Source organism: Paenibacillus sp. NPDC093718, from assembly GCF_050279985.1.
Taxonomy (GTDB): Bacteria; Bacillota; Bacilli; order Paenibacillales; family Paenibacillaceae; genus Paenibacillus_AQ.
Genome location: NZ_JBNNUS010000015.1, coordinates 57,672 through 99,954 on the forward strand (window position 1 = coordinate 57,672; position 42,283 = coordinate 99,954).

The 42,283-nt window shown below is 51.0% G+C and carries 47 protein-coding genes, 8 tRNA genes and 1 rRNA gene (1 of these 56 running past the window's edge); 8 read left to right on the forward strand and 48 right to left on the reverse strand.

All coding sequences use genetic code 11. The features are described 5' to 3' along the window. Both ACQKPA_RS30210 and ACQKPA_RS30215 read left to right on the forward strand, forming a co-directional pair. Positions 1–541, forward strand: the 3' portion of a protein-coding gene (locus ACQKPA_RS30210; protein ID WP_071219477.1) for a response regulator transcription factor. Its footprint begins 71 nt before the window's first position; only the last 541 of its 612 coding nucleotides appear in the window; its start codon lies beyond the left edge, outside the window; the stop codon is at positions 539–541. Between the two features lie 298 nt (positions 542–839). Then, on the forward strand, positions 840–1,139 hold the full coding sequence (locus ACQKPA_RS30215; protein ID WP_427496070.1) for a hypothetical protein: 300 nt from the start codon (positions 840–842) through the stop codon (positions 1,137–1,139). A gap of 86 nt (positions 1,140–1,225) precedes the next feature. Here ACQKPA_RS30215 and ACQKPA_RS30220 read toward each other — a convergent pair whose 3' ends face one another. The 15 genes from ACQKPA_RS30220 to ACQKPA_RS30290 all read right to left on the reverse strand — a co-directional run bounded on the left by ACQKPA_RS30220 (position 1,226) and on the right by ACQKPA_RS30290 (position 11,600). Continuing rightward, the gene (locus ACQKPA_RS30220; RefSeq protein ID WP_427496071.1) at positions 1,226–2,239 is read right to left on the reverse strand and encodes a serine hydrolase domain-containing protein; all 1,014 of its coding nucleotides are present in this window, start codon (positions 2,237–2,239) and stop codon (positions 1,226–1,228) included. Positions 2,240–2,402: 163 nt separating this feature from the next. Continuing rightward, on the reverse strand, positions 2,403–2,597 hold the full coding sequence (locus ACQKPA_RS30225; RefSeq protein WP_427496072.1) for a hypothetical protein: 195 nt from the start codon (positions 2,595–2,597) through the stop codon (positions 2,403–2,405). A gap of 276 nt (positions 2,598–2,873) precedes the next feature. After that, positions 2,874–3,683: a DUF368 domain-containing protein gene (locus ACQKPA_RS30230; RefSeq protein ID WP_427496073.1), complete on the reverse strand. Its 810-nt coding sequence runs from the start codon at positions 3,681–3,683 to the stop codon at positions 2,874–2,876. A gap of 63 nt (positions 3,684–3,746) precedes the next feature. Further along, positions 3,747–3,923 (reverse strand): hypothetical protein, encoded by a 177-nt coding sequence (locus ACQKPA_RS30235; protein WP_009595674.1) that lies wholly within the window; start codon positions 3,921–3,923, stop codon positions 3,747–3,749. A 104-nt stretch (positions 3,924–4,027) separates the two neighbouring features. Continuing rightward, positions 4,028–4,777: a DUF3891 family protein gene (locus ACQKPA_RS30240; RefSeq protein WP_427496074.1), complete on the reverse strand. Its 750-nt coding sequence runs from the start codon at positions 4,775–4,777 to the stop codon at positions 4,028–4,030. 26 nt (positions 4,778–4,803) lie between these two features. Next, positions 4,804–5,007, reverse strand: coding sequence for a DUF4177 domain-containing protein (locus tag ACQKPA_RS30245; RefSeq protein ID WP_006207549.1), 204 nt, complete (start codon positions 5,005–5,007; stop codon positions 4,804–4,806). Positions 5,008–5,073: 66 nt separating this feature from the next. Beyond that, positions 5,074–5,535, reverse strand: a complete 462-nt coding sequence (locus ACQKPA_RS30250; RefSeq protein ID WP_427496075.1) for an NUDIX domain-containing protein — start codon at positions 5,533–5,535, stop codon at positions 5,074–5,076. Positions 5,536–5,725: 190 nt separating this feature from the next. Then, a complete protein-coding gene (locus ACQKPA_RS30255; protein ID WP_427496076.1) occupies positions 5,726–6,202 on the reverse strand; it encodes a hypothetical protein in 477 nt (158 codons plus the stop codon). Between the two features lie 48 nt (positions 6,203–6,250). Next, positions 6,251–6,868 (reverse strand): hypothetical protein, encoded by a 618-nt coding sequence (locus ACQKPA_RS30260; RefSeq protein ID WP_427496077.1) that lies wholly within the window; start codon positions 6,866–6,868, stop codon positions 6,251–6,253. 104 nt (positions 6,869–6,972) lie between these two features. After that, complete coding sequence (locus tag ACQKPA_RS30265) at positions 6,973–8,079, reverse strand: VanZ family protein (RefSeq protein WP_427496078.1); 1,107 nt, start codon at positions 8,077–8,079, stop codon at positions 6,973–6,975. Between the two features lie 302 nt (positions 8,080–8,381). Next, complete coding sequence (locus ACQKPA_RS30270; protein ID WP_427496079.1) at positions 8,382–8,795, reverse strand: hypothetical protein; 414 nt, start codon at positions 8,793–8,795, stop codon at positions 8,382–8,384. A gap of 85 nt (positions 8,796–8,880) precedes the next feature. Further along, positions 8,881–9,051 carry a hypothetical protein gene (locus tag ACQKPA_RS30275; RefSeq protein ID WP_427496080.1) on the reverse strand — a complete coding sequence of 57 codons (171 nt, stop codon included), beginning with the start codon at positions 9,049–9,051 and terminating at the stop codon, positions 8,881–8,883. After that, entirely contained in the window at positions 9,003–9,218 is a 216-nt protein-coding gene (locus tag ACQKPA_RS30280) for a hypothetical protein (RefSeq protein WP_427496081.1), read from the reverse strand. Before ACQKPA_RS30280 ends, ACQKPA_RS30275 begins: the two co-directional genes overlap by 49 nt. 101 nt (positions 9,219–9,319) lie before the next feature. Beyond that, on the reverse strand, positions 9,320–10,012 hold the full coding sequence (locus ACQKPA_RS30285) for a response regulator (RefSeq protein WP_427496082.1): 693 nt from the start codon (positions 10,010–10,012) through the stop codon (positions 9,320–9,322). Then, positions 9,990–11,600, reverse strand: coding sequence for an ATP-binding protein (locus ACQKPA_RS30290; RefSeq protein WP_427496083.1), 1,611 nt, complete (start codon positions 11,598–11,600; stop codon positions 9,990–9,992). The genes ACQKPA_RS30285 and ACQKPA_RS30290 overlap by 23 nt, the downstream gene beginning before the upstream one ends. A 257-nt stretch (positions 11,601–11,857) precedes the next feature. Here ACQKPA_RS30290 and ACQKPA_RS30295 point away from each other — a divergent pair, with 257 nt between their 5' ends. The 4 genes from ACQKPA_RS30295 to ACQKPA_RS30310 all read left to right on the forward strand — a co-directional run bounded on the left by ACQKPA_RS30295 (position 11,858) and on the right by ACQKPA_RS30310 (position 16,386). Then, positions 11,858–12,865, forward strand: a complete 1,008-nt coding sequence (locus ACQKPA_RS30295) for a Bug family tripartite tricarboxylate transporter substrate binding protein (protein WP_427496084.1) — start codon at positions 11,858–11,860, stop codon at positions 12,863–12,865. Between the two features lie 63 nt (positions 12,866–12,928). After that, positions 12,929–13,384, forward strand: a complete 456-nt coding sequence (locus ACQKPA_RS30300) for a tripartite tricarboxylate transporter TctB family protein (protein ID WP_194540378.1) — start codon at positions 12,929–12,931, stop codon at positions 13,382–13,384. Positions 13,385–13,402: 18 nt separating this feature from the next. Continuing rightward, the gene (locus ACQKPA_RS30305) at positions 13,403–14,929 is read left to right on the forward strand and encodes a tripartite tricarboxylate transporter permease (RefSeq protein WP_427496085.1); all 1,527 of its coding nucleotides are present in this window, start codon (positions 13,403–13,405) and stop codon (positions 14,927–14,929) included. Positions 14,930–14,964: 35 nt separating this feature from the next. Next, positions 14,965–16,386, forward strand: coding sequence for an NAD-dependent malic enzyme (locus ACQKPA_RS30310; RefSeq protein ID WP_427496086.1), 1,422 nt, complete (start codon positions 14,965–14,967; stop codon positions 16,384–16,386). Between the two features lie 133 nt (positions 16,387–16,519). Here the strand turns inward: ACQKPA_RS30310 and ACQKPA_RS30315 are convergent, their stop codons facing one another. The 5 genes from ACQKPA_RS30315 to ACQKPA_RS30335 form a co-directional block, all read right to left on the reverse strand. Further along, positions 16,520–17,071, reverse strand: a complete 552-nt coding sequence (locus ACQKPA_RS30315; protein WP_427496109.1) for a GNAT family N-acetyltransferase — start codon at positions 17,069–17,071, stop codon at positions 16,520–16,522. Between the two features lie 46 nt (positions 17,072–17,117). Further along, positions 17,118–17,612 (reverse strand): N-acetyltransferase family protein, encoded by a 495-nt coding sequence (locus ACQKPA_RS30320; protein ID WP_427496087.1) that lies wholly within the window; start codon positions 17,610–17,612, stop codon positions 17,118–17,120. 19 nt (positions 17,613–17,631) lie between these two features. Further along, positions 17,632–18,408, reverse strand: coding sequence for an aminoglycoside 3'-phosphotransferase (locus ACQKPA_RS30325; protein WP_427496088.1), 777 nt, complete (start codon positions 18,406–18,408; stop codon positions 17,632–17,634). 166 nt (positions 18,409–18,574) lie between these two features. Beyond that, complete coding sequence (locus ACQKPA_RS30330; protein ID WP_427496089.1) at positions 18,575–18,913, reverse strand: DUF2642 domain-containing protein; 339 nt, start codon at positions 18,911–18,913, stop codon at positions 18,575–18,577. Positions 18,914–19,164: 251 nt separating this feature from the next. Next, entirely contained in the window at positions 19,165–19,983 is an 819-nt protein-coding gene (locus ACQKPA_RS30335; protein ID WP_427496090.1) for a helix-turn-helix domain-containing protein, read from the reverse strand. A 187-nt stretch (positions 19,984–20,170) separates the two neighbouring features. Between ACQKPA_RS30335 and ACQKPA_RS30340 the strand changes: the two genes are divergently transcribed. Beyond that, positions 20,171–20,623: a GNAT family N-acetyltransferase gene (locus tag ACQKPA_RS30340; RefSeq protein WP_427496091.1), complete on the forward strand. Its 453-nt coding sequence runs from the start codon at positions 20,171–20,173 to the stop codon at positions 20,621–20,623. Positions 20,624–20,707: 84 nt separating this feature from the next. Then, positions 20,708–21,190 (forward strand): spore coat protein, encoded by a 483-nt coding sequence (locus ACQKPA_RS30345; RefSeq protein ID WP_427496110.1) that lies wholly within the window; start codon positions 20,708–20,710, stop codon positions 21,188–21,190. Positions 21,191–21,317: 127 nt separating this feature from the next. Here ACQKPA_RS30345 and trxB read toward each other — a convergent pair whose 3' ends face one another. The 28 genes from trxB to ACQKPA_RS30485 all read right to left on the reverse strand — a co-directional run. Then, positions 21,318–22,271 carry a thioredoxin-disulfide reductase gene (trxB, locus tag ACQKPA_RS30350; protein WP_076326141.1) on the reverse strand — a complete coding sequence of 318 codons (954 nt, stop codon included), beginning with the start codon at positions 22,269–22,271 and terminating at the stop codon, positions 21,318–21,320. Positions 22,272–22,382: 111 nt separating this feature from the next. Then, positions 22,383–24,119, reverse strand: coding sequence for a tetratricopeptide repeat protein (locus tag ACQKPA_RS30355; RefSeq protein ID WP_427496092.1), 1,737 nt, complete (start codon positions 24,117–24,119; stop codon positions 22,383–22,385). 89 nt (positions 24,120–24,208) lie between these two features. After that, the gene (locus tag ACQKPA_RS30360) at positions 24,209–25,159 is read right to left on the reverse strand and encodes a ribose-phosphate diphosphokinase (RefSeq protein ID WP_071219453.1); all 951 of its coding nucleotides are present in this window, start codon (positions 25,157–25,159) and stop codon (positions 24,209–24,211) included. A gap of 173 nt (positions 25,160–25,332) precedes the next feature. After that, positions 25,333–26,172 carry a histidinol-phosphatase HisJ gene (gene hisJ, locus ACQKPA_RS30365; RefSeq protein WP_427496093.1) on the reverse strand — a complete coding sequence of 280 codons (840 nt, stop codon included), beginning with the start codon at positions 26,170–26,172 and terminating at the stop codon, positions 25,333–25,335. 11 nt (positions 26,173–26,183) lie between these two features. Then, the gene (hisIE, locus tag ACQKPA_RS30370) at positions 26,184–26,885 is read right to left on the reverse strand and encodes a bifunctional phosphoribosyl-AMP cyclohydrolase/phosphoribosyl-ATP diphosphatase HisIE (protein WP_427496094.1); all 702 of its coding nucleotides are present in this window, start codon (positions 26,883–26,885) and stop codon (positions 26,184–26,186) included. Then, complete coding sequence (gene hisF / locus ACQKPA_RS30375) at positions 26,882–27,640, reverse strand: imidazole glycerol phosphate synthase subunit HisF (RefSeq protein ID WP_427496095.1); 759 nt, start codon at positions 27,638–27,640, stop codon at positions 26,882–26,884. Before hisF ends, hisIE begins: the two co-directional genes overlap by 4 nt. A gap of 68 nt (positions 27,641–27,708) precedes the next feature. Then, positions 27,709–28,440 carry a 1-(5-phosphoribosyl)-5-[(5-phosphoribosylamino)methylideneamino]imidazole-4-carboxamide isomerase gene (hisA, locus tag ACQKPA_RS30380; protein WP_427496096.1) on the reverse strand — a complete coding sequence of 244 codons (732 nt, stop codon included), beginning with the start codon at positions 28,438–28,440 and terminating at the stop codon, positions 27,709–27,711. Between the two features lie 54 nt (positions 28,441–28,494). Further along, positions 28,495–29,103: an imidazole glycerol phosphate synthase subunit HisH gene (gene hisH / locus ACQKPA_RS30385; protein WP_427496097.1), complete on the reverse strand. Its 609-nt coding sequence runs from the start codon at positions 29,101–29,103 to the stop codon at positions 28,495–28,497. A 3-nt stretch (positions 29,104–29,106) separates the two neighbouring features. Further along, positions 29,107–29,712, reverse strand: a complete 606-nt coding sequence (gene hisB, locus ACQKPA_RS30390; RefSeq protein WP_009595657.1) for an imidazoleglycerol-phosphate dehydratase HisB — start codon at positions 29,710–29,712, stop codon at positions 29,107–29,109. Positions 29,713–29,765: 53 nt separating this feature from the next. Continuing rightward, on the reverse strand, positions 29,766–31,055 hold the full coding sequence (gene hisD, locus ACQKPA_RS30395; RefSeq protein ID WP_427496098.1) for a histidinol dehydrogenase: 1,290 nt from the start codon (positions 31,053–31,055) through the stop codon (positions 29,766–29,768). Positions 31,056–31,180: 125 nt separating this feature from the next. Beyond that, the gene (gene hisG / locus ACQKPA_RS30400; RefSeq protein ID WP_071219446.1) at positions 31,181–31,828 is read right to left on the reverse strand and encodes an ATP phosphoribosyltransferase; all 648 of its coding nucleotides are present in this window, start codon (positions 31,826–31,828) and stop codon (positions 31,181–31,183) included. A 53-nt stretch (positions 31,829–31,881) separates the two neighbouring features. Next, positions 31,882–33,075: an ATP phosphoribosyltransferase regulatory subunit gene (locus ACQKPA_RS30405; RefSeq protein WP_427496099.1), complete on the reverse strand. Its 1,194-nt coding sequence runs from the start codon at positions 33,073–33,075 to the stop codon at positions 31,882–31,884. A gap of 400 nt (positions 33,076–33,475) precedes the next feature. Further along, positions 33,476–34,702, reverse strand: coding sequence for an acyltransferase (locus ACQKPA_RS30410; protein WP_427496100.1), 1,227 nt, complete (start codon positions 34,700–34,702; stop codon positions 33,476–33,478). Positions 34,703–34,883: 181 nt separating this feature from the next. Continuing rightward, the gene (locus ACQKPA_RS30415; protein ID WP_427496101.1) at positions 34,884–35,390 is read right to left on the reverse strand and encodes an acyltransferase; all 507 of its coding nucleotides are present in this window, start codon (positions 35,388–35,390) and stop codon (positions 34,884–34,886) included. A gap of 13 nt (positions 35,391–35,403) precedes the next feature. Next, the gene (gene ppaX / locus ACQKPA_RS30420; protein ID WP_427496102.1) at positions 35,404–36,054 is read right to left on the reverse strand and encodes a pyrophosphatase PpaX; all 651 of its coding nucleotides are present in this window, start codon (positions 36,052–36,054) and stop codon (positions 35,404–35,406) included. Between the two features lie 7 nt (positions 36,055–36,061). Continuing rightward, the gene (gene lgt, locus ACQKPA_RS30425; RefSeq protein WP_427496103.1) at positions 36,062–37,195 is read right to left on the reverse strand and encodes a prolipoprotein diacylglyceryl transferase; all 1,134 of its coding nucleotides are present in this window, start codon (positions 37,193–37,195) and stop codon (positions 36,062–36,064) included. 20 nt (positions 37,196–37,215) lie between these two features. Continuing rightward, a complete protein-coding gene (gene hprK / locus ACQKPA_RS30430) occupies positions 37,216–38,154 on the reverse strand; it encodes an HPr(Ser) kinase/phosphatase (RefSeq protein WP_071219440.1) in 939 nt (312 codons plus the stop codon). Positions 38,155–38,690: 536 nt separating this feature from the next. Continuing rightward, entirely contained in the window at positions 38,691–39,815 is a 1,125-nt protein-coding gene (locus ACQKPA_RS30435; protein ID WP_071219439.1) for an ABC transporter ATP-binding protein, read from the reverse strand. A gap of 108 nt (positions 39,816–39,923) precedes the next feature. After that, positions 39,924–41,147 (reverse strand): PucR family transcriptional regulator, encoded by a 1,224-nt coding sequence (locus tag ACQKPA_RS30440; RefSeq protein ID WP_427496104.1) that lies wholly within the window; start codon positions 41,145–41,147, stop codon positions 39,924–39,926. A gap of 150 nt (positions 41,148–41,297) precedes the next feature. Further along, positions 41,298–41,370: transfer RNA gene (locus tag ACQKPA_RS30445), tRNA-Lys, on the reverse strand. Between the two features lie 7 nt (positions 41,371–41,377). Then, positions 41,378–41,463 (reverse strand) — tRNA-Tyr (locus ACQKPA_RS30450). A gap of 12 nt (positions 41,464–41,475) precedes the next feature. Further along, a tRNA-Phe gene (locus ACQKPA_RS30455) sits at positions 41,476–41,548 on the reverse strand. Between the two features lie 84 nt (positions 41,549–41,632). Beyond that, positions 41,633–41,709 (reverse strand) — tRNA-Asp (locus ACQKPA_RS30460). 13 nt (positions 41,710–41,722) lie between these two features. After that, positions 41,723–41,798 (reverse strand) — tRNA-Thr (locus ACQKPA_RS30465). A gap of 25 nt (positions 41,799–41,823) precedes the next feature. Next, positions 41,824–41,899, reverse strand: a tRNA-Val gene (locus ACQKPA_RS30470). 9 nt (positions 41,900–41,908) lie between these two features. Beyond that, positions 41,909–41,985: transfer RNA gene (locus ACQKPA_RS30475), tRNA-Met, on the reverse strand. A 32-nt stretch (positions 41,986–42,017) separates the two neighbouring features. Continuing rightward, positions 42,018–42,109: transfer RNA gene (locus ACQKPA_RS30480), tRNA-Ser, on the reverse strand. A 79-nt stretch (positions 42,110–42,188) separates the two neighbouring features. Continuing rightward, positions 42,189–42,283 (reverse strand): 23S ribosomal RNA (locus ACQKPA_RS30485); the annotation flags it as partial.

The following is a 42,283-nucleotide window of genomic DNA, read 5'->3' on the forward strand; positions in this document are numbered from 1 at the left end:
TGAAGACGATATTGATGTGATTGGTCAAGCCGGCGACGGGGATGAAGCGCTATCCCTGATTGCCTTGCATCAACCTGATGTATGCCTGCTCGATATCGAAATGCCTGCGCGCAGCGGTCTCGAAGTGGCGGAGGAAGTAAAGCTGCGCGGTTATCCCAGCCGGGTCATCATCCTGACCACTTTTGCTAGGCCCGGTTATTTCGAGCGGGCCGTGCAGGCGGGCGTTCAGGGATACCTGCTTAAGGATGAGCCCAGTGAACGGCTGGCAGAAGCCATCCGCCGAGTCATGGATGGACGGCGGGAGGTCTCCCCTGAGCTCGTATTCGGTACGCTGTCAGGTGCGGGTGCCAATCCGCTGACCGAACGCGAACGGGAAGTGCTGCGATTGGCTGCCGACGGTAACAGTTCTAATGAAATTGCGTCGAAGCTCCACTTATCCTACGGGACTGTCCGCAACTATATGTCCGAGATCTTAAGCAAACTGAGTGCCAAGAACCGGATCGAGGCCATCTCAATGGCGGAAGAGAAGGGCTGGATATAGGCCCCTCACAGCTGCTCACACACCTTACCCTCGTCTTGAGGAGACGAGGGCTTTTTGTATTTTACAGCGCAAACAGGCTTATGTTGCCTGTTTTTTTGGGTTGACACTTGACCAAGCGTCGACAGCCATCCAAGCATGCCCCGAACCACGTATCGTGCACACAGGGAGCAGTGCGCGCGGCAGGACCGATTTTACAACGAACTCGTATTGAAGCTGCTTCAGCTTCGACCTTATCTGTTGGTAATGCTAGGCACCGTTGCAATAAGTACGATTGCAAATGTTATCGTAAGTCTGTCTCTTGGAGACAGCGAAGAATACGCAGGTGTCTTCGGCCAACCTCCTCATCGTGTTCCTTATATTTGTAGGCAGTGTGCTCCCGTCAGGCTTGTTCCGGCGGGTAATGAATTTAGGAGCTACACGAAAGGAATATTATATTGGCATGCTTCTGGTTTACTCCATATGGTCCGTCACGCATAATGCAGACAATCTTTCCATCCTGTTTGCCTCCAGCCGTATCCTTCATATGATCGCCGTTGTTGCAGCCTTGATTTTTATGTTCAGACCCGCGACGAATCGGTACTTCAAAGCTGAATTGTAAGTCTAAAGCACCCGCCTGATCTTGGGATCAACAGAGCAACAGCCCCTGACCTATTCAAGGCCCGGGGCTGTTTCATATAGGTCAGATCACTTCAACAATTCTTCCTCGATGAACTGCATCATTTCAAAAGCGCCACCACCGGCATTGGAAGCCACTACAAGGGTATGACCGGTGGCCGGATAATAAGCAGACCGAAAATTCACCCCCGGATCATAGCCCATGACGTGGTATTTAAACACATCCTCATTTTTCTTGGTAATCCATACGCCAAGCCCATAATGCAGATCACTGCCCGGAACGTGCATATGTAAAGCCAGCAGCTTCTCCGTCATGGATGCGGCGAGCAGCGTATTGTTCATCAGCGATCTCCATAACTTGATCATGTCCGGAGCCGTCAAATAGGCCCCGCCATCGGCATAACCTTGAATCGGAATGGCATACTGGTTCGTTCTCCACGTGCCGTCTTCCTCATCAATATACCCGTAAGCCGTATTCGCGGGCAGACGATCCAGCGGAAAATATCCCGAATTCTGCATGCCGCTCGGCTCCAATACAAACTGCTGGACATAGTCGCGAAACGGCATTCCGGCCTGCTGTTCAACGATCAGGCCAAGCACCACAAATCCTGCATTGTTGTAATGAAATCTTTCACCGGGCTGAAATTTCATACGCTCATCCTGGAACAGAGGAAGGAAATTCCTTCCGTTACGGAGTGTATACATGGGAATTGTCTTCCACAGATCCTCAAAGTCGTCCATAACCTCTTCATCAAAGTAATCCGGGATACCCGAGCTGTGACTCAACAAATGATAAACGGTAATCTCCGGGCTAAAATTAGGCAGCGGAATATCCAGACAATCGCTTAGCTTGCTGTCCAGCGACAGCTTGCCCTGTTCGATAAGCTGACAAACCGCAATCGCGGTGAACAGCTTACAGCCTGAGGCAATGCCAAACCTGGTGTCTGCTTGATTCGGGATCTGATCGGCCCGGTTTGAATAACCGAAGGCACCATTCCATACGATGTTGTCATTTTCGTCGGTTACGAGCACAGCACCCGAGAAACGAATGCTCGCAGCAAATTCCTCTATTTTATGTATCATCGCGAACCCCATCCTTTTTCTAGTTAGGGGTATTTTAACATGATCCTGGATGAGGGGCTTGGTACAAGATCAGTATAATGAAATATTCCCCCTCATCACTTGATGAACGCTTCGATCACAGTCTTCCGGTGGATGATTATACAAATGTTGATTCGCTTCTATTCTAATGTCTCCACATCATCAGCAGGATCACCGGGACTGCAAAAATAAGCAACCCGGCACCAATCATCGAAGCAATCTGCAGCATGAATCTGTGCTTGGTTGGACCGGACGTCTGCAGCATTCCGCATTGAGCGCATCGGTTAGAGGCAGGGTATACCTCGCCGCCGCAGCTGACACAATTCCCATTATTCCTCATGAATAACGCTCCTTTACTTGGAAAGACAACATCGACATCTAATCATTGCTTTGCTTTATCGTTTAACATGTCTTTTGGACAGAATCCTCACGGATCCTATCCCTGGATGCTTTATTAATGTTTACTATTTGTGAATATTATCACATAAATGCGGTGACAAGTAAAGGCATAAATGATTCATATTCCACCTCAACCCTTCACTCCTCCATAGAGTAAAGTTGCTCCGTGTCAACCTAAAAACAGGAAGCACGCGGCTCCCTGTCCTATACTTCATTCTTATTCTTTTCTACCCATGAATACCGCTACGATAAGCCCCAGCAGCAAGGTTCCAATACTGGTAGCCATCACACCCGTTCCGGATGGAATTCCCGGAAACACGATAACAATAGATCCTAATATCAAGCCAATAATAACGGCATACGTCATACGTGGGAAACGGTCAAGCAGGTACCGAATCAACCGGCTGCTAACCACGAAGCCAATCACCACTCCCGCCCCAATGACAGCTATAATCCCTATATTTAATGATGAAAGTGCTGAGATGGCTGTCGAATACACGCCGAGAAGAAGAAGTACAAACGACCCGCTAATGCCAGGCAGCAGCATCGCCATGCTAGCTAACCAGCCGGATAAGAACAGTCCGATCCCGTTGGACCAGGTCAAGGCCGTTATCGGATCAGATGTAGCATCCGTTCTGAGAAAGACTGTTGAAGCCAATAAACCCGCTGCCACAATCAACACAATCACATGCACGGCTTTGAATTGGGTTCTCGCCTCAGCTTTACGCAGAATAAGAGGCAACACCCCTAAAATTAATCCCGAAAAGAAAAACTGGGTGGGCTCATAATAGCTTGCCAGCAGGTATTCAATCAAGCGGCTCAGCAGTAATAGAGCTGCTCCGATTCCAACGCCAAGCGGAATCAAAAAGCCCAGCTGCTTCTTCCAATCCCTGCTGAAAAATCCACTGATAGCCGCGAGCAGACGATCATAGATACCCAGCACGACAGCAATGGTGCCGCCGCTTATACCGGGAATCAGATCACTGATTCCCATCAGCACACCTCGATAAAGGTTCTTCCATTCCATCAAAATCATAATCCTCCTGCCTTACAAAGTGAATCTTATCGTGATAGCCCTGCGAAGGAGGTTTTACTTGTTCTTAGCATGCAATACTAAATTCCCTACTCCACCAATCGCAAACAACAGTGAAACGATTCCAAATCCCCATTGCCAAGAGCTTCGATCCGTAATGAAAACAACCACCAAGAACGCTATCGCAGCCAAAAAATTAAGCAGCGCAACGATCAAAAATTCCTTTTTCTTCATTATTCATCCTCTACATTCCTACAGAATCAAATCTGTTCCAGTCTATAGCCACTGTGGTGATCATATCATATTTTTGCCGATGAAGGATCATCGTTTATATGAACTTACGGTACAAAAGCAACCGTCTGCTCCGTCCACGCCGCATCATGAAATGCCTTAGCCACTCCCTGCTCATCAATCTTCGCCTTCGGCACATATTTCCACTTCACCGAAGCCGACCATTCCGGTTTGAACAGAAACGGACTCAATCGAATCTCACGCTCGCTTGCCCAGGACGCCTTGACCCTTTCCCCATCGATCGACATACCGAAGCCCTCTTTGAACCATGGATGCTCCTGATCCTTGGGAACACCGGGTGCATTCATATTCACATAGAGCGAGATGTCATCGCACAGCTGCAGCAGGCCAAACTGCCTGTTAACTACATCTTCGTCGGGAAATGAGAACTGTTCACGTAGTCTTTTTTGCCGTTCCGTCTCCGAATGGTAGAATTCCACCAGCGGCGCTTCCGTCGCATTTTTCATAAACGACGCAAAATGAAGGCTGCAGAGATACCCTGCATAAGGACTCATCGCTTCGATCTCATCAACACCCTTCGTATACATTAGCATTTTTGGCAGGACCGGATAATCGATAAAAGTATACGGAGTCCGGCTCTCGTCATTCCAAATCGGCGTGTCATCCATCCGAAGCCAAGCGCGGTCATGCTCGGTTATAGCCAGGAGTACTTCTTCCAATACTGACTCATCCATAAACAGCTCTTGCCGGAAGCCCCGGGCCACATCGCCCGAGAATCGGCCATGGTCGTCCTGGGTCGTCATCACAAAAGCATCCTCTGTCTCGCGAATGATCATCAGATCGTCTCCCCTCTATTCATTCTCTACCCCAGATATGCTCTTCGCTTCATCACGGCAATGATGTCTCTAGACTGGCCTTGATGCACGCTCGTATCAAAGCACGAGATCAATTCCCAGCCGTCAATTCCGTAGCTGTTCAATAAATCCTCGAATTCCTCCTCGTTCACCTTGCCTCCAAGGAATCCTCCAGTTTTGTATTTCAGCGTTTTGTATTCCCATTGATCCATATGCGGCATCCTCCATCATCTCATTTGAATTTAGACCACAAACTTGAACATTTTCTATAGTTAAAATCAGTTCGTATCGCCAACATAGCAAGCCGCTGAGCGTCCCGCTTTATCCATGAGCGGCTTGACCAGCGAGCGGGGGTATATTCGAATGTCATCCAATGCGGACAGATCGATCCATTCCACACCCACCTGGTATTCATCCGGGTTATAGCCAAGAAAGGTATCCCCTGCATCCGCCAAGTTGCATTCAAAATAAAACTCCACTTGGTGCACATCGGAATCCCATTCCGCGAACTCGTGGTTGGACCCTATGTATTCACGGACGTGCAGCAAATCGCGAACTTCCACCTTACGCCCGATTTCCTCCTGACACTCTCTGATCACCGCCTGTGCCAAGGTTTCCCCTTTCTCTTGTCCGCCGCCAGGGAACAGATAGAAATCCCCCAAATGGTCTACGTTTTTCGTTAGAAGAATTTGATGATTCCGCATAATAACGGCCTTGGCCGAGTTTCGTATCGGTTTCATGAGCTGTCTCCTTATCGTATCGGTTTCTAGTTCTGTATTCTATTGTAGCAAATATAAATCCTCTATGAGTCATCCTGCAATTTGTACAAATACCATGAATGTAATAAGCCGGTGTCCTATGAGCATGCTCAAAGAATACCGGCAGTGTTATATAACACATCGTGAATAAGTGCCTAGCTCCCAAAGCCATCTAGCGCCTATATGAGCCACTCGCCCGCTTCTTGCGAACAACGACCGCCACCCACACAACGATCAGCAGGATGATCCCCGCTGCAATCCAATCCTTAATGATCTCCCACGGAACACGGGACCCGCCATACTCACCCTCATAACGAGCCATGACATAGCCTTCCTGCGTCTCAACCGCGATGGCGGATTCCGGAGTAATTCCTTGGATGGCATAGTATTTTGTTCCCTTTGGGTAAATATTAGAGAAGTTGCCGCCGTAGGTCCCTTCCCGATCCGTATGGTAGGTGACTTTTCCCACCACATCTCCAAGCGTGGACTGATCCACGCGGTCCTCCGACACGACAAAAATCTTCCCGTCATTCACAACAAAGGAATATGCCCAGGAAGCAACTGCAGTGGATGATGAACACATCACCAACAGCAGCAGCGTGATCAGCGGTATTTTCATATCCCATTCCGTGCGATGAAAATTTGCCATGGTCAACCTCGGATATCAGAGTCATGTACCTTCATTCGTAAGGGGGTGCTACTTCACCTGCTTGCTTCTGCCATCCACGATCAGCTCGATGGCCGGCTCGTTCGTCCCTCCCGACATACTGTAGGAAGAGTCAGGCTGTTCCAAGAAACCCTCAAAGGTTTCATGGACCTGAACCTTCCCTCGTGGCCGAACCGTAACCACCTTAGGCTCGAAATCAATCATCCTTCCGCCAACATCCACGCTGAGCGGGCGTACCGTAACCTGCCGCTCAGTGCCGTAACTGTAAATTTGAATCTGGCAGCGTGCCAGAATAGCCTCGTTCTCTGTACGATAGTCGCATTTGCTGTCTTTTTTGGAATAGGCGACGGTGGATATTCCGCTCGAATTGAAGTTCGCCACAAACATGGCGGACTCCGATACGAATGGAAAAACAACGATCCATGCGACGCAGCCGATCATCACCCGGCTCATGATCTTCGGATAACGTGGGCGATATATGCGGACCACCCACAGGATACCGACCATCAACAAAATTAGACCGGTAATTACAGGCAGATGGAAGCCGTAATTGCCTTTCTTAGTCCATGGCGAGACCCCTGCCCAGCGGAACAGATCATCCCCGAACGAATAGCCCAGATGCTGGTTGGAAATAAACAGCAACCCCACGATGATTGCGGAAATGGAGAGGATTTTACCTTTCAGTTATATCTCCTCCTTGATGAACCCGTTTTCCACATTATAACAAATAAGAGACCCTGTGGTAACCTTAATTAATCAGTCTTGGTTAATGGTTTATTCTCTACGATAGCGAGCCTTGTTCCACTCTTGGCTTCATGCAGCAGCTTCCGGTCGCGATGGATGAGACATAACAGCACGTGAAGGAACACAACGCCGTCCAGCAGCAATATCCCCAGCGCGTACATCGCAAGCAGGACATGAGAGCCGGTGACATTAACCGTAATGAACAGGGCATGGAACCCACCCCATACCACATACAGCAGGCCGTTGCGGACAATTACTTCCTTCAGCTTCAGATGTTCGCCCGCTCCGCGGATCTGGACCCGGACGACCCATTTCCCCAGCGTCTGCCCCTGCATCATATAAGGCAGCACGATATAATATAAAATCGCGGCAAAGAAGTATGCACCCCTCACGTTCATCACGGACAGCACGCCAATGATCGGCAGCATGACCGCTGCATCTATGCCAAATGCAATGGCCCGGCGCGTATAACTGACCCTCTTCTGCGACAGATCCACCTTCTCATCCAAACGATCCAGGCGCGGCAGGTGATTTTTCATCCAATCCGCGAGCACAAGGCCCATCATTCCGCCCAAGGTATTCATCAGCAGATCGTCCACGTCAAACAATCGGTAAGGGTGATCATAGAAGCCATAAATGCCGGTTACCTGGGTCACCTCTAAGAACAACGACAAACCGAACGAGGCCGCCAGACATACAACCCAGGACGCCCGAGCGTAATAACGCAGGAACATGCCGAATGGAACCACGAGAAATACGTTAAACACGACCTGCAAGAAGGCTCTTTCCTTCAACAAATGCATGTAAGTCGAAGGCTCGCCCCATACCACCTTGGTCTCCTTCAATATATCTTGTATAAAATTCAGCGGAATCCACTGCATAACCGAGGCTACATTCATCGGAGCATTATGCCGCGAGGCAGGCAAAGGAAGAAGCACCAGATACACTGCGTTCATCATGTAGAGCAGAAATAGATACAGCAGAAATCCCCGGAATTTATTAAAATAACCATATTTGCGATACTGCACAATCAGAAAGGGAACTGCGCACAGCAAAGCCGCTATGGGAAAGGTTAAAAATGCATAAGATATTGGAAACAGGTAGGCTTCCAGCATGCTTTCGTTCACTCCCTCTGTGATGTTCTACTTATAAGTTACAGGATCAAGTTTAAATGACGGGGATTCCTTCGTTTAAAATGCGTTTAAAAAAGGCACACCCGCGTCATCATCGGCCCTGTTGTTAACTCGGGGGTTAGGTTTACCCCAAAACCGAATAACCCACACCAACAGTGTGGGCAGGATCACCATATGCAAAAAGCATTTGATCCATGTCATTGGAATAATGTGGTCGTCATGCCCGCCTTACGCGTAAGTGATGATGGGAGGGTCGGCCCCTGTCCTGCTTCCATGAAGTCCCGCTATTCCTTCCGCTTACGGACCGCTTTTCCAAAGCTGATCTTCCGGGGAAGCCCCAGCGTAAACTCTTCACGGTGCCCGTTCCACTCAATCTTTAGGGTTAGAACCTTGTTTGGTTTCATCATATCGAGCAGATGCTCCAAATCCAGCTTCCCCTTGGTTTCCTTCATGGCAGCATGATCGATCCCCACGACGATTCCGCCCTCCATGAAGTGGCCCGTCATATCTTCCAGCCGATAGTCTACCTTGCCATGGTCGAGGAGTTCCTTTCCTAAGTACTGCAGCTTCAGCTTTCCGTCAAGCGAATCCTGAAACACGGTAAACTTCGCATTGATCTTATCCTGATGGGTAATGGCATAAGTCGCCTTCCACTTCTCACCCTTGCCTATAAAGGTCATGGTTTTATTTCGATTCACGGGGACACCCCTCCTCACGCAGAACAACCGGTTATCTCGATTCGGCTTATATAAATGATAACGAGTAAAAGAATACAATGGTTTTTCAACTTTTTAAATAATGGATGATTTCAAGCAGATCGGTAATCTCCCCATCCTTGGCGAAGTCCTGATCATAGTAGGAATCCCGCTTCCAGATGCCCTTCATGCCGATACGCCGGCTCGCGGTTACGTCGTTGTCCGGATGGTCTCCAACATAGATCGATTCTTCGGCCATACATATCCTCTGTGATCCAGCTCAACAAACCGCCTCACATACACCTCTCTGTCCACTGCCGCATCATGGAGCAATAAACGATCATACTGGTCTTGTACGAAGCGAACCAGTGATGTATCGCGGTCAAGCAGGGTCCCGTCCAGATCAAAAACAACGGTGGTAATCATCGTGTCACTTCCTCCTTTCTATGAATTTCGAATCCAAGGCAAGGATGCAAGCGATATACAGAGCAAGTTTAGGCAAAAAAACCAGACTCGCATCCGGTTATTTAACCGTCCGCTTTCCGGTATACTCGTTCCGGCCTGCCTACCGTGCCATAGGAAATATCCGCCACGAGGACGCCCTTCTCCATGAAGTACTCCAGATATCTTCTCGCTGTCGTTCGGCTGAAGCCTCCACGCTTGCCCAATTCCTCCGCGGTCCACACGTCCCCGGACTCCTCGATGTAGGACAGGATTTTCTCGCTCGTCAGTTTATCGATGCCTTTTGGAAAATACGCTTCCCTGTCCATCCGTTCACCGGCACGCCATAACAGCTGGTCGATGCCCTGTTGATCGATCTGCTTGTTCGCGCCGCCGAGCTGCTTCATCTGCTCGTAATATTTCCGATAGGCTTTCAGCTTCTCCTGGAAACGGTCAAAGACCACCGGCTTGATCATAAAATCGTACACTCCGCCGCGAATCGCCTCTCGCACCGTATCGAATTCCTTAGCTGCCGTTATAATAATAACATCGGTATTCGGATATCCCCGTTGAATATGCTGCAGCAGGTCCAATCCCGACATATCGGGAAAATACAAATCCAGCAGCACCAGATCAGGTGCCAGAATATCCAGCTGCTCATGCGCCTGGGCCCAATCCGTTGCAATGCCGACGACCTCGAAGCCCTCTACCTTCTCAACGAACCGTTGATTAATGCTGGCAATACGCACATCATCCTCAATGATTGCTACCCGAATCATGAACATCTCCCCTTGTTTTTGGTATCTTGACCGTGAACACGGCCCCGCCTTCAGGTACGTTGCGGAAAGCAATGGTACCCTGCAGTTGTTGTATGGTCCCATTGACGATCGATAGGCCAAAACCTCGATTGCGCTCCCCCTTGGTGGAGTAACCCAGCTCAAACAGTCGATCCGTTCCAGCCTCGGCAATACCGGTCCCGCTGTCGGATACTTCGATCATTAATTCATTGGCCTGATCGTGTAACTCTATCCTTACCCATCTGTTCTCCGATTTAGATCCCATTGCCGCCTCCATGGCGTTGTCGATCAAATTACCGATAATAGTAACCAGCTGGTTTCGGCTAATATGACCGGGAATGTCTTTAAAGGAACTGCTCCGGTCGATCTCAACCTTCACCTTCAACTCGCTTCCGCGATTAAACTTTCCAATAAGAATGCCTCCGATGATGGGATCGGGAATCTCCTGCAGCAGGAATTGAATCAGGTTCTGGTGCACATCGGTCTCATGCGTAATCAGATCCATCGCCTCCTGGTACGATTCCAGCTGAATCAGGCCGTATATCGTATACAGCTTGTTGGAATACTCGTGCGTCTGCGCGCGCAGCGCTTCCGTATATCTCTTCACCTGCGTGAGCTCTTCGGTCAAGTGCAGCAGCTCGGATTTGTTTCGAAAGCTAGAGACCGCCCCTACAATCCGATGCTCATGATCATAGATAGGCAGCCGGTTTACCACAACCGCATGATCGTTAATAACCATCTCTTGATCTTTTTCTGCTACCCCGGTCTGCATCACCTCCAGCAGCCTGGTGCCCGGGATAACGTCCTGAATATACTGCCCGGCGATCACCCTACGCTCCTCCGGATCGATCAGCATCATGGCTGTATGGTTGGCCAAGGTTACGATGCCCTCCCGATTGACAGCGATAATGCCTTCATGAATCGTTTCCAGAATCGCCCGTTTCTCTTGATATAATAAGCCGATTTCCTTGGGCTCCAGTCCGTGAATGGATCGCTTGACGCTGGACGATATCCATATAGCGCCGCCACATCCCAGGATTAACGCAATTCCTGCAAAGAACAGGACGCGATTGCGATACGATTGTGCCGATATCTCGATATCCTTCATTAAAATGCCGACCGATACGATACCGATGATTTCATTCTTATCATTGTAGATCGGCGTCTTCCCCCGGAGCGAGGGTCCCATGGAGCCAATCGCCTTCGATATGATGCTCATGCCCTTTAGTACCGGGCCGTTGTCGCCACCGACCATTTCTTTGCCGATCCGGTCGGCGAGCGGGTGCGCATAACGGATCCCTTCTCGGTTACCGATGACGATATACTCCGCGTCCGTCTCCAGCCGAATTTCCTCCACCACAGGCTGAATGATGGCAGACGGGTTCTCTTCCTCGAACGCGTCCTGAATAACGTCCATTTCCGCCACGGCCTTCGCCAGCTTTAATGCCGAAGCGCCGATGCTCTTCTCCAGCGTTGTGACGAGCAGCCGCTCAAAACTGAAGGTCAAGGCGACAATGACGGAAAACAAAAGGGTGCCTATAAGTAGAATCAATCTCGTCTGTAAACGCATTCATATTCCTCCATAAGGATTGTTGCCATAAACGCGGCTCTGATTTCCCTATTGTATTCTAGATCACACCTGTAACAATAGTCTCTGAAAAAATTCGGCCGTGAATTTTATGAACAAAATTAGCGAAATGAAGCTTTTTCAACTTATGTCGCAATTCTATTCAAGCCAGATTCTCGATGATAGTATAGAGAAACCCCAGAAAGTAAGCGCTTACAGAAATTACGAGCATTGGTTACCCATAAAGGAGGAACTTATTCATGCTAAAACGAACCAGCTTCAAAATCATAGCTTCTGCACTTGTCCTGGCGATGAGCCTGACAGCCTGCAGTACTTCCGGAAGCAGCACCGGCGATTATCCGAAAAAACCATTTATCGTGACCGCGCCTTCAGGCGCCGGCGGTGGATGGGACAAAACGGCCCGTTCCCTCACCAAAGTATTAACGGAAACGAAGCTTATCGAACAGACCATGACCGTTGAGAATAAACCAGGCGGCGGCGGGACCGTATTTCTCGCGGAATACGTGGCAAAAGACAACGAAGATCCCTACAAGCTGTTTGTCAGCTCTCCGCCCATTCTCATTAACAACCTGAAAAAAGAAGGGAACAGTCCGTTTGGCTACAAGGACGTGACACCGCTCGCCCAAATGACTAAAGACTTCGGAGCGATTGCCGTACCGGCAAACTCCAAATTCACCGATCTGCAATCGCTAATCGACGCGATCAAAGCCGATCCCACTTCAGTCACGCTAGCTGGTGGCTCCGCTCCGGGCTCGATGGACCACTTGATCGGCATTCTGCCTGCATTCAAATCCGGCGTGGATCCGAGAACCGTGAAATACTTATCCTATGATGGCGGCGGCGAAGCCATCGCGGCCCTCCTCGGCAACAATGCCGACGCGATCGGCACGGACATCTCTTCGCTCGGCAGTTACTTAAAAGCCGGCAAGATCAAAATCCTGGCCGTTACTTCAAGTGAACGCCTGGGCGGAGACTTCGCGGATGTACCGACCCTGAAGGAGCTCGGTCTGGATGCCGATTTTACGATCTGGCGCGGCGTATTCGGTCCGAAGGGGCTTACGGAAGAACAGCTGGCCTTCTGGGATAAAACGCTGAAGGACCTCTCCGAGAACGAAGCATGGCAGAAAGAGCTGGTTGCCAACGATTGGGCAAGCGAATACCGAAACGCTGCTGACTTCAAGGCATTCCTTGAAGAACAGGAGCGAGATGTGCAGGAGCTGCTCACAGCGCTGGGTATGCAGAAGTAAGCATTGGGGTTGAGGGAGCGGTGCGTTCCCCTCTCCCGTTTCATCCTTGAGGAGGTGTCCACCTTGAACAGAACGTTTGACCGCTACGCCAGCATCGTATTTCTTCTCCTTGGCATCGGCTTTATGTGGCAGAGCGCCAAGATCAGCTCATCCGCGTACGGAAGCACCGTTGGCCCTAACATATTCCCGTTCGGCCTTGGGCTAGCGCTTGTGCTGCTGAGCATTCGTTTGTTTTATGAAGCCCTGAAAGCCAAGCCGACGGAGAACCGTACAGAGAAACTGGACTACAAACGGTTCTTCATGATTTTTGCAGCAGCCTTTCTCTATGCCTATTTCCTGGAATTCATCGGATATATCATCGGTACCTTCCTGTTCCTCCTGTTTGCGTTTCAGACGCTGGAACGAGGCAAGTGGCTGAAATCCATTCTAATCTCCGCGCTGTTCTCCGGCGGCGTGTACGTCATCTTTGTCGTCTTGCTGGAAGGCTCCATGCCGGGCTTCCCGTCTTGGCTATCATGAGCATGGGAGGAATCTACTATGAACGTTCTGGATTATCTGGCGGACGGCTTTATGACCGCCTTGCAGTGGCATAACCTGCTCTTCGCCTTTTTAGGCGTGCTGATCGGCACTTCGGTCGGTGTGCTTCCCGGCATCGGTCCGATGAGCGGCGTCGCGCTTCTGATCCCCGTCACCGCCTCCATGACTAGCGGCTTACCGGCGGAAGCGGCAGCAACCAGCTCAATCATTCTGCTGGCAGGCGTTTATTACGGAGCCATGTATGGCGGATCTACAACTTCGATTCTGCTGAACACGCCCGGAGAGTCCTCTTCTGTCGTTACGACGCTGGACGGCTACCAGATGGCGAAGCAAGGCAGGGCAGGGCCCGCCTTGTCCATCGCTGCGATCGGCTCGTTCGCAGCCGGGCTCTTCGCGCTTGTGGCATTGATCGCACTGGCGGAGCCTTTATCCAATGTAGCGATTAAATTCGGCCCGGCTGATTATTTCTCGCTCATGCTGCTGGGACTCTGTGCAGTAAGCGGGCTTGCAGGCAAATCGATCACCAAAGCTCTCATTATGACCGTATTCGGTCTACTGCTCGCTACCATCGGCATGGATACCGTATCCGGCGTCGCCCGATTCACCTTCGATATCCCCATCCTGTACTCCGGACTGGAATTTCTAACGATTGCCGTCGGTTTGTTTGCCCTTGGCGAAGTGTTTAAATCCATTTTGGAGAGAGACTACGCAGCAGGTCCAACTTCCAAGATCGGCCGCATCCTGCCGACACGCCAAGATCTGAAGGATAGCGCGGGACCGATTGCCCGAGGCTCGATCCTCGGCTTCTTTATCGGTATTCTGCCGGGCGCCGGCGCAACGCTTGCTTCCTTTTTCAGTTATATCGTTGAGAAAAAGGTCAGCAAGCATCCGGAATCCTTCGGCAAAGGCAACATCGCTGGCGTTGCTGCACCCGAGTCGGCCAACAATGCGGCATCCGGAGGCGCCATGATTCCTCTGCTGACACTGGGTATTCCCGGTTCCGGGACAACTGCCATCCTGATGGGGGCGCTCATCATGTACAACATCCAGCCAGGCCCGCTGCTGTTCGAGGAGCACCCTCAAGTTGCATGGGGACTGATCGCCAGCATGCTCATCGGCAACCTGCTTCTGCTCGTGCTGAACATGCCGCTGGTCAAGGTTTTCGCCAAGGTCATCCAGACACCGGCCAAATATCTCATACCAATCATCATTGCCATCTCCATCTTCGGCGTTTACGCCGTTCAAGCACAGATCTTTGACCTGGTCCTGCTGCTCATCTGCGGCATTGTCGGCTTCCTGCTGGCCCGCAATGACTTTCCGCTCGCGCCGCTGGTGCTCGGACTCGTGCTGGGTCCCATGATCGAGAACAATATGCTCCGCGCGCTGACCACATCCAACGGCGACTTTATGATCTTCCTGCAGAAGCCGATGTCGCTGGCATTCCTCATCATCGCCTTGCTCTGGATTGTCGTTCCGATTCTACTCAAGCGAAGAGGCAAGGAAGTTGTCGTGAACGAAGAAGGCTAACCATCATACGTATATCGTAGGCCAAGGAGGCAGTCATGAATACCAGCAAATTAGGCGGCAAAAGTGTCATCGCAAGAATCGAAATGCATATGGAAGAAGCCAACTTCGGCCAAGTCGCGGCCGCCATCTTCGAGGCAGGCGGCGACATCGTCGCCATTGACGTAATTCAGACGAGCAAGCATGCCACGATTCGAGACGTCACCATCACCGTGATCGACACCGTCGACATCGACATTATTGCCGAGCGCATTCGCAGCATGTCCGGCGTTCAGCTGCTGCATCTATCCGATCGCACCTTCCTGCTGCATCTTGGAGGAAAGATTGAAACCAAGCTGAAAGCACCGATCCAGAACCGCGACGACCTCTCCCGCGTGTATACGCCGGATGTTGCTCGCGTATGCATGGCGATCCACGAAGAACCGCGTAAAGCCTTTACGCTCACCGTCAAGCGTAACACCGTGGCTGTCATCTCCGACGGCAGCGCCGTCTTGGGACTTGGCAATATCGGCCCCTACGCGGCCATGCCGGTGATGGAAGGCAAGTCGATGCTCTTCAAGCAGCTGGCAGACGTGGACTCCTTCCCGATCTGCCTGGATACGCAGGATACCGAGGGCATCATTACGGCGATCAAAGCGATCGCTCCCGCGTTTGGCGGTATCAATCTGGAGGATATCTCCTCGCCGCGATGCTTTGAGATTGAGCAGCGCCTGCGCGAGGAATTGGACATCCCGGTGTTCCATGACGACCAGCACGGAACCGCCGTCGTCCTGTATGCAGCCTTGATCAATGCGCTGAAGGTCGTCGGTAAATCCGTAGAGAATCTGAAGGTTGTTGTCTGCGGCATTGGCGCCGCCGGCGTTGCCTGCAGCAAAATACTTATGTCGGCGGGCGTGAAGAACATCATCGGCGTCGATCACCCCGGTGCGCTTACGGTCGATCAGACGTATGAGCATCCGATGTGGCAATGGTACGCCAGCCATACCAACCCCGAACGGCGTTCCGGATCACTCCAAGACGTCATCCAAGGCGCCGACGTATTCATCGGCTTGTCTGCCGGCGGAATCCTGAAGAGAAAGGATGTTCAGACGATGGCAGAGCGTCCGATCGTCTTCGCGATGGCCAATCCGATCCCGGAGATTCTGCCGGAGGAGGCGGAGGATATCGCGGGCGTCATCGCAACAGGCCGCTCGGATTACCCGAACCAGATCAACAACGTGTTATGCTTTCCGGGGATATTCCGCGGCGCCCTGGACTGCAGAGCCTCCACCATCAACGAGGAGATGAAACTCGCCGCGGCCGAAGCGATCGCATCGGCGGTCACGGACAAGGAACGGAGCCGGCATTACATCATCCCGAGCGTATTCAACCAGCAAGTCGTCAGCGGCATCCGGGACCTTGTCATCCAGGCAGCCATCCGAACCGGGGTAGCACGCCGTATTCCAAGGGAATATCGCTAACGGTTACTAAGGATATGAGTACTTAAACAAAAAGAGCAAAAGAGTACGGTATCCCCTAGGACCGTACTCTTTTGCTTCTTACCTACACTGGAAACTCAGCCGCTTCGGCCCATCCCTTCAATGCCCAATCTATTTAATTTCGCTCCGCCCGATACTCCATAATCCAGCAGTCCCGCATTTCTCCCTCATGCTGTTCATGCTTCTCCAGCAGCCTGATCTTCCGGAAGCCGCACTTCTCATAACAGGCAATCGCCCGTTCATTCCAAGCCTGCGGGTCCATTACGATCCGGTCGGCCTGCCGCTGAGACACGAGATACTCCACCATGGAAGTCATGAGCTTCGTACCGATGCCTCGATTCCAATAATCCGGCTCCCCGATGAATTGATCCGTGGCGAATGTTCTCCCGCCCGAATCACTCCCGTCATACCCATACTCACCTAACGTCTCTTCATCCAGAAGATAGAACTGGATATACCCGATCGGCTTCCCCTCATACTCAATGATGCAGCGAGTCTCATCATCATCCACGTAAAAATGCTCCCGCACCCTCTCCACGTCGTGAGGATTGTCCCGTCCCTCATAATACTGCAGCACATCCGGATTGGACAGCCAAGAAGCTAAGGATATTTCATCCTTCTCCTCCAGCTCGCGAACCGTAATCGGTCCAGCCTCGTACACCAGCATCGTGATCCCCCCATCTTCCCTTATTAGATCATCCAATTCCCGTGTTTCAGATGACATCCGCAACCATCGTGATAGAGGTTCCGCTCATGCCGACCTCCCGGAATCCGAACCGCTCATATAATTTCATAGCTGCCGTATTTTCCGGAGCGACGCTTAACGATACCTTTTGAATACCCCGCTCCTTCATTCCTCTGAACAATTCCTTCATCAGGGCCGTTCCGAGCCCTTGCCCGCGGGATTCCGGCAGCAGCGCCATACCCAGCTCCGGGACGTCATCGCTCACATAACCGAACCCTTTGTTCCCTTCCTCAAAATAACGGATCGTAATCGAACCAGCCGGCTTGCCTGCGGCATTCACGGCAATGTAGCCTAAGTCCCCCGCTCGCCCCCAGTCCTCCACATATTTTTTCATGAACGGCTCTTCAAGTATGTCTCGGCTAAAAGGCTCCTCTCCCTCGGGCACATACAGGGACTCATACAGCATTTCCCGCAAAAAGGCTTCATCCTCCCGTCCAGCAACTCGAATATGATATGAATTCATGTGCATCTTCCTTTCTACCCTAGATACTATCCGTCAATGCGGTCCATAACGCCAATCTCTCCGGATCAAAATCGTTCCGGCCGTAATGGTCGAGAAAAATATCCTTGTAGTCATCGCTCCCCAGGTTATATCGCAGCGTCCATATTCCCCAATAGAGGTCGTAATGAAGGTCCCCGATCCCTCCATTGCCCAGATCGATAAAACCTTCAAGCTGGAAATCTCTCATAATCAAATTGGGCAGACAATAATCCCCGTGGAGCAGCACATCATGGTCAGCCGTTCCCTGCAGCTTCTCAAGGCATAATAGAGCCTGTTCTCTTCCGCCCGGAAACCCTTCGATATCTCCCGTTTTGTTCATGAAACTTTCCCGATACTCCTGGACAAGTTCAGCCGTTCGATTCGGAAAGGGACAATCGGCAGCCGATACAGAATGGAGATAACGCAAACTGTCCCCGAATACGGCAGCTAGCCTCTTCGGATCCTCCAGATGGCCCCCGGACACCCCATCATGCCCTTGCAGGGCGACGGTCAGCAGGTAATCGTTCTCGCCATGCTGCTCATAAGCCAGCACCTTGGGAGCCAGACCTTTTCCGTGCAAATATTCCGACATCAACCCTTCTCTCTTGAGCTCATCCCGTTTCGTTATCTTCAAAAACATCGGTTGGTTCGCTCCCTCGATGTACAGGGTTTTGGCCTGTTCCGAGGAGCTGCTGTCATAGACGGCAGCAGTCTGGATATATGGCTGCAAGCTGGCAGGCAGCGTCTTGATGTCGAATGGAATGCGTACTTTTTTCATCGTTCCTCCACACCGGCCCCAATCGGTCGGCCTCAGTTCAATAGAATAAAGACGTCCCCATCGGAACGCCTTCGGATCTGTACTGTATGAATTGGCGATTTGCGGGCCTAATCCTTCCTTCCAGCCGGTAATTTTTCGTTTAAACTATTTTTGCTCCCCTGTTTATTCAGAACGGAACTCCCTCGAAGTACACCACCTCAGCCAGACGAATGTGCAGCGCTTTATTATCCCCTACCGTCAATTGAAGATGGTCCACCGCAACGCCGGATAAGATCCCATCGACTTTCCCCGCGGTAGTCATAATGACCACCTTGGCTCCTTTATGCCGGAGAAGATGTTCAATAAATACCGGTTCAACCAGCGCTGTGTAGTGGGCTGGCTGCGGAATTGCCGGGGTACGCGGTGCGTAATTCGGCGGTATAGGTTGGGGCGGGGGATAGGCATAGTAACCCGGTGCATAACCCGCAGGCGGCGCTGGATAACCGAAATTGTTATGGTTGTTCATGAAAGACCTCCCATGCCAATATTAATCCTACACCCTTATGTATGTCCGGGAAGGAGCCGCTATGTTAACGATCCTCATATTTATACGAAAAAGTAAGAAAAACGTCTATCGACGTACCTTCACAGATGACAGACCGCAGTTAGAAGAAGTTTTTCTTGCGATATCAGGAAGTCACAAGCCTCGAAGTTTATACTTTCTGATATCTTAAGGAAACCGCCCAATGGGCGGTTGTGATGATGCTTGATGCTCCATCACGCCTTCTGTGCAATCAACTTACTCATCGCATGACGGTGCGGTATACCCGACGAATTGCAATCAAAAATCACCTCCGGGCAGCTGCGAATCAACCAATCGTGATAATGCATCATAAGCTCCCCTGACCTCCAGTCGTAAGCGTACGGCTCATCCTCGGGAGGAGGCGCAATGAACGGCTTTTGTACGAATACATTAAGGCAATGAAGTCCCTCTGCCGACGTGAAATTTTTATAATTAGCAAAGATCTCTTCACGATATTCGGGTCTGATATAATGCAGCACGCCGCTGGAATACAGCACGTCAAACGCCGAGTCCAGACGGTAATCCGAAATATCCGCCTTAAATACGTTCACGTGAACCCCGATATGATCGGCCAAACGCTTCGTTTTCTCAATCCCCGCATCCGAAATGTCGAAGGCTGTGACATCATAGCCGTTACGGGCAAAAAACACGGCATCCTTCCCTTCCCCGCACCCGATATCCAGCAGCTTCACCCTTCTTGTGGGAGGGATCAGTTCAAGCACCTGATAACAGGCCGCGTTCGGCTCCGTACCCCAATAGTACTCCGGTGTTTTGTACTCCTCTTCATATATGCTGATCGGCTTACCCGTCGCAGAATAACCAAACAACTTATCGATGCTGACATCAAGCAGCTGTGACAGCTCCGGAAGCAGGGAAATATCGGGCATGGTCTGTCCCGTTTCCCATTTGGACACCGCCTGGAATGTAACGCCAAGCTTGTGCGCCAATCCCTCCTGGGTGAGCCCCCGTTCTTTGCGGTAACGATGAATATTTTTGGCTAACATGTCTCTCATATGTATCACGCTCCTATATAACCACATTGTAGGGGCGTTGCGTAAGGCATACAATAACCTGGTTATTGAATCCCGAGAGAATTCAACCGCCAGTTGAAATCATCCAAATCCAGGAATTCGGTGTCCAGGCATGTTACAATAAACCTGTTTTTATAATCACTATAGATGATAATAAGGGAGAACGCTCATGAACATTAGAAAGCTGAATACTCATGAAAAAACCCCAATGGACCTGCTGCTGCTTGCAGATCCATCGATAAGGCTCGTAGAGGACTATGTAAAGCGCGGTCATTGTTATGTTGCTGAAGAGGACTCGCATCCCATCGGGGTCTACGTCCTGCTGCCCACGAGGCCCGATACGATCGAGCTGGTTAACGTTGCCGTAAGCGAGAATCTGCATGGCCAGGGATATGGCAAACAACTCGTGAGCCATGCCGTCGGGCAGGCCCGAGAGCTCGGATATGCAACGATTGAAGTCGGAACAGGGAGTACCGGCGTGGCACAGCTGGCACTGTATCAGAAATGCGGATTTCGGATGACAGGCATCGATCGGGACTTTTTTGTCCGTCATTATGATGAAGAAATCTACGAGAACGGCATGCTGCTGCGCGATATGGTGCGGTTGTCGCAAGATTTGTAAGTTTCGGGGCTGGGCAGATGCACCATTCCTCCATCCGGTGAATAGGCTATCGCATATTGATTATGGAGGAGAATCTACTTGAGCATGAGTCAAAACCCGAGGCATCTCGCTTGGCATGAAACGCTGGAGATTCATGAATTAACCGCATTTCAGGCAAATAACCTGATGGGGTTCAAAATGTCATTGCATGATATCAAGGACCCTCAGCTCCATGGACTGTACACCGAGGCAATCCAAGGAGTAGAACAAAACTTGAGAGAGCTTTTACCTTACTATGCTGAAGCGCCGACAGGAACCCGCAGTCTTTCCGGTGCCGATTTGACGGCGTATTACGCAGGCCATCTGCTGGGCTTTGCCAAGACCTCTGTCCGCAGCTACGCCATTGCCATTACCGAAGCCGCAACGCCTAGCGTAAGAGAAACCCTGCAGAAGCAGTTGAACAAAGCCATTGAGCTGCACGGGAAGGTCTTCTATTTTATGTATGCGCGCGGTCTGTATCCGTCTTACAATTTGAAGCAGCTGCTGGAGAATGACGTGAAGAATGCCAACAAGGCATTAAGCCTGTAACCTCAGCAAAAAAAGCCCCGGGCTACACAAGACAGGTTATGTACGAGATGTTAGTCTCGTCAAAACCGTCAGCTGTATAGCTCAGAGGCTTTTTCTATTTCACGTATCATCCACTAAAAGTCAGGGATTATTTATTCAGCGTCTCGCTCCAGTCATGCACCATGTGACCCTCGAGATACTTCTCGCAGTCCATAGCGGCCATACAGCCTGTGCCTGCGGCCGTAATCGCTTGGCGATAACGTGTATCCTGAACGTCACCACAGGCAAATACACCCGGGATGTTCGTCTCCGTCGTACCCGGTTTTACCAGGATGTAGCCGGTCGGATCGGTTGTAATCTGATTGCCAAGGAAGCCCGTGTTCGGTGTATGGCCGATAGCCACGAACACGCCTTCTGCTTCAATCAGTTCATCTTCTCCGGTCTCGTTGTTGCGGACCTTTAGCCCCTTAACACCGGTTTCGCTGGTAACCACCTCAACCGGCGTACGGTCCAGAGCCCACTGGATCTTCTCGTTCTCACGCGCGCGATCCTGCATGATCTTGGATGCACGCAGCTCGGTACGGCGGTTCACTACCGTTACGCTGGAAGCGAAACGCGTCAAGAAGCTGGCTTCCTCCATCGCGGAGTCGCCGCCGCCGATGACAATGATCTTTTTCCCGCGGAAGAAGAATCCGTCGCATGTGGCGCATGTGCTTACGCCCCGTCCAACGTTCTCCTGCTCTCCCGGAATTCCGAGATACTTCGCGGAAGCTCCTGTCGAGATAATAACGGACTCAGCCAGAAGCTCGCCCATGCCCTCGACATTCACCTTGAACGGACGCTCGGAGAAATCAACGGACTCGACCCAGGCACTCTTGAACTCCGCACCGAAGCGCTCCGCTTGTTGACGCATATTATCCATCAGCTCGGGACCCATGATTCCTTGCGGAAATCCGGGGAAGTTCTCAACCTCTGTCGTTGTGGTAAGCTGACCGCCCGGCTGCATTCCTTCGATAACGAGCGGCTTCAAGTTCGCGCGCGCCAAGTAGATGGCTGCCGTCAATCCGGCAGGTCCTGTTCCGATTACGATTGATTTGTACATAGATACGGCCTCCTTTAAGGTGTCGATTTCTGTTACGTGCTACATCCTATTCAGGACTTATGGAATCTTCATGTACCAAGGTCTCCTAAGTATCCGAATATGGGTTCTTACTTAAATGTTTTCCGTAAATGGCCGGAAATTATCATCCGGCTGTGCTTTCGTTTCACATACGCTATCCATTTGACGTGCGTAACGGCTCACCGTTGAAGGCGAAATGCCGTAACGGACAGCTACCTGTTCATAGGTCAGGGTTCGTCCACGCTTCTTGGCCGTCAAATATTCCAGTGCCGCTGCCCAGCCCTCCACATTCCGAATGTTCGGAATATCAGGGTACAGCCGGCTCAGGAACTCGGACCAGAGATTCTCCATCTCTTTTTTCCAAAAAGCGTCTACCCGCATGTCCATGGTCTGCTCTGCCCTCTCCAGCACCGCCTTCCAGGAAGGCAGCCAATCCGGCAGCACCTCGCGGGTCTTGCTGCTGGATATATCGCGATCGTCGCGGCGTTCTTTCAGCCGATTGCTTGCGGCCTCCATCTGCTGGAGCACCAGGCGGGCGGCATCCTTCAGCTCCGCATCCTCTCCCGGTTCCTGCAGGAACGATTGCAGCGCGTGCTGTACCTCTTCATCGGCAATCAATTCCAGCGTCCGGATCACCTGCAGCTTGGTATGGGGATCGCCATGACGGAGCGCCCAGAAGAACGAAGAACGAATCAGCGGATTCTGCTTCGCTTCCTCCGTCAATTTGTCGCCGTCATGCTCCCATCGTTTGAACTGCTCTTCGAACGGAAGATGATAGTGATAACTCACCTTCATCTGGTCCGTACCGGTCTCTTTACGCTTCTGCAGCTGTGCCAGATAGAAATCCGGAATCACCGAATCTCCATCCAGCTTCAATGCTTGCCGCCAATATTTCTCGGCCCTGTCATAATAACCGCTATTGCATGCAGCAACGGCCGTATAATGATACAGGCTAGGATCTCCGCTAAACTCCTCATCCTTCAACAACCGGCGAAAATGACCGTAGGCAATTTCGTGCTGCCCCAGTATTCCCATCGTTGTCGCCAGCTTAAACACATGCTCCTGATGGAAAGGAACCGTCACCGTTAGCATGTCCATCAATCGGTCACGCTGCTCCTGATTTCCTTCATGCTGAAAGAAGATAGCCAGATTGCATAGACCGTGCAGATTGCCCGGCTCCTGATCCAGCACCTCGCCAATGGTGCGCTTCGCGGTATCAAAGCGTCCCATATAATAATAGGCTAGAGCCAGATTGTTGCGCGCGGCCAGAAAATCCGGATTATCCTTGACGATTTCCTCCAACAGCTTGACCGCTTGTGCGAATTTCCCTTCCTCCAGCAGTGCCCGCGCATGCTCATGCTCGACCACGCCTTCACGACTCTTGATCCGGTTCAGCTTGGCTGGACGATTCAGCTCGTAATGAAGCAGCTCCATCATCTCCTCAGCCTCATCCAAAAATTGACCGCTCGGGTCTTCCTCCAGATAGGTAACAAGCGCTTCTTCCGCTTTCTCGAACTGTTCCATATTGGCGTAGTTGTTCGCCATATAGAAGTAGCACTCCGTCATCAACGGGTCAACCTGCTCCAGAACGTGAGCCAGCACATCGTTGGAAGCTTTATAATCTCCCGTCTCTGATAATATACCCGCCATATTGCAATGATTCACCGGATTATCCGGTTCATATTCAACAGCTTTGCGAAAATATTTCAGAGCCTTGTCATATTGGAAACGATCAAGCGAACGAACCGCGCGATCGAAGAAGAAATTGGCATTCATCTCGATAGATATAACATTGTGGGGGTCACTGGACCCATATGGATGACCATTCACGAAAAGCAAGGCACCTCCTTTAACTTGCTCCTCTATCCACAACAGTATAACACAAGTTTCAACGTCATTTGCAGAAAAAAGACACCAGTTTACACACCGGCGTCTTTGAATAAAGTGGCGATCGATCCGCCCTCGATAATAATATGGGTTGCCTGGGCCAACATGGGCGCTACGGACAGCACCTTAAGCCTCATTTTGCAGTGATGATCCGGGAGCACAATGGAGTCTGTGACCACGATTTCCTCGATATGTGCATGGTCGAGACGGTCAAGTGCTTCACCGGAGAAAAGGCCATGGGTTGCGCACACAATGGCATCATTGGCTCCCCGTTCCTTTAAGCTTTCCACCACTTGCACGATGGTAGTTCCCGTATCAATCAAGTCTTCGATAATAATCGGCGTGCGACCCGCCACGTCCCCAATGACATGGGTAATAACCGCTTCGTTATGGGCGGGACGCTGCTTGACCATCATGGCAAACGGCGACCCGAGGCGGCTCGAAAGCTTCTCGGCCGTCTTCGCCCGTCCGGCATCGGGAGAAACGATAACCGGATTCTCGATATTCTTGGACTTCAGGTACTCCGTAATCAAATCCAGCGCAGTCAGATGATCCACCGGTATATTGAAGAAGCCCTGAATGGCTGGCGCATGCAGATCGATGGTTATCACGCGGTTGGCACCGGCTGTAGTCAGCACGTCGGCTACCATTTTGGCCGATATCGGTTCACGCGGCGCTGACTTTCGTTCCTGTCTGGCATAACCGTAATAAGGCACAATGATATTGATCGTTCTGGCGGAAGCGCGCTTCGCGGCATCAATCATCACCAGCAGCTCTACGAACATTTCATTGATAGGGTGAGAAAAGGACTGCAGCAGGAAAACATCGCAATTGCGGATGCTCTCTTCAAAGTGCACATAAACTTCGCCACTCTGAAAGCGGGAAATCTTGATCTTTCCCAGTTCAACTCCCAACTGCTGACTGATATTTGCGGCAAGCGTCGGATTTGAAGTGCCGGCGAACAATCGTAATGAACGATACATGAGGACCTCCTGACGAGAGTGGTTGATAATGTCGGCTGATGCAGCGATCTCGTTGAAAGCGCTATCGTCAAATCAGGCCGTTCCCGCCTCCGTCAACCTCTTCGAAGAAGGGTCTCTGGGAGTAGAAAACAGCCGTCTGCAATAAACCTGTTTGCAATTAGTGCTTTTCTTTATTATACATGGTTTCCCTCAACATTCAAAAGCACCATCTCCCGCTTCCGGTTACGGAAGGTCGCAATCTCCCGAACTCCAAGCTCCGATAGCAGTGCCCGTGCCTGATCCAGATGCTCGCCCAGCTTCATCGGCTGGTGGGCATCCGACCCTAAAGTCAACGGAATGCCAAGCTTCATCGCTTCCTCCAGCATGCGGCGGCTTGGAAACATTTCCTCACAGGCCTTCGATAAGCCGGAGGCGTTCAGCTCCATGGCTTTTCCGCTTTGGGCCACGGCCGCAAGGGCTCCTTGTTCCAGAGCGATCACTTCCGGCTTCTGCTCGGGGCCTGGCCCATAACCGAACCGCTTGATCACGTCCAGATGACCCATGATATCATAGAATCCGGTCGCGGCGGCTTTCTGGACCGCATCATAATATCGTCTATAAACCTCAAGGGGATCCTTGCCCTCCCAGCCTTGGGTCTGACGGTAATCCGTAATATCCCATTCACCAAGAAAATGAACGGAGCCAATGACATAATCCCATGGATAGTCATTCACAATCCGCTCAATCTGTTCTTCATAACCCTCGATATAATCGCCTTCGAGACCGATCCGAATGTCAATCTGCCCTTTGTAGCGTTCCTTCAGCTGCAGGCACTCTTCCACATAACGCGGCAGCTCGTCCATCGGCATGGCCATTTCCGGATAATACGTTTCCGGGTTGACGTGAATCAAGGGCATATGATCCGACAAGCCCAATTGGTCCATCCCGAGTTCAATGGCGCGCCGTACATACTCCTCCAGCTGCCCCTCGGCATGTCCGCACCGGGCATGGTGGGTATGGTAATCAATATGCATCGGTAAGCCTCCTAATCGCGGCGCGGCCGTTCATGGCGGCGGCTTAGCTCATCCATGATCTCATCCAGCGGGAGCTTCCGCTCCTGGAGAAGTACCAGCAGGTGGTAGATGAGATCACTGATTTCTAGCTTAAGCTCGGCGTTGTCTTTATTTTTGGCGGCGATGATCGTTTCCGAAGCTTCTTCGCCCACCTTCTTCAGGATTTTGTCTACCCCTTTATCAAAAAGGTAAGTCGTATAGGCTCCTTCAGGCCGCTCTACTTCACGCTGGGCAATGACCTCTTCCAGCTCGGCAAGAACCGCAAACCGCCCGCTCTCTGCAGCTGCACGGCTGTTCACAGGCTCGCTCTTCTGCCCCTGAACCGTAATCTCATTGTAAAAGCAGGTCGTTTGTCCGGTATGACAAGCCGGTCCCTTCGGATCCACCTGCAGCAAGAGGGTGTCTCCATCACAGTCGTACGTCATGGATACTACCGTCTGGACGTTTCCGGAAGTTGCTCCCTTATGCCACAACTCCTTGCGCGAGCGGCTCCAGAACCAAGTTTCGCCGCTTTCCAGCGTCAATCGAAGAGACTCCCGATTCATATAAGCCATCATCAGCACCTGCTTGCTCTGTGCATCCTGTACAATCGCCGGCACCAGGCCCGAGGTATCCCAACGGATATGCTCGCTGACCTGCTCCAGGGATAAATCCTTCAACATATCATCGCTCACCGTATATCCACTCCTTTTTGACTAAGCTGCAACTTCAGATGAGGAATCGAGATCTCTTTATAATGAAAAATCGTTGCGGCAAGACCCGCATCCGCCTTGCCCTTGGTGAACACGTCATAGAAGTGATCCTCTTTGCCGGCGCCGCCGGATGCGATGACCGGGATCTGCACCGTCGAAGATACGGCAGAGGTAAGCGACAGATCGAACCCATCCTTCGTTCCATCCGCATCCATGCTGGTCAACAAAATCTCGCCCGCACCCAGGCTTTCCGCCTGCTTCACCCAATTCAGCGCTTTGATGCCGGAAGGCGTACGTCCGCCGTGCGTGTACACTTCCCATTCTCCCCACGCTTCGTTGTACTTGGCATCGATGGCCACAACGATGCATTGGGAGCCGAATTTGCGTGCCCCGGCCGAGATGAGCTCCGGCTGCTTGACCGCTGCCGTATTGATCCCGATCTTATCCGCGCCCGCCCGCAGAATCCGCTTCATATCCTCGACGGACGAGATGCCTCCACCCACGGTAAAAGGGATGGCAATTTCCCCTGCCGTTCTCCGCACGACTTCCTCCATCGTCGCCCGGCCTTCGACCGATGCCGAAATATCCAGAAAGACTAGCTCGTCTGCGCCTTCCCGGTCATAAAGTGCCGCCAGTTCCACGGGATCGCCCGCATCGCGGAGATTCACAAAATTTACGCCCTTCACCACCCGACCGTCCTTGACGTCCAGGCAAGGTATGATTCGTTTTGCCAGCATGCCTTTCCCCTCTCCCCCTATGAACTCCGTCGATCAATCGCTTATTTGAAAGAACCCTTGGTCGGGCCTCACTTGATTCGAGTAATGGCCTCGTTCAGATCAATATTGCCTGTATACAGTGCCTTGCCTACAATTGCTCCGCCTACACCGTCACCGCTGTGCGCGCTGAGTGCCAGCAAATCATCCAGCTTCGTCACGCCGCCCGAAGCGATGACCGAGCGGCCGCTGGCTTTGGCAAGCGAGACAATCCCCTCCACGTTAGGCCCCTGCATCATCCCGTCACGGGAAATATCGGTAAATATGAAGGTCTCCGCTCCTTTGGCTACCAGCTCCTTAGCCAACACCTCGGCTTGAACCTCCGACGTTTCCAGCCAGCCTCTAGTTGCCACGTATCCGTTACGCGCATCGATCCCGATGGCCACCTTATCCCCGTACTTGCCCAGCACCTCTTCCGTAAAGACACGGTCTTCAATCGCCGCCGTACCGATGATCACCCGGCTGACGCCAAGCGACAGCAGCCGCTCCACATCCGCCAGCGTGCGCAGGCCTCCGCCTACCTGAACCGGAACCTGGACGCTGGCTGCGATCTTCCCGATGATATCGTCATTCACCGGGTGGCCTGCCTTCGCTCCGTCCAAATCCACGAGATGAATAAAGGTGCCGCCCTGCTCTTCCCACGATTTGGCTACCTCCAGCGGATTATCATTGTATACCGTTTCTTGATTATAATCGCCTTGCACGAGTCTGACGCATTTGCCTCCACGAATATCGATGGCCGGATATATGATAAAAGAGGACATCCCCATTCCCACTTTCCTTCTGGTCTATTTGATCGCCTTACGTTACGTTTAAGCCTACGTTAAAGCTAAAAAATTGCGAAGCAGGCTCATTCCAAGCTCCCCGCTCTTCTCGGGATGGAACTGCATGCCGTACACCGAACCGCGGCCCACGATGGCCGTCACTGGCTGACCGTAATCGGTAACCGCCAGCAAATCAGCCTGAACCTCAGGAAGAACATGATACGAGTGGACAAAATACACATGACCTTCCTCAAGCCCCGCAAACAGCGGATGCTCCCGCTTCTCGAACTGCAACGAATTCCAGCCCATATGCGGCACCTTGTAGTCACCACCCGCAAACCGTACAACCGATCCGGGCAAAATATCCAGCCCTTCAAACTTGCCATGCTCCTCGCTTCGGCTGAACAGGAGCTGCATACCGAGGCAAATTCCCAGCAGCGGCTTCCCCGATTCCGCAGCTTCCTTCATGACCGAGTCCAGCGAGGTTTCGCGCAGCTGCTCCATGGCATCGCCGAACGCACCGACTCCGGGCAGAATGATGCCATCCGCCGCCAGAATTCCCTCTCGCTCCCCCGTGACGAGCGGCTCATACCCAAGCCGCTCCACTGCTTTGCTCACGCTGTGCAAATTGCCCATGCCATAATCCACGATTGCAATCGCCATCGATTAGAGCACTCCCTTCGTGGATGGCACGCCGGTCACGCGTGGATCCACGGTAGTCGCCTCATCCAATGCACGGCCGAGCGCTTTAAATACCGCTTCAATCATATGGTGGGTATTGTGTCCGTAATGAACGATGACATGCAGCGTGATCCGGGCTTCCAGCGCCAACTTCCACAGAAATTCATGAACAAGCTCGGTATGGAAAGAGCCTACCTGCTGCGAAGGATATTCCGCTCGGTACTCAAAATGCGGGCGGTTGCTGATATCCACAATGACTTGAGCAAGCGCCTCATCCATCGGTACAAACACGCTGGCATATCGCTTAATACCTTTTTTATCACCCAGCGCCTCGCGGAACGTCTGCCCCAGGCAAATTCCGATATCCTCCACCGTGTGGTGGTCATCGATCTCGATATCGCCTTTCGCCTTGACGCGAAGATCGAACTGGCCATGCTTCGTAAACAAATCAAGCATGTGATTCAGAAACGGCACATCGGTCTCCAATTCCGAGATCCCGGTTCCATCGACATTGAAATCCAGGGCAATATCGGTTTCATTGGTTTTGCGGCTCACGCCGGCTGATCTTGCTGCTGCATCCAAACTGCTCACGTTGACTGCCTCCTCTATACGTATCTAATATAACGAATCATCGATGCTCCTCTTTATTGATTAAGCTCCTGCTCCAGTCGAATCTCGATCGCCCGGGCATGACCTTCAAGCCCTTCGCGCCGGGCCAGCTCCATAATCTGCTCGCCGTCGCGCAGCAGCGCTTCCTTGCTATAGTAGATCAAGCTCGATTTCTTTATGAAATCGTCCAGATCCACCGGCGACGCAAACCGTGCCGTCCCATTCGTCGGGATGATATGATTCGGTCCTGCAAAATAATCGCCTACCGGCTCCGAGCTGTATGGCCCCAGGAAGATTGCACCTGCGTTCTCGATCTGGCCCACAATCGCCATCGGCTCCTCCGTCACGATCTCCAGATGCTCCGGCGCTAAACGGTTAATAATTTCGATCCCTTCTCTAAGGGATTCTGTTATAATCACCGCGCCGTAAGTGTCAACGGAAGCTCGGGCAATGTCGCGCCGCGGCAGCAGCTCAAGCTGCCGCTCCACTTCAGTGGCAACGGCCTCGCCCAGCTTGCGCGAAGGCGTCACGAGAATGGCGGATGCCATCTCGTCATGCTCTGCTTGGGAGAGCAAATCCGCCGCAATATACGAAGCATCCGCGCTGTCATCGGCCAATACCGCAATCTCGCTCGGACCGGCCAGGCTGTCAATATTAACCGCCCCGTACACTTCTCTCTTAGCTAGCGCAACGTAAATATTGCCGGGACCACAGATCTTGTCGACGGGGAAAATGGTCTCCGTACCGTAGGCCAACGCTGCAATCGCTTGAGCTCCTCCTACGCGGTAGATCTCCGTGACGCCCGCCTCGGCTGCAGCGACCAGGATATAGGGATTAATCCCATCTTTCCCGCCGGTAGCCGGGGGGGTGACCATGACAATCTCGGGCACGCCTGCCACTTGCGCCGGGATCACGTTCATCAGCACGGATGAAGGATAGGCTGCCTTTCCCCCGGGCACATATACACCCACGCGTTTCAACGGACGAATGATCTGCCCCAAGATGCTGCCGTCGGCTTGAAGATCCATCCAGGAATTCCGCTTCTGCTTCACATGAAAAGCGCGTATGTTTTCCGCTGCAGCCTGAATTGCCTTCACGAACGAGGGCTCCACATGATCATAAGCCGCTTTGAGCTCTTCTTCTGTAACTCGAAGCTGATCTGCGGTCAGACGGATACGGTCCAATTGCTCGGTATGCCGCAGCAAGGCAGCATCTCCTTCAGACCGAATATCCCGCACAATCGCCTTCACGACTTCATTCTGCTCTGGTGTGCCGTAATCATTTTCCCGTTTTAGCTGAAAGTCCCGTGCTGATACAACCTTCACCTTAATCTCCCCCAATCCTGCTGCTTGCATCACATCTTGTTTCAATACACGCTCAGCGTTTCTTACGAATCGACAATCTATATGTCCGATCGATCCATGCTCATCTTTGCTTATATCTGCGTTTCTTAGCGCTGTATATTCGCTCCCTCAGACATAATGACCGTTTGCAGCCGATCGCACAATGCCTGAATTTCATCATTCTTCATTCGATAGCTGACACGATTGGCAATCAGGCGACTTGTAATTTCAAAGATGCTGGTCATCTCTATAAGTCCGTTCTCCTTGAGCGTTTGGCCGGTTTCCACCATATCCACGATCCGGTCCGCCAAACCGATAAGCGGTGCAAGCTCGATCGAACCGTTCAGCTTAACCACCTCAACCTGCTGGCCTTGTTCACGGAAATACTGTGATGCCACGTTCGGATATTTGGTGGCAACCCGCTGACGTATGCCCGGCTTCCAGTCCGGCAAGCCGATCACCGACATCCGGCACCTTGCGATGCCGAGATCTAGCAGCTCATAAACGTCTTTGTTCTCTTCCATCAGCACATCCTTGCCAACGATTCCGATATCCGCGACACCGTATTCCACATAAGTCGGCACATCCACAGGCTTCGCCAGAATAAATTCCATTCCTGCCTCCGGCAAAGGAATGACCAGCTTGCGCGTTTCATCCACATCGAGGGGAATCGGAAGTCCGGCTGAACGGAACAGCGCGGATGCTTTTTTATAAATACGCCCTTTGGGCATCGCTACTTTCAACGTTTCCGCCACGTTCAAATCCTCCTGACCTTAACCTATATAAAATAGAGTGATATATCAGCGTTCTATTGAAGGGTAATGATCTCCCGATAGCCTCTGTTAAGCAGGCTGCCGGATACAACGGGTACACCCGCATCGCGGACATTCGCCGAGTCTGGCATGATCGAGGTGATGACGGTATGGCCTTGTGCCCGCAATTCTGATGCTTTTGCCAATCCCTCTTTGCGATAGGAGGCCGTGTACCGGATCAGAATGGGCAGCTCCTCCGCAATCTCTTCCCCTTGCACTCCATCCAGAATGCGATTGGTCTTGAGTGCAAAGCCTGTTGCCGGAACCGCACGGCCAAACTGCTGCAGAAGCTTGTCGTAACGACCACCGCTTGCGACGGGCGAGCCCAGTTCGGCAGCATATCCCTCGAACGTCATTCCCGTGTAATAGGAGAAGTCGCCGAGCATCGTCAGATCAAACAGAACATGCCTGGAGACGCCGTATGCCTCCAGCACCTCCCATACTCTGCACAGATGCTCAATAGAAGCTCTTGCGAGATCATTGCTGCTAATTTCAAGCGCTTGCCCGGCAATCTCCCGGCCCCCGCGCAGCTTCAGGATTCCCTCCAGCTGGTCCTGCTGTGTCCCCGTAAGGCGCAGACTGGCAATGGTATTTCGGTATCCGACATAGTCGCGGTTCAGCAGATCCTGCTTTAGGCTCTCTTGATCCTCCGTCCGCTCAGGCAGCACTTCCTGGAGCAGGCCATTAAGGTAACCCATATGCCCCATCGCGATTTTGAATTTCTCCACGCCTGCCGCCTTCAGGGATTCGATGGCCAGTGCAATCACTTCGGCATCGGCCTCCGGCGTATCGTCGCCTACAAGCTCTACACCCGTCTGGAAGAATTCGGCCTCCCGACCCGCCTCTTCTTCGATTGCGCGAAATACATTCGCATGATAAGACAAACGCACCGGTAACGGCTCATCCTTCAGCAGCGACGACATGACCCTTGCTATGGGGGCGGTCAGATCGGACCGCAGCACCATTGTCGTTCCGCGCTTATTCAATAATTTAAACAGTTTTTGGTCCGACGTAGAGCTTGCCACGCCGACCGTATCGTAATATTCCATCGTTGGTGTCATAATCTGCCGGTATCCCCAGCGGTCCATACATGCCAGCACTTCACGTTCAATCCGGCGCAGCTTGGTGACCGCATGAGGGAGATAATCACGAACACCTGCCGGTTTCTCGAAGCCTTTCGGTTTAGACATGACGCTCCACCTCAAATTCAGAAAAGTCTTTAATATGGTAAAGTGGTACCTTGCTAATAAATTAAAGGATATTGGCTATATTACCATGAACTCTGCCCGATCGTCAATGCATCATAGACGCTTCTTGCTATGTATCGTTCTCTGTTGTTCTTCACCTTAGCCGCCAAAGAATTCGCTTAACTTCTGGGTATAATTGTAACACAAGAACAAGCTGGCGTGGCTTGCTTGTCTGTGGGTTGAACCTCTCCCATCTTCGAGCGGCATAAATACAAAATAGCTGGTACTGTATTATTAGGCCACTTCGTAATCTCTGGCTGACCTAATAATACGAAAGCCGCCCGATTGCCGGACGGCTTTGCTTCATCATGTTTGGTAAGAATAAAGAATATGCCTGCTATGATTATAGATCAACTGATTTCTTGCTGTCGCCTCCAACAGTGTCTTTTCTCTGCGATGGCGCTTTTGGCGCTTTGGATGATGGCTTCAATGATCGTGGAACGCTGCCAAGCAGCACCCAAGAGCCTGGAATCCACCGGAACACGGTTTGTACGACCAGCGCACTAACAATCAGGGCAGTTACCATGCCGCCATAAATCCAGATGAGATAATCATCGGTTACCGGATTCAGCTTGAGATCGTACTCCCGATACAGGAACAGCCAGAGGGGATGCACCAGATAGATCGCGAAGGACAACTCGCCAATCCGCGTCAGCACCTTCACGATCAGTCTCCAACCGCTGTTATACAGCCAGCTGGCCAGCTGCATCAGCACAATGGCGGAGAAAACCGTGTGCAGATTCCATAACAGCTCGTACAACAGGGAGTCGTATTGGGCACCGTGCAATCTCTGATTGTACCAAATCTGCACGTGCGTCAGCGCCATCGCGAGCCAGCCCGCCCATAACACGACTGTACCTGCTCTTTGACCTGACGTCTGCTTTTTCCAAGATGACGTAAGCCAGCCCTTGAATTTGTCGTAATTCATCGCCAGATAAGCACCCAGCATATAGTAGGCTAAATACGAGATGGCCAAGCTTCCTTTAAACGTGTAGTGCAGCTCGTATTTATTCCATATGATAAAGCCCCATTGCAGCAGGAACCCGATGGGAACCGCCCACCGTACGAGAAACCGGGACGATTTGAACAGCTTAAGGAAAATTGGGAACAGGATATAGAACTGTAAACTGATAAATACAAAATATAAGTGCGTATAGTTCTGCCCCCGAATTAAACGTTCAAAGAAAATCGGCATCTGCGCCCATAGATCAAATGAGCTGTTGAGCAACCCGTTCTGATACATCCGCACAAAGAAATAGATGATCGAGAACAACACATAAGGCAGCAGAATGTACAAGAGCCGCCGTTTGTAGAAGTTTTTGATCAGATCCTTAGTCAGCGGCCGGTCCGCATAGTTATAGAACAGGACAAAGCTGCTTAGGAATATAAACGAGGGTGTACCGTATTTAAAAAATATATTCAAAAAATTAATAATATAATAGAATCGCGAATCAATCGCATCGACCGTTGCAAATGAAGTCGCATGAACGTGAAGCACGCCCAGGATGGCCAGAGCACGATAAATATCGAGCTGCGGCAGCCTTTCCTTTTTGTTCAGCGTTGCACTCATGTCAGGCGTCGCCTCCTTGTTTTCAAGTATTTTCATAGAGTCAGTGTATAAGGATAGGCGGGCAAAAAAGTCCCTCAAGGCTATCATACCCAGGGGACTATTGAATCGCTTTGTGTCATGTTATCCTCTACTCATTCTACAATAATTCTGGTAGCTTGAGAACCTAACTTGTCACATTACCTCAAATTGACTCACTTTCCGTTGATGTCCTCTTCAGCTCTTGCAATGGATTGCCGCCTACAAAAACACCCGGTGCCACATCTTTATGTACGACAGACCCTGCAGCAACAACCGCTCCATCTCCGATCGTTACGCCAGGCAAAATCGTGGTGTTCGCGCCGATGAGCACGTTCTCCCCGATCCGCACTTCACCCAGACGATATTCCTTTATTAAATACTCATGGGCAAGAATCGTTGTATTGTAGCCGATCACCGAATTCTCGCCGATGGATATTTTCTCCGGAAAAAACACATCCACCATGACCATCAATCCAAACGCGGTATGCTTCCCCACCTTCATTCCGAGCATATGGCGGTATATCCAGTTCTTCAAGGGCAGAATAGGACAATAGCGGGCCAACTGGATAAAGATGAAGTTCTTCACGCCCTTGAACGGACTCACGGTGCGGTAGATTTGCCATAGCGCGTTTGGCCCTTCTACAGGATAACGGGTAATCTTTCTGGCCATGCTGCCAAAACTCCTATTCCTCTTGAAGTCCTACGATCTCATACAGGTCTTTCATATCCTTTAAAACATAATCCGGACCATACTCCATCAGCTTCTGCTCACCCTTCAGGGACCAAGCTACAGCGGCGGCCTTCACGCCCGCCGCCTTGGCAGATTGAATGTCGACCGGGCTGTCCCCGATCATCAATGTCGTAGCCGGATTGGCGCCCAGCCGTTCGATCGCCGTCAGAACGGGCTCAGGATGCGGTTTCGGATGCTCGACGTCGTTCACCGTCACAATTGCCGACATGAAGCGCTCCAGATCGTACTTCTCCAAAGTCATCATCGTGGAGGGACGAATCTTCGTCGTTACAATCCCCAGTGAAAGCCCGTGACGATGAAGACGCTCCACGACTTCATTTACATGGGGGAACGGTCTAACCATCTCATCATGATGAAGCGTGTTGAAGGAGCGGTAGGCTTTGACAAGCGGACTAACATCCTCGACGCCTCCCGAGAAAGCCTGCAGCTGCTGTTCCAGCGTGGTTCCCATATGTGGAATGATCTGCTCCCTGGTTAGCGGTCCCGGGGCCTGAGCCTCGAAGACATGCAGAAACGACGAGATAATCAATTCATTCGTATCAATAATGGTTCCGTCCAAATCAAACAGTACGGTTTCGATCATGCTGCAACTACTCCTTTTTGTCCTCCGTATCTGGTTTTATTGCCGGAGTATCTTCTACTGAGGAAGGTTTGACTTCCGTCTCCTGGGCTTGGGTTAGAGAGCTTTTGTCAGCCGTCTCTGCTGGCTCTGCTGCCGGTTTGTCCTGCTTAACAGGTGCCTGCGCAGACGACTTCACGGCTTTATTGGTCTGAAGGTCCGCTTCAGGCGTAGGACCTGCTCCGGTCTTCGTTGACACGATGGGGTCCAAATAACGTACATTGGCACGACCCGTTACACGGCGCACAATGATCAGTACGATGCCTCCAATGACAATCAACACGGACAGCAGCTGAGAGATCCTAATATTTCCGTAAGCCGGGTCCAGATGGCCCAGTTCAAAGCCCATCCAAGTCATCGGCGCCCATAATGTATTGTTAATGAAGTCGGCAAGTCCGGCTGCGCCTTGGAATGCCAAACTGTCCGTACGCACCGCTTCAATGAAGAACCGGCCGATGGAATACCAGATGAAATATCCGATGAAGAGCTCACCTGCGCGCAAGAATTTCTGTCTGCGGAGGATAAGCAGTATGACAATACCCACCAAGTTCCATAAGGATTCATATAAGAAGGTAGGATGATGGAATACGCCTTGTACATTCATTTGATTGACGATGAAATCAGGCAGGTGCAACTGCCCGCGCAAAAAGGACTCGCTTACAGGACCGCCATAGGCCTCCTGGTTAACGAAGTTCCCCCAGCGTCCAATGATCTGGCCCGCCAACAGGGACGGAGCACAGATGTCGGCAATCCGCCAGAACGAATAGCCTTTGCGGCGAACATAGATCAAAGCACAGATAATGGCACCGATTAGGGCACCGAATATGGCAATCCCGCCATTCCATATTTTGAACACATCCAGGAAGTTGTCTTTATAGTCTTCCCATTTAAAAGCTACATAATAAATACGAGCACCAATGATTGCGGAAGGCACGCCAAGCAAGAGCAAATCCATGAAAAATTCCTGCGGAATGCCAAAACGCTTCCCCTCGCGAATGGCCAGTAACAGCCCCGCCAAAGCACCCAAACCCAAAATCAAGCCATACCAATGAACACGCAGCGATCCGATGGAGAACGCCACCGGATCGATGAGCAATGTTTGCATCTTTTATAACCTCCCTAGTCCTAGTCCAAATCGTCCATATCTTCAGCGATCGTAGCTGTCAGCTTGTTCGTAAACTGCAGTGCAGCATTCAGCCCCATTTGTTTCAATCTGTAGTTCATAGCTGCCACTTCAATAATAACCGCAAGGTTACGTCCTGGACGAACCGGAATGGTGACCAGAGGGATGTCCGTCTCTATAATTCGTGTTGTTTCTTCATCTAACCCCAGACGATCATACTGTTTATCCTGCTGCCAGGCTTCCAATCGAACAACAAGGGTAATCCGTTTATTGTTCCGAACGGCTCCTGCACCGAATAACGTCATTACATTAATAATACCGACTCCGCGAATCTCCAGAAGATGGCGAATGAGCTCCGGTGCCGTACCATGCAGCTGAAAATCCGATGTCTGACGTATCTCCACCGCATCGTCCGCAATTAATCGGTGTCCGCGTTTGACGAGCTCCAGTGCCGTCTCGCTTTTTCCGATCCCGCTTGAGCCTGTTATCAGCATACCCACGCCATAAACATCGCACAATACCCCGTGGATGGTTGTAGTTGGTGCAAGTTTGCGTTCCAGGAAGCTTGTGAATCGGCTTGTCAGAATGGTTGTTGCCATGCTGCTGCGCAGGACAGGCAAACCTCTCTCATTCCCGAGTTCCACCAGTTCCTCCGGCACCTCCAAGGAACGTGTTACAACGATGCAGGGTGTTTCTTCCGTGCACAGGCTGCGCATCCGCTCTTTACGCTCTTCCGGCTTCAGCATTCCGAAGAAAGCCAACTCCGTACGCCCCATAAGCTGAACCCGTTCCCGCGGATGGTATTCAAAATAACCGGCCATTTCCAATCCTGGGCGATTCAGATCGTCCGTTGTAATCTGACGTTTCAAGCCTTCCTCACCTGCGATGACCTCCAGCTGAAACTGCTGGACCAGCTCGGATACCTTCACTTTCTTGGCCATGGTCTTACCCCTCTTCTTCCATTGTATGTTGACATCACAACGGAACCGCCATATGGCACGGCCCGTCTTGGATGATATATTCCATCATTCAGTTATTCCTAAAGAGCACTACTGTCCACATATCTGCGATCTGGCAATTACCATGAAATATGCTCAACATCCCATATGTTCAATACTTATGTATGCCTTGCTTTGTGCTTATCTTATCGAAAAAAGCCAATGAATGCAATTCTCTTCGACTATTCCATAGGGACATTAGGCTCATATCGGGGTGAATCGATGCTACGATTACGTTCTATAACTTGAATAATATAAATGTAACGTTTTATTACGAAAGGAATTATTAACTCTATTCTTTTCCCGCCTCAGGGTTGACTGCTTTATATTATCTGCTATTCCATTGAATGCAACTTCCTTCTGCGTGAAACGCCTTACACCTTCTCCAGGCGTGAATACTACCTTGATATATATCTTTTTCTCCTAAAAAAACCGCCCCTTAAGGGGGCGGTTTTCAAGAGATCCCGGATTGCTGAAGATTAGTCTTCGAGCAATACGTTCAATTCAGACTCTTTATCAAAGATATGAACTTTGTTCATGTCGAGTGCCAATTTCACATTGTCGCCTTCGCGAGTAGTCGAACGTCCGTCTACACGGCCGATAACCGTATCAGTGCCCAAGCCGCTTAGGTACAAGAGCATTTCGTGACCAAGGTTCTCGGTTACATCGACTTTTGCAGAGAAGATTGTGTTCGGGGAAGCTTCCAGGAAGACTGGCTCTTCATGAATATCTTCCGGACGAACACCCATGATTACTTCTTTGCCAATCATGGATTTATTTTTGAGCAATTGTGCTTTACCGCCTGGTACTTGAACGTTCAAGCCCTGGGAAGTAAAGTATACGCCACCGTTTTGCTCGGACAATTTACCGTTGATGAAGTTCATGGTTGGGGAACCGATGAAACCAGCAACGAACAGGTTGTTCGGATTGTTGTACAGTTGCTCAGGGGAATCCGCTTGTTGAATGATGCCATCCTGCATAACAACGATACGGTCACCCATCGTCATAGCTTCTGTTTGGTCATGCGTTACATAGATACAAGTGGTTTCAAGACGCTTAACCAGCTTGGTGATTTCGGCACGCATCTGACCGCGGAGTTTCGCATCCAAGTTGGAAAGCGGCTCATCCATCAAGAAGACTTGTGGATCACGGACAATCGCACGACCCAAGGCAACACGCTGACGCTGACCACCGGACAGAGCTTTTGGCTTACGCTCAAGCAAATGCTCGATGTCCAGGATTTTCGCTGCTTCACGTACACGTTTATCGATTTCGTCTTTCTTCACTTTACGGAGTTTCAAACCGAATGCCATGTTCTGATATACGTTCATATGTGGATACAAGGCGTAGGATTGGAATACCATCGCGATGTCGCGATCTTTAGGTGCTACATCGTTAACAACGCGGTCGCCAATGTAAAGTTTACCCTCAGAAATTTCCTCAAGACCCGCGATCATACGCAGTGTCGTGGACTTACCGCAACCGGAAGGACCTACCAGAACCAAGAATTCTTTATCTTTAATATCCAAATTAACGTCAATTACAGTTGCTTTATCCGAACCTGCATACTTTTTGTAAATATGCTCTAAGCGTACACCAGCCATGTGCATTTGCCCCCTCATATGAATGTTATGAAATCGAATACAATTAATTTATAATCTTATATTACCCCATAGGCACCTGACTTGCTATACACAATCTGCACAAAAAACCTATTTCCTTTTCGTCACTTTATACAATAGAAGCGTTATTTTCACTAAAACCGCATCACTGAAGCTGCGAACATCTAGTCCCGTCTCCTGTTTGATCTTATCCAGGCGGTACAGCAGCGTGTTGCGGTGGATATACAGGTGCTTGGCCGTCTCACTCACGTTACAATCCAATTCGAAAAAAGACTCCAGCGTTGACAATGTCTCGCTATCCTCGAACAAATCGGTATGTCCTGCAGCGTACTCACGCAGAAATTGATTGCGCTGGTACTCGGGAATGCTATAAACCAGACGCTCCAGGTGAAGCCCGGTCGACAGATGGATATGTTCCTTGACCTGGAACGTTCGGCCGATGGTCATGGTCTCTCTTAACATGCTAACGGTCTGTGGCAGAGCATGCAACGCATTAACTGCCGGTATCGCGGAGATATGGAAATCCCCCACCCATTCCGTTGAAATCAGCTCGTAGAGTCCCATACAGAATAAAGAGAGCAAATCCTGGTCGCCTTCCACCGAAGTATCCTCTTTATCTTCCGTCGTTATACCATCCAGCAATTCTTGGTTCGCTAGTATAATCCATTCCTTATCAAGCAGTGGCACCAGAATGATGTCCCCGCCAAAATAGCTGCGCAATAACCGATGCAGCGCCTTATAGCTTGGAGTGGGAGCATGCTCGCTCTCATGAATTACAAGAAAGGGAACCATGTGCTCTGTCAAACTTGTCCGAATCAACATTTCATCTGGTAATTCAGCAAGCAGTTCACCGGCTTGCAGCCGTTCCTTTAACCAACCACCTAACTGTTGGGCTCGTCGTTCTTCTTCAATCTTACCGGTATTCTTGGGCACTCCCCCTGGCATCGTATCCTGCAGGCTCGACAATAGTAGAGTTATAAGCCCAATCTCCGACTCCGTCAAAGCATTTTGATCCGCTACGATTACCCGGCTAGGATCCTGTTGATTCACTGGAATCCAAATCTCACCCAGGTCCTTGCGAACATAGGCGCCGTGAACCCTTCGTGATTTGTTTGATTTGTGCGAAGTTCCGTTTTCTACACGGTTATTGGACCCCTGGGCTCCTACCTCATAACCAATCCGATCACCGAATGGCGGTGAGGTCGCCATTGATTGTGTTAACCATGCCGCTTCTTGATCATTCAATGTTTTTAAACCGAGTGAGGTACCCAAGGTCTGCTCTAGTTTCTGAACGATGTGCTCCATCTCCACCATTGATGACTCCACCACTTTATCGTTTTTTCTTATTTTAGCATAAGACCCTGTACAAACGACAATGCCTTCTCTCTAAGTCCACTTACATTGGGGAAAACCCGCTTAAAAACAATACAAAAAGAGCCGTCAACAACGTTGACGACTCTCGGATGAGCCATGAAGGACTCGAACCTTCGACACCCTGATTAAAAGTCAGGTGCTCTACCAACTGAGCTAATGGCTCTTATTACTGGTGGAGGATGATGGATTCGAACCACCGAACTCGGACGAGAACAGATTTACAGTCTGCTGCGTTTGGCCACTTCGCTAATCCTCCAGGATATAAAGGTGGCTCGGGACGGAATCGAACCGCCGACACGAGGATTTTCAGTCCTCTGCTCTACCGACTGAGCTACCGAGCCTTACATAAATGACATAAAAATAAAGTTCGGCATCCCACTTTAATCTGTGGAAAACCGACTATTTTTATTCCTTAAAATTAATAATGGCGGAACTGACGGGATTCGAACCCGCGATCTCCTGCGTGACAGGCAGGCATGTTAGGCCTCTACACCACAGTTCCACATTATTAAAGATGGTGCCGGCGAGAGGACTTGAACCCCCAACCTACTGATTACAAGTCAGTTGCTCTACCAATTGAGCTACACCGGCATGGTAAGGTGATAAAAATAGTACATGGTGGAGGCTGAGGGGATCGAACCCCCGACCCTCTGCTTGTAAGGCAGATGCTCTCCCAGCTGAGCTAAGCCTCCAGGTATGTATGGTAGCGGCGGAGGGGATCGAACCCCCGACCTCACGGGTATGAACCGTACGCTCTAGCCAGCTGAGCTACACCGCCATATAAACCTATTTGCGTTCAAGTTATTCAAATGGCGGAGAGAGAGGGATTCGAACCCTCGCACCGCTTACGCAGTCTAACCCCTTAGCAGAGGGTCCCCTTATAGCCACTTGGGTATCTCTCCATCATAACTTGTATGCAGTTACAGAGATTGATTCCCTGAAAACTAGATACGAAACGAATTTGCAGCACATTGAAATATGTTGGATAAGCCCTCGACCGATTAGTATTGGTCAGCTCCATGCATTGCTGCACTTCCACCTCCAACCTATCTACCTCGTCGTCTTCAAGGGGTCTT

Excerpts from the sequence above, each read along its gene's own strand:
- ACQKPA_RS30220 (WP_427496071.1), bottom strand. The coding sequence starts at position 2,239 with ATGATACATAAAATAGAGGAATTTGCTGCGAGCATTCGTTTCTCGGGT.
- ACQKPA_RS30225 (WP_427496072.1), bottom strand. The coding sequence starts at position 2,597 with ATGAGGAATAATGGGAATTGTGTCAGCTGCGGCGGCGAGGTATACCCT.
- ACQKPA_RS30230 (WP_427496073.1), bottom strand. The coding sequence starts at position 3,683 with ATGGAATGGAAGAACCTTTATCGAGGTGTGCTGATGGGAATCAGTGAT.
- ACQKPA_RS30235 (WP_009595674.1), bottom strand. The coding sequence starts at position 3,923 with ATGAAGAAAAAGGAATTTTTGATCGTTGCGCTGCTTAATTTTTTGGCT.
- ACQKPA_RS30240 (WP_427496074.1), bottom strand. The coding sequence starts at position 4,777 with ATGATCATTCGCGAGACAGAGGATGCTTTTGTGATGACGACCCAGGAC.
- ACQKPA_RS30245 (WP_006207549.1), bottom strand. The coding sequence starts at position 5,007 with ATGGATCAATGGGAATACAAAACGCTGAAATACAAAACTGGAGGATTC.
- ACQKPA_RS30250 (WP_427496075.1), bottom strand. The coding sequence starts at position 5,535 with ATGAAACCGATACGAAACTCGGCCAAGGCCGTTATTATGCGGAATCAT.
- ACQKPA_RS30255 (WP_427496076.1), bottom strand. The coding sequence starts at position 6,202 with ATGGCAAATTTTCATCGCACGGAATGGGATATGAAAATACCGCTGATC.
- ACQKPA_RS30265 (WP_427496078.1), bottom strand. The coding sequence starts at position 8,079 with ATGCTGGAAGCCTACCTGTTTCCAATATCTTATGCATTTTTAACCTTT.
- ACQKPA_RS30275 (WP_427496080.1), bottom strand. The coding sequence starts at position 9,051 with ATGGCCGAAGAATCGATCTATGTTGGAGACCATCCGGACAACGACGTA.
- ACQKPA_RS30280 (WP_427496081.1), bottom strand. The coding sequence starts at position 9,218 with ATGATTACCACCGTTGTTTTTGATCTGGACGGGACCCTGCTTGACCGC.
- ACQKPA_RS30285 (WP_427496082.1), bottom strand. The coding sequence starts at position 10,012 with ATGATTCGGGTAGCAATCATTGAGGATGATGTGCGTATTGCCAGCATT.
- ACQKPA_RS30290 (WP_427496083.1), bottom strand. The coding sequence starts at position 11,600 with ATGCGTTTACAGACGAGATTGATTCTACTTATAGGCACCCTTTTGTTT.
- ACQKPA_RS30295 (WP_427496084.1), top strand. The coding sequence starts at position 11,858 with ATGCTAAAACGAACCAGCTTCAAAATCATAGCTTCTGCACTTGTCCTG.
- ACQKPA_RS30305 (WP_427496085.1), top strand. The coding sequence starts at position 13,403 with ATGAACGTTCTGGATTATCTGGCGGACGGCTTTATGACCGCCTTGCAG.
- ACQKPA_RS30310 (WP_427496086.1), top strand. The coding sequence starts at position 14,965 with ATGAATACCAGCAAATTAGGCGGCAAAAGTGTCATCGCAAGAATCGAA.
- ACQKPA_RS30315 (WP_427496109.1), bottom strand. The coding sequence starts at position 17,071 with ATGCTGGTGTACGAGGCTGGACCGATTACGGTTCGCGAGCTGGAGGAG.
- ACQKPA_RS30320 (WP_427496087.1), bottom strand. The coding sequence starts at position 17,612 with ATGAATTCATATCATATTCGAGTTGCTGGACGGGAGGATGAAGCCTTT.
- ACQKPA_RS30325 (WP_427496088.1), bottom strand. The coding sequence starts at position 18,408 with ATGAAAAAAGTACGCATTCCATTCGACATCAAGACGCTGCCTGCCAGC.
- ACQKPA_RS30330 (WP_427496089.1), bottom strand. The coding sequence starts at position 18,913 with ATGAACAACCATAACAATTTCGGTTATCCAGCGCCGCCTGCGGGTTAT.
- ACQKPA_RS30335 (WP_427496090.1), bottom strand. The coding sequence starts at position 19,983 with ATGAGAGACATGTTAGCCAAAAATATTCATCGTTACCGCAAAGAACGG.
- ACQKPA_RS30340 (WP_427496091.1), top strand. The coding sequence starts at position 20,171 with ATGAACATTAGAAAGCTGAATACTCATGAAAAAACCCCAATGGACCTG.
- ACQKPA_RS30345 (WP_427496110.1), top strand. The coding sequence starts at position 20,708 with ATGAGTCAAAACCCGAGGCATCTCGCTTGGCATGAAACGCTGGAGATT.
- trxB (WP_076326141.1), bottom strand. The coding sequence starts at position 22,271 with ATGTACAAATCAATCGTAATCGGAACAGGACCTGCCGGATTGACGGCA.
- ACQKPA_RS30360 (WP_071219453.1), bottom strand. The coding sequence starts at position 25,159 with ATGTATCGTTCATTACGATTGTTCGCCGGCACTTCAAATCCGACGCTT.
- hisJ (WP_427496093.1), bottom strand. The coding sequence starts at position 26,172 with ATGCATATTGATTACCATACCCACCATGCCCGGTGCGGACATGCCGAG.
- hisF (WP_427496095.1), bottom strand. The coding sequence starts at position 27,640 with ATGCTGGCAAAACGAATCATACCTTGCCTGGACGTCAAGGACGGTCGG.
- hisA (WP_427496096.1), bottom strand. The coding sequence starts at position 28,440 with ATGTCCTCTTTTATCATATATCCGGCCATCGATATTCGTGGAGGCAAA.
- hisH (WP_427496097.1), bottom strand. The coding sequence starts at position 29,103 with ATGGCGATTGCAATCGTGGATTATGGCATGGGCAATTTGCACAGCGTG.
- ACQKPA_RS30405 (WP_427496099.1), bottom strand. The coding sequence starts at position 33,075 with ATGTCTAAACCGAAAGGCTTCGAGAAACCGGCAGGTGTTCGTGATTAT.
- ACQKPA_RS30410 (WP_427496100.1), bottom strand. The coding sequence starts at position 34,702 with ATGAGTGCAACGCTGAACAAAAAGGAAAGGCTGCCGCAGCTCGATATT.
- ACQKPA_RS30415 (WP_427496101.1), bottom strand. The coding sequence starts at position 35,390 with ATGGCCAGAAAGATTACCCGTTATCCTGTAGAAGGGCCAAACGCGCTA.
- ppaX (WP_427496102.1), bottom strand. The coding sequence starts at position 36,054 with ATGATCGAAACCGTACTGTTTGATTTGGACGGAACCATTATTGATACG.
- lgt (WP_427496103.1), bottom strand. The coding sequence starts at position 37,195 with ATGCAAACATTGCTCATCGATCCGGTGGCGTTCTCCATCGGATCGCTG.
- hprK (WP_071219440.1), bottom strand. The coding sequence starts at position 38,154 with ATGGCCAAGAAAGTGAAGGTATCCGAGCTGGTCCAGCAGTTTCAGCTG.
- ACQKPA_RS30435 (WP_071219439.1), bottom strand. The coding sequence starts at position 39,815 with ATGGCTGGTGTACGCTTAGAGCATATTTACAAAAAGTATGCAGGTTCG.
- ACQKPA_RS30440 (WP_427496104.1), bottom strand. The coding sequence starts at position 41,147 with ATGGTGGAGATGGAGCACATCGTTCAGAAACTAGAGCAGACCTTGGGT.